Below are 57671 nucleotides of genomic sequence, written 5' to 3'. Positions count from 1 at the left end.
TCATGTAATCCCAATTGAAGATACAGTAGAAAAAGGACTTTCTAAATTCATTGAACGATCATTTGAGCAGGCAAAGTCGGAACGGGCGAAGCACATCATTCTCGACATCAATACACCAGGTGGTGCAGTCGATGCGGCACTTGAAATAGCCGATACCATTCGTGCATCCGACATCCCAGTGACAGCGTTTGTGAATCATAGAGCGCTTTCAGCCGGGGCATTCATTGCCCTAAATGCCGATCAAATTTATATGACCCCAAACGGAAAGATGGGGGCTGCTGCGATCATTGACGGTGAAGGCAACGCTGCCGATCAAAAATCTGAATCTCTATGGCTTGCTGAAATGAGTGACGCTGCTGAAAAGCAGGGGCGTGATCCAAAATATGCTCTTGCGATGGCAGATGTAGATATAGACGCAAAAGAAGCTGGTGCACCAAAAGGAGAATTGCTGACCTTTAACACAGATCGGGCGCTTCAGTTCGGTTATGCAGAAGGAGAAGCGAAAAATATGGATGACTTGGTTCAGAAGCTGAACTTAGCAGATGCCTCTGTTCAATACGATGAAGTGAGCTTTGCTGAAAAGGTTGCGCGTTTTCTCACGCATCCGATCGTCATTCCTATCCTTTTATCCATCGCGAGCTTAGGGTTAATTGTTGAATTATATTCTCCGGGCTTTGGGGTCCCAGGCACCATGGGAGTCACAGCGCTTCTTCTATTCTTTTATGGTCATCTCGTGGCAGGTTTTGCAGGATATGAGACATTGTTCCTGTTTTTGGCAGGGATTGTGTTGATCATTCTGGAATTATTTTTGCCAGGGGGAATCGTGGGTGTCATTGGACTAATCTGTGTCGTTGTCAGCTTATTTTTAGCAGCTGGAAGCTTTACAGAAATGGCGATTTCCATCTTGATTGCCACTGCTGTTTCAATCATAGCAGTTATTTTATTGACAAAGGTGTTGGGGAAACGTATGAAATTTTTTAAAAAGTTCATTTTAACCGATTCAACCAATAAAGAAAGTGGTTATGTCTCAAATGAAACAAGAGATGATCTTGTAGGACAAATCGCAGTGACAGCAACAGCACTTCGTCCATCTGGTACGATTGTATTCGGAGACGAGCGCATTGATGTTGTGTCAGAAGGTGCTTTTATCGATAAGGATGAACAAGTAAAAATTGTGAAAGCGGAAGGCTCACGCATTGTCGTGAGGAAAGTATAGATATACTGATTTTATAGGAGGAATAAAATGGATCCATCTACTTTACTATTATTCGTGATTATCGCAGCAGGTTTGATCGTTCTATCGATCTTCTTCACCTTTGTACCGGTGATGCTGTGGATTTCTGCCCTAGCGGCTGGCGTAAGAGTGAGCATTTTTACACTTGTAGGAATGAGACTTCGCCGAGTGATTCCAAACCGAGTGGTCAACCCGCTCATCAAAGCGCATAAAGCAGGTCTTGATGCGACGATTAACCAATTAGAAAGCCACTATCTTGCAGGTGGTAACGTTGACCGCGTGATCAACGCATTGATCGCAGCTCAGCGTGCGAATATCGAATTGAACTTTGCTCGCTGTGCGGCAATCGACCTAGCAGGCCGTGACGTACTTGAAGCTGTCCAAATGAGTGTAAACCCTAAAGTCATTGAAACACCATTTATCTCAGGTGTTGCGATGGACGGGATTGAAGTAAAAGCAAAAGCACGTATTACAGTTCGTGCAAACATTGACCGACTTGTCGGTGGTGCAGGAGAAGAAACCATCATTGCTCGTGTAGGTGAAGGGATTGTCTCGACAATCGGTTCATCAGATAATCATAAAAAGGTTCTTGAAAATCCTGATATGATTTCTCAAACGGTTCTTGGTAAAGGATTAGATTCAGGTACAGCATTTGAAATTCTCTCGATTGATATCGCAGATGTTGATATCGGTAAGAACATCGGGGCAATTCTGCAGACAGACCAAGCAGAAGCCGACAAAAACATTGCACAGGCGAAAGCAGAAGAACGCCGCGCGATGGCTGTTGCACAAGAACAAGAAATGCGTGCGAGAGTTGAAGAAATGCGCGCGAAAGTAGTAGAAGCTGAGGCTGAAGTACCACTTGCAATGGCCGAAGCACTACGTGAAGGTAATATTGGAGTTATGGACTACATGAACATTAAGAATATCGATGCTGATACGGATATGAGAGATTCATTTGGCAAAATGACAAAAGGTCCATCTGATAATGAAAACAAATAAGCATCCTCTCACGCTTTAAGGAGGGAGCCCATTGGACATTCTATTTGAAAATCCGTTACTAATAGCGATTATCATCGGTATTATCTCTGCGGTTTTTGGGAAAATCGGTAAACAAGAGGAGAACGAACAAAAGAACCAGCAAAACAAACCGGCCCCTCAGCGTAAACCAGTGCCGCAAAAGCAAACAAAACAAACAAGTCCAGATCCGGTCGTAACGGACCAGCTTGACGATTTTGGCGATGTACATGATCATGGCGGGATGAAAAAACAAGGTTCACAATCCTTACAGGATCGTTATACCGCTACACTTGCCGAAATGGAAGAAAGAAAAAGCGAGCTGAATAAAGAGTTTCAATCGCTTGAAAGAGAACTTACAAGGCCAAAGGCAGCATCTGCTGGAATGAAGCCGAAAATGATTGAGAAACTCAACCAAGATACGGTCGTTCAAGGGATGATCCTTGGTGAAGTATTTGGAGAGCCTCGTGCCAAAAAGCCGCATCGAACGATGAAACGACCATATAAAAGATAAAGAAGTAAGCCCCCTCATCCTTAAGGGGGCTTTTTTGTTGTGTAATGGAGACTTTTCTTAGTCAAAATGATGAAACGGCTGTTTTACGGGATTCATTAGCATGATATGAACCGCTGAGGAATAGGATGATATAGAGGCTTTCTCATCAGTCTCACCATCTTTCAGTTTGATCTCATACACATGAGGTGGGAAGGGGTTCTTATTGAATGGGAAAAAGAAAAAATCGACTTAAAGCATGGCTGACAAGAACACTTGAAATCCCTCCGGACGTGATGATGGATCTTCCCCGTATTACGATGGTTGGCAGACTCCATATTTACATAGAGAACCATAAAGGGCTTTTACTTTTCAGTGATCAAGAGGTAAGGCTGATGCTCAAGCAAGGACAGTGCATTATTTCAGGAAAAGACTTTGTGATTAAAACGATTTTGCCAGAAGAGATCTTATTAGAGGGGAAAATCGATGAGGTCCGTTATATTGATTCTTAACTGACGGAGGGGAGAAACGTGAAGAATAAATGGTTTGCCTATTTTATTGGCAGAGTGGAAGTGGAGATAAGAGGAAGCGGTATTGAGCGGCTAATCAATGAGTGCACGAGACAGGGGATCACAATTTTTCAAGTGAGCCGCCGTCAAGACAGCGTGCGCTTATTTATTCGCCTCTCAGATGTACATGCCTTTAGAAAAGTGCGCAGACATCATGAGGTGAAATGTTCATTTCATCAAAAGAAAGGGTTCCCGTTTCTTCTTCTGTGGTCGAGAAGAAATATTGGATTTACCCTCGGGATGGCTTTTTTCCTAGTGACGATATTGGCTCTTTCAAATATGGTGTGGAAAATTGAGATTAAAGGTGCGAATCCAGAAACAGAACACCAAATGAGAAAGCATTTGGACGAAATAGGGGTACAAAAAGGGCGTTTTCAGTTTCTTATGGGGACCCCTGAAAAAATACAAAAGTCATTGACGACCAATATTCAGAGCATTACATGGGTCGGAGTTGAACTGAACGGAACGACGTTTCAAATGAAAGTGGTCGAAAAAAATGAACCTGAAAAGGAGAAATATACGAGTCCTCAGCACATCGTTGCCAAGAAAAAGGCGGTCATCACGAGAATGTATGTAGAAAAGGGGGAACCGCTTGCCCAGGTCGATGAACATGTGAAAAAAGGGCAGATGCTCGTCTCAGGTTTAATTGGGAGTGAAGATCAGAAAAAAACGGTCGGAGCCAAAGCGAAAATATATGGTGAAACATGGTACCGATCTGAAGTTTCTGTCCCTCTCCGAACATCTTTTGATGTCTTTACGGGTAAAATGAAGACAAAGCACAAGCTATCCTTGTTTGGAGGCTCCATCCCATTTTGGGGATTTTCCTTTAAAAAAGATGATTTTCAGCAGCCGAAAACAGAAACAGAAGTTCACCCGCTTCATTTTTTGAATATGCAACTACCGTTCTCCTATGAAAAGGAAATCACACGAGAAAGTGAAAAAATAAATCGAGAATACACAAATAAAGAAGCGGTTCAAGCAGGGATTAAAATGGGTAAAAAAGAATTAGAAGAAAAGCTAGGTCAAACAGGTGAGGTGAAAAGTGAAAAAGTTTTGCACGAGACAACAGGGAATGGTAAAGTTAAGTTAATCATCCTTTACCAAGTAATAGAAGATATTGTTCAACCAACACCTATTGTTCAGGGAGACTAGAGAATGACAGAACATTTACTTGAGATTCAACAAAAATTGGATAGCCCAAACGAAGCCATTGCTTTATTTGGCAATCAAGATGCTTATCTGAAACTGATGGAAAACGAGCTGAATGTCTCCATTATCACACGTGGAGAGAAAGTGTATGTTTCTGGTCAGGAAGCATCAAGAGATACTGTGAGCCGTTTGATTACATCTCTCTTACATCTCATTCGTAAAGGAATTGAGATTTCTGAACGGGATGTCGTCTATGCCATTAAAATGGCGCAAAAAGACAAGCTCAATTATTTTGAAAATATGTATGAAGATGAAATTACGAAAAATGCCAAAGGAAAGTCGATCAGAGTCAAAACGATCGGCCAGCGTGAATATGCTTCGGCAATGAAAAAAGATGATCTGGTCTTTGGGATTGGACCTGCTGGTACAGGTAAAACGTATTTGGCAGTGGTCAACGCCGTACATGCCCTGAAAAATGGACATGTCAAACGGATTATCCTGACAAGGCCAGCTGTTGAAGCAGGAGAAAGTCTTGGCTTTTTGCCAGGAGATTTAAAAGAAAAAGTCGATCCTTATTTAAGACCGCTATATGATGCTCTGCACGATGTGCTTGGCAGTGATCATACGGAACGTTTAATTGAGCGCGGAGTGATTGAAATTGCCCCTCTTGCCTATATGAGAGGGCGGACGCTTGATGATGCATTTGTGATTTTAGATGAAGCGCAGAATACAACGCCAGCTCAAATGAAAATGTTTTTGACGAGACTAGGCTTTGGTTCTAAAATGGTCATTACAGGAGATATTACACAAATTGATCTGCCTAAAGGTATGCAGTCAGGTCTTGCAGCTGCAAAGGACATGCTTGCTGAGATCAAGGGTATCTCATTCATTGAATTAGATCAGACAGATGTGGTCAGACACCCGCTTGTGGCGAAGATCATTGGAGCATACGAAAAGCAAAAATGAACTGAGTGACCCGATCGCCTTAATCGGGTCATTTTGTTTCGATCGTGGTTTAAAGTAAAAAAGGAGGTACTTTCCTTGAGAAAGAATCAGAAAGGCAGTAAGCGAAAAAGACTGCTGTCTAAAAAAGAACCTCAAAAAATGGAGCGCTCACGCTATTTAAACGTACTGCTATACGCTGGTTTAGCAGCCATTCTGTTTGTGGTGCTCTTCTTCCATGTAAAGCCTGAATCGCTCGACCTAGATTTGTTTTCAGTGAGCGAGCAGACCATCTATTCTCCGTCTACCGTTGATGATCAAGAAGCAACAGAAGAAAAGAAACAAGAAGCAACGGATCAAGTAGAAGACCAATATACACTCAAAAAAGCGTATTCTGATAATCGTGTTGACCTCATTTCATCCCTCTTTGAAGCCATTAAAGAAGAGAAGAAAGCAGCAGCTGATGATAAAGAGAACCCGCCAACAGATCAAGAGATGGTGAAGCGTGTAAAAGAAAAACTCACAACGGATATGCAGGAAGCTGTTTCGGATCAATCGATTAAAGCACTGCTCCAAGCAAGTGACGAAAACCTTTCTTTTACAAAGGATTCCATCATCACAGTGGTCAATTCTCTCATGGGTAAAGAAATCACAGCTTCTAAGCTGCAAGATGAAAAGAAACAAGTGAAAGCAGAGCTTGAAAACAATTCGATTCCATCAAAATATTTAAATGCAGCGAAAGAAATTGGTGAATTTGCGATTATTCCAAACTATGTATTTGACCCGGTCGCAACAGAGAAGAAAAGACAAGAAGCAGCTGATAATATCCAGCCGGTTCAAATCAAGCAAGGGCAAATTTTAGTGGAAGAAGGAGAGCTCATTGACCGCGAAGTTTATCGCAAATTAGAACTGACCGGCCTTTTAAACAGCTCCAATTTGTTTAAGCCTGTAAGCGGTCTTATCATCTTAATCGGTCTCTTCTTAGCGGCGATTGTCCACTCACTGGAATCGAGGAAAAAGTCGCTCGTCCATAAGAATAAATCATTACTGCTGTACTCGCTCATTTTCACCATCATTTTAATCATCATGGAAGTATTCAGTCTCTTCCAGGAAACGAAGTATACGACCATAGGCTATGTCGTGCCTGTTGCACTTGGTACGATGCTGATTAAGCTGCTGATCAATGAGCGGCTGGCAATCTTCTCCGGCCTTGTATTTGCCCTTTGCGGCAGTATGATGTTTAATCAAGGAGTAACAGGTGTCTTTAACTATGTCATCTGTGCTTATTATCTAATAAGCGGGATGGCAGGAATTTTATTTTTGAGAAAACACAATGCAAGATCGAAAATTTTGCAGGCGGGGCTTTGGGTAGCTTTGGTGAATGTACTTGTCGTGCTGTCCATTACGCTGATTCAAAATTCTTCTCCATCAGGGCTTGAAATAGGTGTGAACCTCATCATGGCGATTGTGTCAGGGTTTGCATCGGCTATTCTGGTTATTGGGTTAATGCCAGTCTTTGAGAGCATGTTTGGCATTCTTTCGACCATGAAGCTTATTGAATTATCGAACCCGAATCATCCGCTACTGAAAAAGATCTTAACAGAGACGCCAGGTACATATCATCATAGTGTCATGGTGGCGAATTTAGCGGATGCTGCATGTGAAGCAGTCGGTGCAAATGGATTGTTAGCGAGGGTTGGAGCTTATTATCATGACATTGGAAAAACGAAAAGACCCCAATACTTTATTGAAAACCAAATGAACATTGATAATCCGCACGACAAGCTTTCTCCTCAGCTGAGCAAGAATATTATTATTGCCCATACGACAGATGGTGCTGAAATGCTGAGAGAAAAGAAGTTTCCAGAGGAACTTGTGGACATTGCAGAACAGCATCACGGAAAGTCCCTGCTGAAGTTCTTTTACTATAAGGCAAAAGAACGGGATGATCAGGTGACAGAAGAAGAATTTCGTTATCCTGGTCCAAAACCGCAATCGAAAGAAGCGGCCATTATTTCTGTAGCTGACAGCGTGGAAGCGGCGGTTCGTTCGATGCATAATCCAAACCCTGAGCGGATTGAAAAGCTTGTGAAGGGCATTATTTCAGATAAGATGCAGGATGGACAATTTAGTGAATGTGATCTGACATTTAAAGAATTAAATATTATTAGCCAAACAATTTGTACAACATTAAAGGGGATTTTCCATTCTCGGATTGAATATCCAGATGCCCCGAAGCAGAAGGTGAAGTAAATGACATTGTTAATCGATTTAATAGATGAAACAGGACAAGTATCGAAAGAGCAGCTTGAAGAAGTGGAAAAACTTCTTCAATTTGCTGCGGATGCTCTTGAAGTAAAAGATCAAGCAGAAGTATCAGTATCGATCGTTTCAAATGAAGAAATTCATCAAATTAATAAAGAATACCGAGGAAAAGATGCACCAACAGATGTAATTTCATTTGCCCTTGAGGAAGAAGGCGAAGGGGAAATTGAAATCATTGGAGCTGATGACATTCCGCCTGTACTTGGTGACATTATCATTAGTGTTGATCGTACGAAAGAGCAAGCAGAGGAATATGGACATTCCTTTATGAGAGAGCTAGGATTTTTAACGATTCATGGTTTTCTTCATTTGCTTGGTTATGATCATATGACAGAAGAAGATGAAAAAGAAATGTTCGCCAAACAGACAAAAATCTTGGATGATTATGGCCTTTCGAGATCATCGTAAGAAGCGAACGCCGCTTGTCCGTTTTTTTCGGAGTTTTTATTATGCATTTAGAGGAATATGGCGAACTTTCTTGAATGAACGGAATTTTCGGTTTCACACAGTCGCAGCCATCATCGTGGTGATTTGCGGCTTTTGGTTTCACATTCATCCGGTTGAATGGATGATCATTCTGCTTTTATGCGGCGGGATGTTTGCGTTAGAACTTGTGAATACAGCGATTGAACATACAGTAGATCTTTTCACAGAAGAGAAGCATCCTCTTGCTGAGAGAGCGAAGGACGCGGCAGCAGGCGCTGTTTGCGTTTACGCCGCCATTTCGGTTATGATTGGGTTGATGATCTTCTTACCGAAGATCATGCAATAGAACAATATTACTATTTATTAACATTTTTAGAAATGGGCGTGAAAATGTCACGTGAATTATGTAAAATATAAATGTGACAGTGGTACCATTTCTTCTGAAAGTGGGAACTAGAATGAACAAACAAGAGTTGATTTCAGAAGCAGTCAAAGCAAGAGATTTTGCATATGTACCCTATTCTAAATTCAAAGTCGGTGCAGCATTATTATCGCATGACGGAAAAGTGTATGGCGGCTGCAATATTGAAAATGCAGCATATGGTATGTGTAATTGTGCGGAAAGAACAGCACTTTTTAAAGCTTACTCAGAGGGCATCACATCTTTTCAAATGCTTGCAGTAGTGGCTGATACAGATCGACCTGTTTCACCATGCGGCGCATGCAGACAGGTCATTTCAGAGCTATGTGCACCTGATATGCCAGTGATTCTAACGAACTTAAAAGGACATATATACGAAACGACAGTAAACGAACTATTGCCAGGCGCATTTTCACCGGAGGATTTAAATGACTAACGAAAGCTTCAAATCAGGATTTGTATCAATTATTGGAAGACCAAATGTAGGGAAATCGACCTTTCTTAATCGTGTGATTGGACAAAAGATTGCGATTATGAGTGATAAGCCCCAAACGACTCGAAACAAAGTGCAAGGTGTTCTGACAACGAACACGTCACAAACGATTTTTATCGATACACCAGGAATTCATAAACCGAAGCACAAACTTGGCGATTTTATGATGAGGGTGGCTCAAAATACACTCAAGGAAGTCGACCTGATCCTGTTTATGATCAACGCACAGGAAGGCTATGGAAAAGGTGATGAATTCATCATTGAACGACTAAAGCAAACATCGACACCGGTGTTCCTTGTCGTCAATAAAATTGACCAAATTCATCCGGATGAATTGTTCCTTTTAATTGATGAATACCGCACACGTTACCCATTTAAGGAAATTGTGCCAATTTCAGCACTTGAAGGCAACAACATTGATACGCTTCTTCAGCAAATTGAAGGTTATCTTCCAGAAGGCCCTCAATTTTATCCGGCAGATCAAGTAACAGATCACCCAGAGCGATTTATTATTTCTGAATTAATTCGTGAAAAAGTGCTGCATTTAACGAGAGAAGAGATCCCTCACAGTATTGCGGTTGCGATTGAATCGATCAAGCCAGATGAAAACGGCAAGATTCATGTTGCAGCGACCATCGTCGTAGAACGTGATTCACAAAAAGGGATTGTGATTGGTAAGCGCGGCAGCTTATTAAAAGAAGTGGGACAAAAAGCGCGCAGAGACATTGAAGCACTTTTAGGCTCAAAGGTGTATTTAGAGCTTTGGGTAAAAGTGCAGAAGGACTGGCGTAATAAATCCACACATCTTCGTGATTTCGGATTTAGAGAAGACGAATATTAAAAACCGATACAGTTGTTAGTAGATCTGACAATGGTGCGGTTCGATTAGTAAAAATTGTTTATCATGAAATGGAGGTAGCCTGGTCAAGATAAAGTTAATATGTTGGATGTAGCGTTGCTGCTTCTAATAAAGAAAGGTGGGGTTTTTATGTTGAATTTTACATGGAACGTATTTTCACAAACAGGAAGCGTTGACACGTATCTGCTTTTCAAAGAGTTAGAAAAGGAGAACCTGGAAAGACCCGATGTACTTGAAGAAGAAATAGCACGACTTGATTTTCCAATCTTATAATTCTTGACACCCTCCAACGCTCGGAGTGTAGACAAATGCTCATTAAAAGTGAAGGAATCGTCCTTAGAACAACAGATTATGGCGAAACAAACAAAATTGTCACGCTGCTCACTAGAGAACATGGGAAAATTGGTGTGATGGCAAGGGGCGCTAAGAAATCGAACAGCCGCCTGTCAGCCATAAGCCAGCCGTTTTTATACGGAACCTTCCTGATCCAATCATCAACAGGACTTGGAACGCTCCAGCAAGGTGAAATGATGGAAAGCATGCGAACCATTCGGGAAGATTTATTTCTGACCGCATATGCCGCATATATGACAGAATTACTTGATAAAGGAACAGAAGAAAAGAAGCCAAACCCTTACTTGTTTGAACTTCTTCTTCAATCTTTACGCCATCTCAATGAAGGCACAGATGCTGATATTATTTTATTTATCGTAGAGGTTAAAATGCTGTCAGTGATGGGGTTGAAGCCTGAACTGGACCAATGTGTACACTGCGGTCAAAAAGAAGGGCAGTTCCACTTCTCAATTAGAGATAACGGATTCATCTGTAAGCAATGCTTTTCTAAAGATCCATATAAACTGCCCTTATCCCCAGCAGCAGCAAGACTGCTCCGTTTGTTTCATTATTTTGATTTATCAAGGCTTGGTCAGGTTGACGTGAAACCACAAACGAAACAAGAAATTCGTCAAGTGCTCGATCATTATTATGAAGAGTATTCAGGTCTTTATTTAAAATCAAAAAAATTCATGAATCAAATGGAATCCATGAAAAAGCTAATGGACGGTGAAAACAAAAGTTGACATCTCTCGTGACTTTTTGTAAGATCATCTAAGATCAAATATGTTGCATTGACAGAAAGAAGTACTTACGTATCAGCCATAAAAGCGACCTTAGGGCGGTGTGAGCTAAGGATGGACACGTAACGAAAGGCATTCTTGAGCAACGTAAAACAAAGCGGCTGGGTGCTACGACACCAGCAAATAGGGTGGAACCGCGGGAAAAACTCTCGTCCCTATGTTTGCAAGGAACCTTGTGAGCATAGAGACGGGAGTTTTTGTGTTTTGCAAAAAGGTTCTAGGCCCCACCGCCATACATAGCGGATGGTGTAAAAAAGATGGAGGTGCGATCATTGAATATTCAAGACATGATTTTGACACTGCAAAAGCATTGGTCAAATGAAGGCTGCGTATTAATGCAGGCATATGACACAGAAAAAGGTGCTGGAACGATGAGTCCATACACGTTCCTCAGAAGCATTGGGCCAGAGCCATGGAAGGTAGCCTATGTAGAACCTTCAAGACGCCCGGCTGACGGCAGATATGGAGAAAACCCAAACAGATTGTATCAACATCATCAATTTCAAGTGATCATTAAGCCATCACCTGACAATATTCAAGAACTGTATCTGGAATCATTGAAGGCGCTTGGCATTGACCCGCTGAAACATGATATTCGTTTTGTGGAAGACAACTGGGAGAACCCATCTCTTGGCTGCGCAGGACTTGGCTGGGAAGTTTGGCTTGATGGAATGGAAATTACGCAATTTACGTATTTCCAGCAAGTCGGCGGTTTAGAATGTAAGCCAGTTTCTGTTGAAATCACATACGGAATTGAGCGTCTTGCTTCTTACATCCAGGACAAAGAAAATGTATTTGACCTTGAATGGACAGATGGCTTTACTGTAAGAGATTTATTCTTAATGGCAGAATACGAGCATTCTGTGTATACGTTTGAAACATCTAATACGGATATGCTGTTCGATTTATTTACAACATATGAAAAAGAAGCACATAGCCAAATGGACAAAGGGCTTGTTCACCCGGCATATGATTATGTACTCAAATGTTCTCACACATTTAACCTGCTTGATGCCAAAGGCGCGATTTCTGTGACTGAGCGAACAGGTTATATCGGAAGAGTACGTCAGTTAGCGAGAAAAGTAGCCAAAACGTATTACGAAGAACGAGAAAAACTAGGATTCCCTATGCTAAAAGAGGAGGCGGCTTCTCATGAATAAACAAGATGTATTACTTGAAATCGGCTTAGAAGAGATGCCGGCTCGTTTCATGCCAGAAAGCACAAAGCAGCTAGGTGACAAAGTAAAAGCTTGGTTCGTAGCGCAAAATATTTCATTCGAAGACGTTGCTTTATTTAATTCACCAAGACGTCTAGCTGTACTCGTCAAAGGTGTTGCAGAAAAACAAGAGGACATCAAAGAAGAAGCAAAAGGACCGGCTAAAAAGATTGCTCAAGATGCTGAAGGCAATTGGACAAAAGCTGCCGAAGGTTTTGCCCGCGGACAAGGCGCTTCAACAGATGATCTGTATTTCAAAGACATCAAAGGTGTGGATTATGTCCATGTCCAAAAGTTTCAAGAAGGTAAGCAAGTCAAAGACCTTCTTCCAGCAATAGGGGACATTGCCGCTTCATTGAGTTTTCCAAAGAACATGAGATGGGGAAGCGAGGATTTACGCTATATCCGTCCAATTAAATGGATTGTTTGCTTATTTGGTCAAGAGATCATTCCTGTCGAAATTGCAGGAGTGAAAAGCGGACGGGAGACTAGAGGACATCGTTTCCTAGGGACGACAGCCAGCATTGACACACCAGCTTCTTATGAGCAAACATTAAGAGATCAATTTGTCATTGTCGATTCAGATAAAAGAAAACAATTAATTACTGAGCAATTACATGCCCTTTCTTCCGAAAAAGGCTGGGTCATTCCAGTTGATCCTGAGCTTCTAGAAGAAGTGAACGATCTCGTTGAATATCCAACCGTTCTATTTGGTTCTTTTGAAGAAGAATTTCTTGCGTTGCCGGAAGAAGTGCTTGTCACGACAATGAAAGAGCATCAGCGTTATTTCCCTGTGAAAAATGAACAAGGGGAATTACTGCCGCACTTTATTACGGTCAGAAACGGGAACAGTGAGGCACTTGAAAATGTGGCAAGAGGGAACGAAAAGGTCCTTCGTGCACGTTTATCAGATGCGGCATTTTTCTATAAAGAAGACGAAAAACTCGTCATTGAAGACAACATTCAAAAGCTTGATAAAGTCGTATTCCATGAGAAACTTGGCACGATTGGCGACAAGTTGAAAAGAGTAACAGACATTGCTGTCCGCCTTGCTAGTCATGTGGGTGCAGATGAAGAAACGTCTAAACGCGCTGCAAGAGCAGCCAGTATTTCTAAATTTGACCTTGTGACTCAGATGGTCTATGAATTCCCAGAACTGCAAGGAATCATGGGTGAAAAATATGCTAGAGCACTTGGCGAGCATGAAGAAGTGGCAAAGAGTATCAACGAGCACTATATGCCGCGTTTTGCCGGTGACGATGCGCCGTCAACACTTATTGGGGCGATTGTTGCAGTGGCGGATAAGTTAGATTCTATTTGTTCATTCTTCTCAATTGATGTCATTCCAACGGGCTCTCAAGATCCTTATGGATTAAGAAGACAAGCGAGCGGTATCGTTCAAATCCTGCTCGACCGCCAATGGAATCTTTCATTTAAAGAGCTTTTAGCACTAGCTCAAGTAGATGCAAAACATGAAGCTGCTCTCATTGAATTTTTAACACACCGTTTGAAATATGTCCTCCAAGCAGAACATATCCGTCATGACGTGGTGGAAGCAGTCCTTGATGTTGAAAATATTGAACCATATGCGGTTGTGAAAAAAGCGGCTGTTCTTGAAGAGAGCGTGAAACAGGAGAGTTTCAAAGAAACGGCTGAGGCACTAGGCCGCGTCATTTCAATCAGTAAAAAAGGGGAAGACGCACAGATTCAGCCTGAACTGTTTGAAAATGAACACGAACAAAAGCTATTTGAAGCGTATCAGCAAGCGGAAAAAGCCGTCAACGAGTATATGGCAAAAGGTCAGTACCAATCAGCACTTGAAGCGCTAGATACATTAAAAGCACCAATTGTTCATTATTTCGACCATACCATGGTTCATGCGGATGATGAAAAACTGAAACAAAATCGTTTGGCACAAATGGTCAAACTTGCAAAAGTCATTCAATCATTTGCGAATATGAACAATTTAATTGTAAAATAAATACCTAAGAACGGTTGCCTTTTTCGAAGGGCAATCGTTTTTTACTCATTTAATTCACGGTTTTTGAGTGGATTTTTGTTTCATTCGGACGAAGATGCGCTATAATATGATGAGTTATGAAATTGATATACATAAAGTAAGGATTCGCTCTCTCTATTTAAAGGTGGTGAGTACAATCGAGTTAAATAAACGGCAAGAGCAGATTTTACAGATTGTCAAAGAGAATGGTCCGATCACTGGAGAGCATATCGCCGATCGGCTGAACTTAACAAGGGCTACCCTCAGACCGGATTTAGCCATTTTAACGATGTCTGGCTTTTTAGAAGCAAGACCAAGGGTCGGCTACTTTTTTACAGGCAAAACAGGCACGCAGCTTCTGGCAGATAAGCTGAAAAAACTTCAAGTGAAAGATTTTCAGTCCATTCCGGTCGTGATACACGAGAATGTTTCGGTTTATGATGCGATTTGTACGATGTTTTTAGAGGATGTGGGCACATTATTCGTTGTGGACGATCACTCTATTTTAACAGGCGTGTTATCAAGAAAAGACCTCCTTCGAGCAAGTATTGGGAAACAAGAGCTTCCATCTATACCTGTCCATATTATTATGACAAGAATGCCGAACATTACCGTTTGCCGCAAAGAAGATTTTATTATGGATGTGGCCAAGCACTTGATTGAAAAGCAAATAGATGCACTTCCTGTTATAAAAGATACGGATAAAGGCTTTGAAGTGGTCGGCAGAATTACGAAAACAAACATGACGAAAATACTTGTTAGCTTATCAGAGAACGAAATTATCTAATTACAGAAGACTGCGAGGGGATGTTATGAGTAATCGCGTAATTTTTGTTGTATCAGATTCAGTAGGAGAAACGGCAGAGCTCGTGGTCAAAGCGGCACTTAGCCAATTTGATGGCGGCTCATCCGACCATTCAAATATTAGAAGAATCCCATATGTAGAGGATGTCGGTACGATTAAAGAAGTGATTTCATTGGCGAAAGCAGATAATGGGATCGTTTGCTTTACTCTTGTTGTGCCAGAAATGCGCCAATTCTTAATAGAAGAAGCAGAAGCGAATGGCGTCGTGTACTATGACATTATCGGTCCACTTATTGATAAAATGGAGACGGCATATGGAAATGAAGCGAAACATGAGCCAGGTCGTGTACGTCAATTAGATGAGGACTATTTTAAAAAGGTAGAAGCCATTGAGTTCGCTGTGAAATATGATGATGGCCGGGACCCAAGAGGTATTCTAAAGGCTGATATTGTGCTGATTGGTGTATCGCGTACGTCTAAGACACCACTTTCTCAATACTTAGCACATAAACGCTTGAAGGTAGCAAACGTTCCGATTGTTCCTGAAGTTGATCCGCCAGAGGAGTTATTCTCAGTTGATCCAAAAAAATGCATCGGCCTGAAAATTAGTCCAGACAAACTAAATCATATCCGTAAAGAACGTTTAAAATCACTCGGTTTAAATGACCGTGCCATTTATGCGAATATCGAGCGGATTAAAGAGGAACTAGAATATTTTGAAAAAGTGGTTGACCGCATTAACTGTCAAGTTGTTGATGTATCGAATAAAGCAGTTGAGGAGACAGCAAATGTCATTCATCAAATGCTGACCAAAAGAGGTTCCGAATAAACTCAGGATGCTCCTCCTGGGTTTTTCCTATGGTGGGAAACGGGTAAACAAAAACAATGGCATATTTGCTGCATTTGTATTATAATAAAAAATTGTGATAAAATGATTGATTTTAGGTTTAAGTTAAGTCAAGAACGAATAAACTAATATTGGCAGAAGTCAAGTGATTCTGAACATAACTTTTCGACAAAATGAGTTTTACTGTTGATTGCTTTATGGGGGAAAAGTATGGTCTTTTTGCTTCTCTAAAGCAGGAATAAGGTGGAGGGATGGAGAATTAGTCACCTGAATGAACGTAAAAAAGAAAGGACGATTTATGTCGATGCAGATGCTTGTCCTGTAAAAGACGAAATCCTTTCTGTCGCTTCTCAATTTCAAGTACCTGTGACTTTCATTGCTTCATATGAGCATTTTCAAACCAAACGATCACCACTTGAAGATTGGCGGTTTGTTGATACACATAAGGAAGCAGCAGATTTAGTCATTGCGAACTTAGCTGTCAAGCACGATATTGTTGTCACCCAGGATATTGGTCTGGCCTCCTTACTGCTTCCAAGACAAGTCATTGTTCTGTCTGAAAGAGGACGAATGTACACAAACGAAACAATTGATTTTGATTTGGAACGCAGGCATGTTTCCAGTAAACAGCGAAGAAAAGGTGTATACGGAAAAGGTCCCAAAAAGCTTTTAGAAGAGGATAAAAAGCGATTTATTGCCCAACTACAAAAAATCCTGTCGAATCATGAAGGATTTTTGAATTAAAAGGCGAATAATGTACGACGGAGTGTTATTAGGATGAGCAAACGTATACCAGATGAACTTTTGGAGCAAATCCAAAAAAACGCAGACATTGTCGAAGTGATTGGAGAATACGTACAGCTTAGAAAACAAGGTCGGAATTACTTCGGTCTTTGTCCATTCCATGGTGAAAATACTCCTTCATTCTCTGTTTCAGCAGATAAGCAAATCTTCCATTGTTTTGGCTGTGGTGCAGGAGGCAATGTATTTTCGTTCCTCAGACAAATGGAAGGCTACTCATTTATTGAAGCCGTTTCACATGTTGCTGATAAGTACCATATTGATTTGCCGGATCATGTAGCGAATGCGCAGATCAGTTCCTCACAACAAGAGGATACAGCAGATCATAAAATGATTGAGGCGCATGAGCTTCTTAAGAAATTTTACCACCATTTGCTGGTAAATACAAAGGAAGGTCAAAACGCACTCGATTATTTAAGGTCCAGGGGCTTTACGGATGAAACAATTGCCAAGTTTGAGATCGGGTATGCTCTCGACTCGTGGGATTTCGTGACCAAGTTTTTAGAAAAACGAGGGTTTGATCCTGCGATGATGGAGAAGGCTGGTCTTTTGATTCAACGAGAAAACGGCACAGGTTTTTTTGACCGCTTTAGAGATCGTGTCATGTTTCCAATACATGATCATCACGGTACGGTCGTCGCTTTTTCTGGAAGATCACTTGGTGATCAGCAGCCAAAGTATATGAATAGTCCTGAAACGCCACTTTTTCATAAAAGTAAGCTGCTTTATCACTTTCATGACGCGCGTATGCATATTAGAAAACGCGAACGTGCAGTCCTTTTCGAAGGATTTGCTGACGTCATCTCGGCTGTCACAAGTGGTGTTGGCGAAAGTGTTGCAACAATGGGTACGTCTTTAACAGAAGAGCACGTAAAGCTTCTTAGGCGGAACGTAGAAGAGATCATTTTATGTTATGACTCTGACACGGCCGGGTATGAAGCGACCATGAAAGCATCAGATTTGCTTGGAAAAAGAGGATGTAAAGTTCGCGTTGCCATGATACCAGATGGACTTGATCCAGATGATTACATTCGTAAATATGGCGGCGAGAAATTTAGGAATGACATCATAGATGCAAGTGTGACATTAATGACATTTAAGATGAATTTTTTCCGAAGAGGAAAGAATTTGTCTGACGAAGGAGACCGCCTGACTTATATGAAGCAGGTTCTCCGAGAAATTAGCCGATTAAACGGTTCCTTGGAACAAGAGATTTACATGAAGCAGCTGGCTGGGGAGTTCTCCATTTCACTTGACTCATTAAAGGAGCAATTGGAGCTTTTTGAAAAGCAGCAGAGACAAGAGGCCAAGAGCTCGCAAGAAGAAAATGGACTTGAAAAGCGGCGTGCACATCTGTCAACACAGGTAAGACGAAAACGTCTAAGGCCGGCATATGAAAACGCAGAGCGAATGCTCCTTGCACATATGTTGAAAAATGATGACGTGATCCGAAAAGTGCTTGATAGGATAGGGTTTGAATTTAATATAGATTCGCACAGAGCGCTGGCAACATACATTTATGCATTGTATGAAGAAGGCAAGGAGCCGACCCCGCAGCATCTGATGAACCGTATAGAAGATGATGTGATCAATCAGCTCCTGACGGATATATTCATGATTCAAGTTGGAGACGAACTAAGTGAAGCTGAATTAAGTGATTATGTAAAAAAAGTGTTGAATCATCGGAATTTGTCAATGATAAAGGAAAAAGAACTAGAACGTGCAGAGGCGGAGAGGCAAAAAGATTTCTTCAAAGCGGCAACACTTGCAAAAGAAATTATTCAGTTGAACCGTTCGCTGAAGTAATACGTCTACTATTTATGACAAGACTTACGGCTGGCAATGAATCCTTTAATGGGAGGAGCATAAGACCGCAAGCATCTTGCCTTCATCATTATTTATTTTTATTCCTATTTGCTCATTCTGTTTGATAGAGAGAGAAAGGCAGAGCAGAAGCAAATCGCAAGTTACTTTAGAATTCGTTGCAAGCTTTGGAAGGAGGGATCCATAATGGCTGATAAACAAGCCCACGAAACTGAAACTGAATTAACCTTTGAACAGGTGAGAGATAAGCTCACTGAAACGGGTAAAAAACGGGGCGTTTTAACATACGAAGAAATTGCAGAGCGTATGTCTAGCTTTGAAATTGAATCAGACCAGATGGATGAATACTATGAATACTTAGGCGAACAGGGTGTAGAACTCATCAGTGAAAATGAAGAGACTGAAGACCCAAATGTTCAGCAGCTGGCTAAGGCAGAAGAGGAATTTGACCTGAATGATTTAAGCGTACCACCAGGTGTCAAAATTAATGATCCTGTTCGTATGTACTTAAAAGAGATCGGGCGCGTCAATTTGCTATCTGCTAAAGAAGAGATTACGTATGCTCAAAAGATTGAAGAAGGCGATGAGGAATCAAAAAGAAGATTAGCGGAAGCGAACCTTCGTCTCGTTGTCAGCATTGCGAAACGTTATGTTGGTCGTGGTATGCTGTTTCTTGACTTGATTCAAGAAGGAAACATGGGGCTCATGAAGGCGGTTGAGAAGTTTGATTACCGCAAAGGATACAAATTCTCAACATATGCGACTTGGTGGATTAGACAGGCGATCACACGTGCGATTGCCGATCAGGCGAGAACAATCCGGATCCCGGTTCATATGGTGGAAACCATTAATAAATTAATCCGTGTTCAAAGACAGCTTCTACAAGATCTAGGTAGAGAACCAACGCCAGAAGAAATTGCGGAAGACATGGATTTAACACCAGAGAAAGTAAGAGAAATTCTTAAAATTGCGCAAGAGCCAGTATCTTTAGAAACACCTATTGGTGAGGAAGATGACTCGCATCTTGGTGATTTTATCGAAGACCAAGAGGCGACTTCTCCATCAGACCATGCTGCCTATGAGCTCTTAAAAGAGCAGCTTGAAGATGTATTAGATACGCTAACGGACCGTGAAGAAAATGTGCTGAGACTGCGTTTCGGACTAGATGACGGAAGAACACGCACATTAGAAGAGGTAGGAAAGGTGTTTGGCGTAACAAGAGAGCGTATTCGCCAAATTGAAGCGAAAGCTCTTCGTAAATTAAGACACCCAAGCAGAAGTAAACGATTAAAAGACTTCTTAGAATAGAAACCGGACGGATCTTGAGAGAGATCCGTTCTTTCTTCATCAAAATGAAAACGCTTTTTTGATCTGATTATATTTTACTGAATAACAAATGAATTTGCAACGTTCTTAGAGAAAAGATGTATAAAAAATACATCTAAATGTGCTGAAGGCTTCTTTTCTCATTTTGAATCATTTTTGTCTAATCTGTGAACTTGACCAAAGTTTTGTATCATAATTCGTTTACTTTTTGTAAAATTAAAGTAGAATTAGAATTGTTTGCATAGTCTCAAAGGGGTTTTTCACAAAGGGGAGGATGAAAGAAATGAAACGGAATCCACTTATACCATTCTTATTGATTGCCATTTTAGGTATTGGACTCACTTTTTTCTTATCAATGAAGGGGCTGAAAGATGAAGACAAAATTGCCTCTGGGGGCAAAGAGCAAAAGCAAGAAGAGACCGCAAATGCGACGCCGGAAGAATTGTATAAGCAGAACTGTATTAGCTGTCATGGGGAAAACTACGAAGGTGGCGCTGGTCCTGCATTAAAAGGTGTTGGCGACAAGCTTGAAGTAGCAGACATCAAGAAGAAAATTCAAGAAGGCGGAAATGGGATGCCGGGCGGGCTAATTCCGAATGAAAAGCTCGATGAAATGTCAGAATGGGTATCCAAAATTAAATAATAAAGCGCAAAAAGCTCTTTTTCATCAGAAGAGCTTTTTTCATTTGAAAACGACTTTTAAAAAGTCCATAATTTATATAAGATAGACAAGTATGAACATTAAAGAAAAGTAGTGATATGGATGAATGAAATGAATTTGTCAAAACGATTAAAAAGAGTCGCAGACTTTTTACCAAAAGAGGCGGTCTTTGCTGATATCGGCTCAGATCATGCCTATTTGCCATGTTATGCGATATTACATCATAAAGCATTGAAAGCCATTGCTGGTGAAATTACTGATGGACCGCTTCAATCTGCGAAGCAGCAAGTACATAGGCTTGAATTAGATGAGCAGATTTCAGTCAGAAAAGGCAATGGCCTTGAAGTGATTGAAAAAGGCGAGGTGAATGCTGTCACAATTGCAGGAATGGGCGGAGCACTCATTGCAAGCATTCTAAATGAAGGTAAACACAAGCTCACAGGGCAGGAGCGGCTTATTCTTCAGCCTAATATTCATGCCCACCATATTCGTTTATGGCTCTATCAAGAGGGGTATGAACTGATGGATGAAGTGATTTTAGAAGAAGATGGCAAAATATACGAAATCATCATTGCCGAAACTGGCGACAAAGATAAAGCCTATGAAGGCATGTCGATTGAAACAGGCATGCTCGTTGGTCCGTTTCTTGCCAAAGAGCAAAATGATGTCTTCCGGCGCAAATGGATGAATGAGCTTCAGCACATGGAGCATATAGAAGGCCAGATTCAACAAGCAGCGTCGACGGAAGAGAACAAAGAACGTCTGAAAGAGCTGAATGCGAAAATAAAAATTCTAAAGGAGGTTTTGACTGTTGGCTAAAACAGTGAACGGGCATGAAATCATCCAATTATTTGAGCAATTTTCACCAAAGGCATATGCGGTGGAAGGTGATAAAATCGGGCTCCAGATTGGAACGCTGAATAAAAAAGTGACCAATGTCATGATCACCTTAGATGTATTAGAAAATGTGGTAGATGAGGCAATTGAGCGGAAGGTGGATCTCATTATTGCCCACCATCCGCCAATTTTCCGTCCATTAAAACATGTGGCGACAGATCAGCCGGCAGGACGGATCATTGAGAAATGCATCAAACATGATATTGCGGTGTATGTAGCACATACAAACCTGGATGTGGCTGATGGAGGAGTCAATGACTTGCTTGCAGAGGCTTTAGAGCTCGGGGAAACAAAAGTGCTAGTTCCAACATACGAAGATCCAATTAAGCAGCTAGCATTGTATGTCCCCGTGGAATTTGAAGAGGCCATCAGGACGGCTTTAGGAAATGCGGGAGCTGGCCATATTGGCAACTACAGTCATTGCGCTTTTTCAAATGAAGGGACAGGCAGTTTTCTGCCATCAGAAGAAGCTGTGCCATTTATTGGTGAGACGGGTAAATTGGAATTTGTGAAAGAAGTACGAATCGAAACCATTTTCCCAGCAAGTATTGAAAAACAAGTGATTCGTGAAATGATCAAAGCACACCCTTATGAAGAAGTGGCTTACAGTGTACACACGACAGATCTTCCTCCTATTCAAAAAGGCCTTGGCCGTATTGGTGAATTAAAAGAACCTATGACACTTAAAGACTTCACTCAATTTGTGAAAACGAAGTTAGATGTGAATGGAGCGCGTTTTGTAGGAGATCAGGAAGCGGTCGTGAAAAAAGTAGCTGTGCTTGGAGGAGACGGAAATAAATATATCCATCAAGCGAAAAGAATGGGTGCAGATGTGTATGTGACTGGCGACCTTTATTTCCATGTCGCTCACGATGCCATGATGCTCGGACTGAATGTAGTGGACCCAGGTCATTACGCAGAAAAGATCATGAAAGAGGGCGTGAAGACAAAGCTAGAATCACTATGTACAGATAAAAAATATGATGTGCAGTTCTTTGTATCAGAATCAAACACAAACCCGTTTCAATTTGTGTAAACAAAAACGTCAGAGCATAGCAGCTCTGACGTTTTTTTATTTCTTTGTTTTCACGCGAGGTAATATCTTAGAAAGAGGAACCGTCCGTTCAATTTTCCATGTCGATTCATCATCAGGTTCGTAGTTTTCTAAGAAACGAATGACTTCTTTTGTAATAGGTGTTGGTGTGGAAGCACCTGCAGTAACGGCAACTGTTTTTACCCCTTGGAGCCATTCAAGCTTTAACTCACTGAGATCACCAATTCGGTAAGCCTGCGTTCCTGCAATCTCCATTGACACTTGCGCCAGACGATTTGAGTTATTGCTTTTTGGATCGCCGACCACAATGGTCAGATCGGCTTGGCCTGCTTGCTGTGACACAGCTTCCTGACGTACCTGTGTCGCAAGGCAGATTTCTTGATGGTACTCGACGTGAGGATATTTTTCTTTAATGAGCTCCATCAGATCATGAACATCCCACTGAGACATTGTCGTCTGATTGGTGATGAGCAGTTTATCTGACGTTAAATCGAGCGCTTTAATATCAGCTTCTGTTTCGACAAGGTGGACTTTGTCAGGTGCAACACCGACGGCTCCTTCTGGCTCAGGGTGACCCTTTTTCCCGATATAAATAATGTCATATCCATCAGCTGTTTTTTCTGAAATGAGTTCATGTGTTTTCGTGACATCTGGACAGGTCGCATCAATGGCGACAAGGCCCTTTTCTTCTGCAATTTGACGGACTTCAGGAGATACGCCGTGAGCGGTGAAAATCACTGTGCCACTTTCAACCTGTTTTAAAATATCCAGACGGTTTGGTCCGTCCAGTGTGTAAATTCCATCTTCTTCGAAGGCATCTGTGACATGTTTGTTGTGCACAATCATACCTAATATATAAATTGGGCGTGGCAAGTTTTTATCAAGTGCGGCATTTTTAGCAATGACCATTGCATCTACAACGCCATAGCAATAGCCACGCGGCGAAATTTTAATTACATTCATTTATTCGTCCTCCTGTAGGGAAGTGCTGCTAGAGAAGAACAATATAAAAAGCCGTGAAAAACGGCTTTTGATCATTCTCTTCCTTCATTATAGCCAAAGTAAGCGCATATATCAAAGATTGTTATACATGGGAAACACTTCGCCTTTAAAAGATCACTAGACATATAGTTTCGGAATGGAACTGCCCGATCTTTTTTTCGGTTTTGCTTCAGGAGCAGCTGATGTGTGTACAGTCCCTTTTTTGACAAGGATGTCCTCTGGTTCTTCTTCTTTTCCTTCTTCTATTTCATCATCAACTGGTTCGTGCGGAACGTCTGTTTCTGCAGTGATTTCTTTTGGTTCTTCGTCTGTATCATTCGTATTTGTTTCATCATCATCCGCACTGCCAAGCTGGCTATAGAGTTTAATCATAGCAGGCAAATTTCTGACTAAAGGACCGTATTGCTGAATCATAGGCGTGAATTGCTGCGCCATTCCGAGTACTTTTTGAACATTTCCTAACATGCTTGAAAGGTTCGCAGGGTTTGCGAAGCTCTGGATTCCTTGTAATCCCGCACCACCTCCAGCTCCAGAGATCCCTGCTCCTCCAGCTCCAGGAAGAAACTTTGCCAGCATGCCCTTAATTCCGGCTCCGCCGCCTAGTGCACGGCTTTCGCCTCCAGGAATGCCACCAATCCCGCGTAGACCGCCGCCTTGTACAGACGGAGAGCGAGGCATCATTTGTTGAAATTGGTTGCCTTGCCCTTGAAAAGGCTGTTCGATCGGAGCCTGCTGTCTCCGTTGAAAAATTCCGGGCTGTCCGCCATTTCCAAGGTGCCGGCGTGAGGGGCGATGCGGCTGAAAATCGCCCATAGGCCTTTGCCCTAACATACTTGTACCTCCCTTACTGCATTCTCTTTCTCTTCATAGGTTATGCAGGGAAGTATCATTTGGTTTCCTGTGAGAAAAGCGGACATGGTTTTTTTGCTGAAAATCAGCTATAATGAAGAGATGAGCAAAAAGGCATTGCCTTAAGGAGTGAAAACATGAAAGAAACGAAATTTACGACATATGAATTAAAGTCTTTTATTATAGATGCTATTCATGAACTGGGTTTTTATGAGCCGACTGATATTCAAAAAAGAATCATACCTGCTGTTTTAAAAGGTGAAAGCGTGATTGGACAGTCTCAAACAGGGACAGGGAAAACCCATGCGTATTTATTGCCGCTTATTCATTCAATTGATCCAAGCAAAGAGCAAGTACAAGTGGTCATTACTGCACCAACACGAGAATTAGCGAATCAAATTTTTAAAGAAGCACAAACGATCTTAAAAAATACGCCTCCAGAAGAAGAAATCAAGGCAAAGCTTTACATTGGCGGAACGGACAAGCAGAAATCCATTCAAAAGTTAAAGAATCAGCCGCACTTAGTGGTTGGCACTCCTGGACGTATTGCTGATCTTATTCATGAGCAAGCGCTGAATGTGTATAAAGCGACATCTCTTGTCATTGATGAAGCAGATCTTATGCTGGATATGGGCTTTTTAGAAGATGTGGATCGTATTGGTTCACAAATGCCAGAACAGTTGCAAATGCTCGTGTTCTCAGCAACTATTCCCGAAAAATTAAAACCTTTCCTCAAAAAATATATGGATAATCCGAAATATGCACATGTTGAACCGAAACGCATTACGGCTGAAAACATTCAGCATATTTTAGTTCCATCTAAACAACGAGATAAATTAAAATTACTTCATGAAATGGTGACGAATGTACAGCCTTATTTAGGGATCATCTTTGCCAATACGAAATCAACTGTTGATGAAATTGCCTCATTCCTACAGGAAAAAGGAATGAAAATTGGGGTACTTCATGGTGGTTTAACGCCTCGTGAACGTAAAAAAGTGATGAAACAAATTGAAGATTTGGAGTTCACATATATTGTGGCATCTGATCTTGCTGCCCGCGGGATTGATATTAAGGGCGTCAGCCACGTGATTAACTATGAGCTCCCATCCGATCTTGATTTTTATGTTCATCGTGTGGGAAGAACGGCTCGCGCTGGTTCATCTGGCATTGCGATGACCATTTATGATCTTGCTGATGAGGATGCACTCGTTCAAATTGAAAAAATGGGTGTTGTGTTTGAAAACAAAACGATTGTTCATGGCGAATGGCGAGATGCAGATGATCGTTTGAAGCGTCAAAGACGTAAAAAAGCACCAAATGAAATTGAAGAAAAAGCAAAACGTCTTGTCAGAAAACCGAAAGCCGTCAAACCTGGATATAAAAAGAAAATGACACGTGAGATGGATAAGATCAAAAGACAAGAACGTAGAAAGTCAAAGCGTAACGGAAAGTAGGGGGACACATTGTTGAAGATTGGATCACATGTATCCATGAGCGGAAAACATATGCTACTTGCAGCGAGTGAGGAAGCTGCCTCTTATGGTTCAAATACTTTTATGATTTATACAGGTGCACCGCAAAATACGCGCCGTAAAAAAATTGAAGATCTCAATATTGAAGCTGGACAAGCGCATATGAAAGAGCATGGTATGACAGATATCGTCGTTCATGCACCGTATATTATCAATATTGGGAACACAGTGAATCCAGCGACATTTGAGCTTGGAGTGGACTTCCTTCGCTCTGAGATAGAGCGTACAGAAGCGCTAGGTGCAAGACAAATTGTTCTTCATCCGGGTGCGCATGTTGGAGCAGGTGCAGATGCTGGAATTCAAAAAATCATTGAAGGTCTCAATGAAGTCATTGTGAAGGGGCAGGAGGTTCAAATTGCGCTGGAAACAATGGCAGGAAAAGGATCAGAGTGCGGAAGAAGCTTTGAAGAGCTTGCCCAAATTATTGACGGTGTGACACATAACGAAGCACTTTCTGTTTGCTTTGATACGTGTCACACGCACGATGCAGGTTATCCCATTGTGAGTGATTTTGATGGAGTATTAGAAGAATTTGATCGAATTGTCGGGATCGACCGAATCAAAGTTCTTCATATTAATGATAGTAAAAATGTACAAGGCGCAAGAAAAGACCGACATGAAAATATCGGTTTTGGAGAAATTGGTTTTGATGCCCTGAGCTATATCGTTCATCATCCACAGCTTCAAGATGTGCCGAAGATTCTAGAAACGCCTTATGTAGGTGAAGATAAAAAGAACAAGAAACCACCTTATAAATTCGAAATTGCGATGCTGAAAGAAAAGCAATTTGATGAAGGTTTACTAGATAAGATTACGGGTCAATAAAAAGTGCATGCAATGTGATGAGGTGCCGCTAAATGCGGCCCTTTTTTGCCTAATTTGTGAATTGATTAAACAGATCATTGACGGTCTGTGCTGTCTGTTTAGACGTAATCGCTTCCACTTGCTTAAGCAGCCGGTTGCGCTCTGCATCATTAAAAATATTAACGTTTTTCCCATTCATGAGTTTGGCGACCTCTGCAGCCTGATTGGATGTTAAGCTGACCCCATACTGTTTTGCATACCTTAACAAGTCATTTGCTGTGATCTGATTCAGACGCTGCAACACAATTTTTTGAATTAAAATCAATTCCATTCCTCCCCTCTGTATCAATGTATGGGCGAAAACGGAAAATGTGCAAAAAATTTTATTTTACTCTGTGAAATGATAAAATAGTAAAGTGAATAAAATGTTCATTGAAAACTAAACATGTGTAGAAGGGAGAACGTATGGCAAATAGTAAACAGCATAAAAAGGAATCAGTGCCTCATTTTATTTTGAGAATTTTTCTGATTCTAGTAGGAGCTGCATGTGCAGCAGTCAGCATTGAATTATTTTTAGTGCCAAACAATATTATTGATGGAGGCATCATCGGTATTTCGCTTATTTTGGATTATCTTTTTACGGATAACCCATTCATTAATTTTGCGACGATTGTTGTCATTTTAAATATTCCATTTATGATATCAGGATACAAACATATTGGGAAAACCTTCTTGATTTCCACTGTGATTGGGATTGTCAGCTTGGCCGTGATTGAATCTTCACTTCATCATGTAGAAGCATTTACGACGCAGCCGATTTTAGCTACTGTATTTGGAGGGCTGTTACTCGGGTTTGGCGTTGGGCTTGTGATACGGAATGGAGGCTCAATGGACGGAACGGAAATCTTAGGAATTCTTCTGACCAAAAAAATTCCTTTCTCCGTCGGTGAGTTTGTCATGATCGTCAATGTGTTCATTTTTATTTGGGCGGGCTTTGTCTTCGGGCCGGAGCAAGCTATGTATTCTGTCATGACATATTATTTGGCAATGAAAACAATTGATGCTGTCATTCAAGGACTAGATGAAACAAAAGCTGTTATTATCGTTTCGGATTATTATGATGAAATTTCAGATGCGATCCTTCATCGTCTCGGCAGGGGAACCACCAAACTTAGAGGAAAAGGCGGCTATACCGATGAAGAAAAAGATGTCATTTACGCCGTCGTGACAAGACTTGAAATTACGAAGCTGAAATCTATCGTGTTTGAAATTGATGGTCAAGCCTTTATTACGATTATGGATACGCATGAAACAAAAGGCGGTAAATTCAAAACAGCCATTCATTAGCTTTTATTTTACTTTTTTATCTTTCTTTTATATAATGAAATGTATGTATGGACAAAGAAAATGGCTTTTGCCATTTTCTTTTTGTTGTATAAATCGTAATCATTCTTTTTATATTGGATTAAAGGTGGAAAGATTTATGGCAAAGCCAATTATTGAAATGAAGGACATTTCGTATTCATATGGACAGCGAAATGTCATCGATCACATTCATTTAACGGTAGAGGAAGGAAACTTTCTAGCACTTGTTGGACCGAATGGATCTGGTAAAACAACCTTATTAAAATGCCTGCTTGGCTTGATTAAACCCCAGCAGGGAGAATTGAAGCTGTTTGGCACACCTGCTCAAAAATTTAAAGACTGGGATCAAATTGGATTTGTATCTCAAAAAGCGAATAGCTTTAATACAGGGTTTCCTGCTTCTGTATACGAGGTCGTGGCAAGTGGTTTAACGGCGAAGATTGGTTTATTCAAACGCATGAGTAAGCAGGATAAGCTTCAAGTAGATGAGGCGATCCGCTCAGTTGGCATACAAGACTTAAAACATCAAAACATTGGTGAGCTTTCAGGCGGTCAGCAGCAGCGTACATTTATTGCCCGTGCACTCGTCAGTCAGCCGAAGCTGCTTATTTTAGATGAGCCGACTGTGGGTGTAGACCAAAGAACAGTAGAGGGCTTTTATCAGCTGTTAGAAACATTGAACAAAGAAAAAGGAATGTCTTTAATTCTCGTTACACATGATGTAGGAACCGTTTCTGACAAAGTCACGCATGTGGCTTGTTTAAATCAGACACTTCATTTTCATGGAGATGCGGAAACGTTTGATTCGATGGATGATCAGGCGCTTTCTCAGTTTTACGGGCATGACATTCAAGTGATTCATCACGATCATCACCATCATGGGGGACATGAATAATGCTATTTCCATTTTTTCATTATGAATTTTTACAAAATGCGTTTATCGCAGGTATGCTGATCGGCTTTATTGCGCCCTTACTTGGTGTATTTATTGTTGTGAGAAGGCTCTCTCTCATCGCAGATGCGCTTAGTCACGTGTCACTTGCTGGGATAGCGGCAAGTTTATTCCTTGATAAAAAGTTTGGACTTTTGACAGGGGTTAGCCCGCTTTACTTAGGAATGGCTTTTTCTGTGGCTGGCTCATTGTTTATTGAACGTCTGCGCTCTGTGTATAAACATTATCAGGAGCTGGCGATTCCCATTATTTTATCGGGTGGTATTGGGATCTCTGTTATTTTCATTTCACTTGCAAATGGTTTTAATACAGATTTGTTCAGTTATTTGTTCGGAAGTGTCAGTGCGGTTTCAAGGCTCGATCTTTGGATTATTGTTGGGATCTCACTTGTCGTTGTATTAGTGGTTGTGCTCTTGTATAAAGAATTGTTTTTGCTTTCTTTTGATGAAGAACATGCGAAGGCTTCTGGTATTTCAGCTAAGTGGATTCATTTTATTTTTATTTTAGTTGTTGCACTTGTCATCGCAGCATCGATGCGTATTGTCGGTACACTCCTAGTGTCCGCACTCATGACACTGCCAGTTGCGGCAAGTATTCGGATTGCCAAAGGGTTTAAACAGGCGATTTTCCTTTCCATCTTATTTGGGGAATTGTCTGTTATGGTCGGCTTGATTTTAAGTTATTATCTTGATTTAGCGCCGGGTGGAACCATTGTGATGCTGTCTATCTTGATTTTAATCGGGTGTATTAGTATTGGGAAATTCAGAAGGGGGAATCATCATGAACGTACAAGAAGCGCTTGATTTATTAAAGGAAAAAGGCTATAAATATACAAGCAAACGTGAAGATATGCTTCAATTGTTTTCTGATTCTGATAAATACTTGACCGCTAAAAATGTATTAACAGCATTAAGTGAAGATTACCCAGGGCTTAGTTTTGATACGATTTATCGAAACCTGTCTTTATATGAAGATCTTGGGATATTAGAGACAACGGAATTATCAGGGGAGAAACTGTTCCGTTTTAAATGTTCGTTTTCCCACCATCATCATCACTTTATTTGTTTGACGTGTGGTAAAACAAAGGAAATTGACGCTTGCCCTATGGACAAGCTTGATGCTGATCTAGAGGATTATCACATTAGCGGACATAAATTTGAAATTTACGGAACGTGTCCTTCTTGCGAACCGAAAGAAGTTCATTCATGAAAGAAGCCAGCCGATGGGCTGGCTTTTTGTTTTGTGATCTTGAAAACGTTTTACAAAGGATAGCTGTTTCATTAAAATGAGAACAATAGATCATCTATTGAAACATAAATGAGTCTTTTGAAATAGGGGAGTGGTCAAAGGTGGCGTATTATGTTGTTTTCGATGTAGGCGGAACAAAAACAAAGCATGGGGTCATGGATCGAAATGGTGAGCTGATCACGAGCGGCGACTACGTAACAAACTGCCGACAACTTGAGCCGTTTTTAGAGGACATGGAGAACGTGGTGAAAGAGTATCAAAGGACTTGGGATATCAAAGGGATTGCGATGAGTCTTCCGGGTTTTGTTGACAGTCAAACGGGTTATACGGAATTTGCAGGAGCGATTATTGCTTTAAATGGCCAAAATGTCAAAACGCTTTTGGAAGAAAAAACATCACTTCGTGTAGAAGTAGAAAATGATGCGAACTGTGCAGCTCTGGCTGAAAAATTTAGTGGTCATGCGAAAGAGTGTGACAGCTTTATATGTATGACGCTTGGGACTGGTGTCGGCGGTGGTATTTTTGCTGGTGGCGAGCTTGTGCGCGGTGCCTCTTTTCGCGGCGGTGAATTTGGTATGATGCTGACAGAAACAGAAAATGGTCAGTTTACCACACTCAACAGCAGTGCTTCGACAGCTGGATTGATACGAAGCTACAAAGAGCAGCAGGGCATTCCACAAAGTCAGCAAATCGACGGTCAAGAAATCTTTGAAAAAGCCAAGCATGATCCGGCCATTGAGAAGATGATCGATCAGTGGTACAAACGAATCGCAATTGGTATTTACAATGTGGCAACAGTTCTCAATCCAGAGAAAATCCTCATTGGCGGGGGCGTGAGTGCAAGGCCCGATTTGATTCCAAACATTGAGAAACATTTACATACTTTGCATGCATGGAAAAACATACAGGTGACACTGGAAACGTGCTATTACTTCAATCAGGCAGGTATGATGGGTGCACTTTATCATTTTTTAATAAAAGAAGGACATCATCGTACAATCAAAAAGTCGATACATTAAACGGATCGGCTTCAGCGTGTAGACAAACCGTCGCATTCTTTGTCAGTCCTGCGTGCTGGTGCTCACGAATGTCAAATTCGCTCCGCGCCAGTACTCGTCCTTCCTAGGGCTTCAAAGGTTTTCTATCACGCTGAAAAGAAGACAAAAGGCTAAAATCAAGTTCATTTTAGCCCTTTGTCAACAATCTGAAGCCGATACATTAAAAACGTATCGGCTTTTGATCTGTTTTAGTAAGCAGTTTGCAGTCGCTTTTCATACTGTTTGATCCATTGGGATGCTTCTTGCCAGTTATTAACGCGAATGATCCGTTCATCAATTGGCATTTGATTATACGGTGAGTTAAACAGAATCACTGGAATGTCAGCTTCTTTTGCAATCATTGTGGCATTGCCATGGTGATCTTCAAAAAACACATCGATCTTATGTTTTTGAACAGCTTCCACCTTATGATGTCCGCCAACAAGCTCGATATCGTCGTAATGGACATGATTCTCCTCAAACCATTTGTAGGTGATGTCTGAGTGATGCTGCCTTCTGGCTGTGATATAAATCAATTGATGATGATGTTTCATTTGATTGAGGATTTCTTTTGCACCCTCGGCAGGCTTTGCCTGTTTATAAATAAGAGGCTCATACTCATTCATCCAGCCCCAAAATTCTTCATTTGAAATCTTTAAAAGCTTCGTCAAATCATATTCCGTCATATCATCTAGTGTGATGTCACATTGAAACGACTCATTTAAGTAGGGGACAAAGGTGTCCTGCGCCGTGACTGTGCCATCGATATCAATTCCTAAACGTAACATGCCCACACTCCTCATATTTATCCTCTTAAAGTGTAACATAATCAATTCACAATTCCAGCAAGTTTTAGCAAACATGAAACAGACATTTTTGCTCATACTAAAAAAGCTCCTTTCTATTAACCAAAAGGGGGAATTGATCATGGAAAGAGACGAAGATTTCAGAAGAAATGATCGTGAAATCGACACACACTTTAGTAATGATGATGGCTATTTAGAGGAAACAGCTGCTGAAATAGCAGAGCCATATCAAGCATCAAGAGATCGTGAAGACAGAAGAGAACGTGACCATGTAGGTGACGATTCAGGCAGTAAGGGGATAGGCTATACAGCACTCGCGATTGCGATTATCTCATTATTTGTCTTGCCGGTGCTATTAGGCGTAGCGGCAATCGTCGTTGGTTATATTGCAAGAAGAAAAGGAGCACATGCGCTTGGCGCGTGGTCAATCGGGATCGGAATCGTTTCCGTCATCCTCGGCATCTTTATCACCCCGTTCTTTTAACAGGACAGGAACAGAAAAACGCCTGACAGTGATGTCAGGCGTTCTTTTTTATGCGTTCGCTTGTTTTGCTTTTTCAGCTTCCATTTTTGCATAATGTTCTTCAGCGATTTTATCGATTTCTTTTTTCAGTTCTTCGACCATTGTTTCTTCTGGCACTTTCCGAACGATTTCACCTTTGCGGAATAAGAGGCCTTCACCTCTAGCGCCAGCGATGCCGATATCAGCTTCACGCGCTTCACCTGGACCGTTTACAGCACATCCGAGAACAGCTACTTTAATCGGTGCTTTAATTTTAGAAATATATTCTTCGACTTCATTTGCAATGCTAATGAGGTCAATTTCAATTCGTCCACAAGTTGGACATGAGATGAGTGTTGCTGCATTTGATGCAAGGCCAAATGATTTTAATAATTCACGTGCCACTTTGACCTCTTCGACCGGGTCAGCACTTAATGAAATACGGAGTGTGTTACCAATCCCCATATTCAAGATTGCGCCAAGACCAGCTGCACTTTTGACCGTACCTGCAAATAATGTACCTGATTCTGTAATCCCAAGATGAAGAGGATAATCAAAGGCTTTTGCTGCTTTTTCGTATGCCTCAATCGCAAGGTTTACATCAGATGCTTTCATACTGACAATGATGTCATGAAAGTCTAGGTCTTCTAAAATTTTAATGTGATGCAGTGCACTTTCAACCATACCATCTGCTGTTGGATAGCCGTATTTATCAAGAATCTTTTTCTCGAGCGAACCGGCATTTACCCCAATACGAATTGGAATGCCTTTTTCTTTTGCCGCTTTCACAACTGCTTCGACTTTTTCTCGTCTTCCGATGTTTCCTGGGTTGATACGAATTTTGTCTGCACCTGCTTCAATGGCTTTCAGTGCAAGCTTGTAGTCAAAATGAATGTCGACAACAAGGGGGATGTTGATTTGTTTTTTTATGTCCGCAATCGCATTTGCTGCACGCTCATCTGGGCATGCGACACGCACGATTTGACAGCCAGCTTCTTCTAAACGTTTAATTTCAGCTACTGTCGCTTCGACATCATGTGTTTTGGTTGTCGCCATACTTTGAATGACGACTTCATTGTTTCCACCTATAGTTAAAGGTCCCACTTTGACGGGACGCGTTTTTGTACGATGTGTGACTTCACTCACTTGTCAATCGCTCCTTAGTGTACATGCAATTCGTTTGCAGTGTACGACGTGTTTTACATCTCATATTGTAACAGTCTCTTTGTATGAATGACAAGGAATTAACGTTTTATCTCTTATAGACCGGAAACTTGTATGTGCTGCCTGCCCGAATTTCGTTCGCTTTGACGCCTTGATTCAGTGCTTCAAAGTCTTCGATCACTTCATCTAATGGCTTACTTGTATGCACGATAGAGACGACGGTTTGTCCTTGTTTAACAGTGACAGTTTTATATGCCTGTTTTTCAGCTGTTTGAAAGGCGCTGGCGGGAACAGCAGGGCCTTCCTGAACGGGGATCGTTCCATTTTTTAAATCAAAAAAGATAATAAAGAGGACAAACAAACTGACTAGTAAAAAAATAATTCGCCGCATTTTACTCACCGCTTTTAAGAGTTTACTTCAGATTATGCATGTCCCTGAGTTGATAGAACAAAAAAGAGTGAAAAAGCTAGGAAGGGTGGTTCTAGTGAGTTCTAGTATGACTTGTAAGTGAAAAAAGTTTGGAAAAAGCAATCCTAAGCCCTTTCTTTATTATGATAAAATCAAAACAGGGGGAGAGTATATGAAGAAAATCAGTCAGCATATATATGTAAGAACACTAACAGAAAGTGATGCAGAAGCACTATTAACACTTGAACGAGAAAACCGCACTTATTTTCAGCAATTTACTCCTTTGGTTCAGGATGATTTTTTTACTGTACCTCGTCAAAAGGAACGGATTAACCGCAGTATGCAAAGGCGTGCAAAAGATGAAGCCTATATGCACGGTATTTTCTTAAATGAAACAGATGCATTAATTGGAACGATCTCACTCAATTCTGTTGAAAGAGGACCGATTCAAGGGGCTTTGCTTGGATATGTACTTGATGAAAAGCAAGGTGGGAAGGGGTATATGACAGAGGCGATTCGTTTGATTATCGATTATGCCTTTTATGAACTGTACCTTCACCGTATTGAGGCTGGCGTAAAACCATCTAACATTGGTTCCATTCGTGTGCTTGAGAAGACAGGGTTTGAAAATGAGGGACTTCATCGTAAAAAAGTAAAGATCAATGATAAGTGGGAAGATCACTATTTGTTTGCGATCATCCATCCAGATGAGTCATAGGGTCAAAACAAATAAAAAAGCTCCCCAAAATGAGGGAGCTTATTTTTTTGCAGGTATTTCTTTAACGACAAGATATAAGAAAATAAAGTTAATCACCCAATTTAATAAAAATGAGTTTGCAACCGGCGTGTTTAATGCACTCATGATGGCGAAAAAGACGGTTGTTAATGTGAGTGAATAGGCAGAGAGCTTCCAAAGCATTTGAAAGGACAGCTCTTTTTGCTGCATTCGTTTAATAAATGTGCCAAGCATGGCTAGGAATGTTGCGCTGATGAACATGAGAGCAGCAGTAGATAGGTACAGCAGGACACAAATGACAGGGATAATGATCGCTTGATTCTGGTTTGTGACGCTGGCAAGTTCATCTTTTGTGAGTGTTCCGCCAAGCAGCTGGTATGGAATATCTGTCATTTGTCCGTCAATGGCAATCACTGCTTTTTCTTTCAATAACGCAATGGCTGTTTGTTTTGATTCAAGCTCACTTGATTTTATTTTTTCAGCGGGATCAAAGATAATCGTGATGCCATTTTCTTCTTTTTCGATCGGTGTGCTTTGATCCGCTTGAAGCGTTCCTTTTTCAATGGAAAAGTCGGGTAAATCTTTTTTAATCACATGTTGAAATCCTGACATCGCATTTGAAATCTCTTGGCTCATATGATAGCCCTGGGGGACAGCTGCGATGATCGAAAGGATAAAGATGAATAAAATGGCCTTTCCAATCCCAGTAAAACGTGCTCTGGCAATATCTTTTGGTGAATAAATTCCTTTTAACAATAAACTAAATACGTTCAACCGATTCACTTCCTACATTCTTTTCTATTTCTCACATTGTATCAATGTCTATCCATCCAGTACAAGTACGGCCTTCATTACTGGTTAAGATAGAAGGAATGAGGCATAATGTATACAGCATATAAAAAGGAGGCGGCAGCGGATTGGACGTGCTGTATTGGATTTTGATCGGCTGTGCATTTATCATTGCGTTTGTGGGACTTGTCTATCCAATCATTCCTAGTGTGGTTTTCATGGTTCTTGGGTTTATTTTATATGGGCTTTTTTTTAGCTTTGAGAAATTGACGCTCACCTTTTGGCTCATTCAAGCCATGTTTACAGCTGTGTTATTTGCTGCGGATTATGTCTCCAATCTGATTGGGGTGAAACGCTTTGGCGGCAGCCGGGCGGCCATTTGGGGAAGTACCATTGGGCTTTTAGCCGGTCCTTTTGTGATTCCGATTGCTGGAATTATCATTGGTCCATTTATCGGCAGTGTTATCGCAGAGCTGCTCGTTCATCAAAAAGATCTGAAGACAAGTGTGAAAGTTGGGCTTGGCTCATTAATTGGTTTTGTGTCAGGCGTATTTGCAAAAGGGTTGATTCAAGCACTGATGCTGGGAATCTTTTTGTTTTATGTGCTTCGCTAAATGGAAAATCGGTGTTTAACACTCTTTCTGAAGGGTTAAATACAAAATAAACACTGAAATGTTTCAGATCATGAGCAATAACGTTGAAACAAGCCGTTTCTTTTGATACTCTTTGATTAGGGTGAATTGCTTGCTTACTAAGGAAGCATTTCAGTACATACATTTCTAAGGAGGAATTTAACCATGGCTTTTAAACTTCCAGAATTACCATATGCTTACGATGCATTAGAACCACATATCGACAAGGAAACAATGACGATTCACCACACAAAACACCATAACACTTATGTAACAAACTTAAACAAAGCAATCGAAGGTGTATCAGCTCTTGAAGATCAATCAATTGAAGAGCTAGTGGCTAACTTGAACTCTGTGCCTGAAAACATTCGTACAGCTGTACGTAACAATGGCGGAGGACATGCAAACCACTCATTATTCTGGACGCTTCTTTCACCAAACGGTGGCGGCGCACCAACTGGTGAACTTGCAGATGCGATCGAAAAAGAATTAGGCGGATTTGAAAAATTCAAATCTGATTTCGCTGCAGCAGCTGCAGGACGCTTTGGTTCTGGTTGGGCATGGCTTGTTGTGAACAATGGCAAACTTGAAATCACAAGCACACCAAACCAAGATTCTCCTTTAACTGAAGGAAAAACACCAATCCTAGGACTAGACGTTTGGGAGCATGCTTACTACCTAAACTACCAAAACCGTCGTCCTGATTACATTTCAGCATTCTGGAATGTTGTGAACTGGGATGAAGTGGCTCGCCTTTACAGCGAAGCTAAATAAATGATTTGATTTGAAAAGACCTGCTTCTCTCTGAGAGCGGGTCTTTTTATATTTTCCCTCCTTTTTTTACATATCTGCCTTTTGATGAGACAGACTATTGTGTAGAAAAGGAGAATGAATGATATGAGCAGATTAAAGAAAATGTTCGGGGACATGGATGTCACAAGAGATTTATTGCTCCTCCTCACGATTGGCGGATTATACGCACTTGCGATTGCGCTTTCGAATACGTTTGTGAACGTGTATTTATGGAAACAGTCTGGGCGATTTACAGACCTTGCGATTTATAACTTGGCGATAGTTGTCCTTCAGCCCATTACCTTTTTATTTGCTGGTCGGCTCGCTAAAAAAATAGATCGTGCATTTGTCCTTCGTTTCGGTGTCATCTTCTTAGCCGCTTTTTACTTAATTGTTCTCATGGCAGGAGAGCAAGCGGCAGCTCGGCTCGTGTTATTAGGCAGTGTGCTTGGAATCGGCTATGGTTTTTACTGGCTTGCCTTTAACGTGCTCACTTTTGAGATCACTGAACCTGAAACAAGGGATTTCTTTAATGGATTTTTAGGAGTGCTTACCTCTACAGCTGGTATGATTGGGCCGCTCATTGCAGGAATTGTGATTTCTCAATTAACGGATGATACAGGCTATACAGTGATTTTCACTTTATCGCTTTTTTTGTTTTCACTAGCGGTGGTGATGAGTTTTTTCCTCAAGAGGAGACAATCAAAAGGAAAATTTATCATTAAGCAAATTTGGAAAGAGCGCCATGCGGACGAGAATTGGCATAAGATCACAACTGCTCACTTTTTTCAGGGGCTCCGTGAAGGCGTGTTTGTCTTTTTAATCAGTGTCTTTGTGTTTATTGCAACAAACAGTGAGCTTGCTTTAGGCACATTTGGTCTAGTCAATTCAGGTGTTGCCTTTTTTGCCTATTTTTTTGCTACCCGTTTGATTAAGAAAAAATGGCGTAAAAAAGCGATTATGTTTGGCGGGCTTATTTTATACGGCGCTTTATTTTTAATCGTCTTTCACTTGTCCTATGTATCACTGCTTATGTACGCTGTAGCCATTGCGATCGGCTACCCGCTTCTGCTTGTTCCGTATGTCTCTTTAACTTACGATGTCATCGGTCATGCCAGATATGCAAGAAAAGCCCGAATTGAATATATTGTCGTCAGAGAACTATTTTTAAATGCAGGGCGTATTTGTTCGATTGTCTTTTTTCTTTTATCTGTCACCTTACTGGGCGATCGGCTTGGGATTCCTGCTTCACTTGTCGTACTCGGAGCGGGGCACACCCTTATTTATTATTTTGTAAAGGACATTCATTTAAAAGAGAAAACAGCTGATATAGAAGAGGCTGACGGTCAAAAGCCTGTTTCTCAAACGAACCTTATGAAGGGAGAAAGGTAAAATTTCTTACCAATGGAACATCAAATTTCTAGATAAATGATAGAAAAACCGCTAAAATGATGATGGCACCTTTTATACACAAAAAGGGGTGCCATTTCTTTCTTGATAGAAAAGGTGATGTGATGAGAAACAAGAAAAACAAAAAAGACGCGAAGGAAGGGCGCAAAACACTTCCGATCCGGCTGAATTTATTATTTTTAGCTGCGTTCATTATTTTTACCGGTGTTGTGGTCAGACTCGGTTTTGTGCAGATTGTGAATGGAGAAGATTATAAAAAGCAGGCAGAAAAACAAGAAGACGTAAATGTCAGCTCATCTGCTCCGCGCGGAAAAATTTATGATCGAAACTATAACACGATTGTCAGCAATAAAGCGCTAAATGCCATTACATATACGAGAACCTCGACGACTTCACAAGAAGAGCGGCTCAAAGTGGCAACAAAATTAGCGGATATGATTCACGTAAGTACGAAGAAAATCACAGATCGTGATAAAAAAGATTTCTGGATCTTAACCCATCCGAATGAAGCGAAAAAGCTTGTTCAAAAAGAAGCCGATTTAAAGGGTGACGATAAGGTCTCTGATGATAAACTATACGAGCTCCAGCTGAAACGCATCACAGACAAGGAATTAAATCAACTGACGAAAAAAGATTTGCAAGTGCTTGCGATTAAAAGACAAATGGATGCAGGCTATGCACTTACGCCTCAATTTATTAAAAATGAAGATGTAAAACCAAGTGAAATTGCTTACGTCTCTGAGCATTTGGACGAACTGCCAGGTGTAGATGTCACAACAGACTGGTCACGCAGCTATCCTTATAAAGGACTGCTCCGCAGTATGCTCGGCAGTGTGTCTTCAAGTGATGAAGGTCTTCCGTCGTCACTGCTTGAACATTATCTATCACTCGGCTACAGCCGAAATGATCGTGTAGGAAAAAGCTATCTTGAATATCAATATGAAGATGTGCTGCAAGGTCAAAAAGAAAAAGAACAAAGTACAACGGATAAAGAAGGCAATGTCACAAGCTCTAAAGTGTTAACAGAAGGAAAGAGCGGGAAAGACCTTGTGCTGACGATTGATATTCAGCTGCAAAAAGCGGTGGAAAAAATCATCGAAAAGAACTTAAAAAGTGCGAAGCAAAGAGGCGGCACAGAACTTCTTGATCGTGCGTTTGTTGTCATGATGGACCCGAGAAATGGGGAAGTGCTCTCGATTGCGGGTAAACAGATTACCAATAAGAATGGGACATACAAATTTGATGACTATGCACTAGGAACGATGACATCATCATATGCGATGGGATCAGCAGTAAAAGGGGCAACTGTGCTGACAGGTTATAAAACAGGCGTCCTTCATATTGGAAGCACCCAATATGATGAACCGCTCTATATCGCTCAGTCACCGCCGAAAAAATCCTATCAAAATATGGGACTCATTAATGATTTAACCGCACTAGAACGTTCATCAAACGTGTATATGTTTAAAACAGCGATTGCAATTGGGAAAGGGGAATATCGTAAGAATCAGCCGCTCCCAATTGATACAAAGGCGTTTGATACGTTCCGTTACAATTTTAGTAAATTTGGTCTTGGAGTGGAGACAGGTATTGACCTGCCAAACGAAGCAACTGGCTATCGTGGAACGTCTACACAATCCGGTCTTTTACTTGACTATGCGATTGGACAATATGACACGTTTACACCGCTGCAAATGGCGCAATACGTTTCAACGATTGCCAATGGCGGCTATCGTTTACGTCCTCAGCTCGTAAAAGAAGTGAGAGAGCCAGATCCGCAAAGAGGCATTGGGGCTGTAACAGAGTCCGTCAAGCCGGATGTACTGAATAAGCTCGATATGACAAGTGATGAGATCAAACGCGTACAGCAAGGATTCAAGCTTGTGATGCAGAACCCAAGAGGGACAGCATATTCGAACTTTGGCAACAAAAAATACAATCCAGCTGGCAAAACAGGGACCGCTCAATCATTCTATGACGGCCCGATTAAAAGCAAACGCGGCACACCAACGTATAACACAACACTTGTTGCGTATGCGCCTGCTGATAATCCAGAAGTAGCGATTTCAGTTGTCGTGCCTTGGGTGTATCAAGATTACAACCAGCGCTATCCGATTACAAATGATATTGGTGAACAAGTATTAGACAAGTACTTTGAACTGAAATCAAAACAGGAAAGCAATGATACACAAGCGAAGAACAAAAACAAAATTGAAAATGAAGCAGAAACAAATAACTAGACCTTTTCTAGGTAAAAACGCTCACTTTTTGTGGGCGTTTTTTTATATTTTCTTCAAACTTTTCGATATAAATTGACAAAAATCATAAAAAACCCCGCAATTTCTCTACAAATCTTCGACATTTACAAAACCTTAACATTCCATTTAAACGAAATTAATAAAGAACCTTTAATGTATTACTCGTAGGACAAATTATTCAGGGGGTATTCTTGAAATGAAAAAGAACAAATTATGGCTGCTTACTTTCCTTACTATCGCATTGTTAGCATTCGTCACAGCATGCGGAAACAGCAGCTCAAGCGGAGATTCAAAAGACAGTAAAGGAAATGCTTCAAACAAAGATGAGGCATCAGGTTCCATTACCATCTCAGGATCATCTGCGATGCAGCCTTTAGTTCTTGCGGCAGCAGAAAAATTCATGGATAAACATCCAAAAGCCGATATTCAAGTACAAGCCGGCGGTTCAGGAACAGGACTTTCTCAAGTATCAGAAGGATCTGTACAAATTGGGAACTCAGATGTATTCGCAGAAGAGAAAGACGGAATCGACGCAAAAGCTTTAAAAGACCACAAAGTAGCAGTTGTTGGAATGGCGGCAGCTGTTAACCCTGAAGTTGGTGTCAAAGACATCACAAAGGACGAATTGAAAAAAATCTTCACTGGTAAAATCAAAAACTGGAAAGAGCTTGGCGGGAAAGACCAAAAAATCACACTTGTGAACAGACCAGACTCATCAGGAACTCGTGCAACATTTGTGAAATATGCACTTGACGGCGCGACACCTGCAGAAGGAATCACAGAGGATTCTTCAAACACAGTGAAAAAATTGATTGCAGAAACACCAGGTGCGATTGGGTACCTAGCATTCTCTTATTTAACAGATGACAAAATTACACCGCTTAGCATTGATGGTGTGAAACCAGAAGAAAGCAATGTAGAAAGCGGTAAATATACAATTTGGGCATACGAGCACTCTTATACAAAAGGTGAGCCAGAAGGTTTAGCAAAACAATTTTTAGATTACTTGATGAGTGACGAAGTACAAAAAGAAATCGTTAAAGACCAAGGCTACATCTCAGTCTCTAATATGAAAGTAGAAAGAGACGCAACAGGCAAACAAACAGATAAGTAAAAGGTCTTGAATTGATGATGAAGGAAAAGTGGAGCTTTTCACTTTTCCTTTTATGACATTCATAGGAGTGTAGAAAAAGATGAAACAGATAGAACATACAGAAGCGAGCGATCGACTGATCAGCTCGAAAAAAAATAGGCAAATGGATGAAGTAAGAGGAAGTATTTTGGTGAAATTTTGCGCATTCTTAATGATTGCTGTATCAATTGCCATCACAATCTTCCTTGGCATTAAGGGTTTACAATCTTTCATCGTAAATGGTGTAAGCCCAATTGAGTTCTTAACCAGTATCAATTGGAACCCTACAGCAGAAAATCCGCAATACGGCGCATTTCCATTTATCTTTGGATCAATCGCTGTCACGCTTCTATCAGCACTCATAGCAGCACCGCTAGGCATCGCAGGAGCGATCTTTATGACAGAAATTGCACCTGCATGGGGACGGAAAATTCTCCAGCCAGTGATTGAACTGCTTGTAGGGATTCCATCCGTTGTTTACGGATTCATAGGTCTTACAGTATTGGTGCCGTTTATTGGACACTTTAAGTCAAGCGGTTCAGGGCACAGTGTGTTAGCAGGAACGATTGTCCTTTCTATTATGATTCTGCCAACTGTTACATCCATTGCAACTGACGCAATGGCTTCACTTCCAAAAAGTTTACGTGAGGGATCGTATGCATTAGGCGCAACAAGATGGCAAACGATCAGACGTGTTCTTGTACCTGCAGCGCTGCCAACATTAATGACAGCAGTCGTGCTTGGAATGGCAAGAGCATTTGGAGAAGCCCTTGCCGTTCAGATGGTCATTGGAAACACGCGTAATCTACCAGAAAGTATTATGGACACAGCTGGTACATTAACAACCATTATTACGTTAAACATGGGACATACAACGTATGGAAGTGTTGAAAACAATACACTTTGGTCAATGGGACTTGTCCTTCTAGTTGTATCATTTATGTTCATACTCATTATTAGATACTTGTCATCTAGGAGGAAGATTTAATGAATAGCAAAATGACCGATCGTTTTGCCACAATCGTTTTTGGATTATGTGCCGCCATTATTACGGCGATACTTGTTGGCTTGTTTTCTTATATCATCTTCAACGGTGCCAAAGAATTAAATTTTGACTTTTTGACTACCCGCTCAAGTGCGATTGGCTCTGGTGGCGGTATTAGGGATCAGCTGTTTAACTCGTTTTACATTCTATTTATTACGATGCTGTTTACCGTGCCTCTTGGCGTGGGCGGCGGGGTGTACATGGCAGAATATGCACCTCAAAACAAAGTGACTGATTTTATTCGTACATGTATTGAAGTGTTATCGTCTCTGCCTTCAATTGTCATCGGTATGTTTGGTTTGCTGATGTTTGTTAATTTAACAGGATGGGGCTATACGATCATCGGAGGAGCCCTTGCGCTGACTGTCTTTAACCTGCCAGTGATGGTCAGGGTGACAGAAGATGCACTTCGATCTGTACCGAAGGATCAAAAGGAAGCATCGCTTGCGCTCGGTGTGACAAAGTGGCATACAGTGAAGACGGTTCTGATCCCAGGTGCGATTCCATCCATTATTACCGGAGCGATTTTAGCATCGGGAAGAGTTTTCGGTGAGGCGGCTGCTCTTCTTTTCACAGCAGGTCTTTCAACACCGCGTCTTGATTTTACAAACTGGAGTCCTTTCTCCGATACGTCACCACTCAATATTTTTAGACCGGCAGAAACATTAGCCGTTCATATATGGAACGTCAATACACAGGGGATTATTCCAGATGCAGAGGCCATTGCAAATGGTGCATCAGCCGTACTTGTGCTCTCTGTATTAGTATTCAACTTAGCAGCTAGATGGCTTGGTTCATTTATTCATAAGAAGCTTACGTCAAAATAAATAGTGAGAGGTGTGAAGGGGATATGGTTCAAATGCTAGCAGAAAAAAAAGAGATTGCAGCAAAAAAGGCTCCACTTCAAGCGGAACAGATTCTACAGGTGCAGGATTTAAGTATTTATTATGGTGAAAAAAGAGCAGTCAATCAAATTTCATTTGAAATTGAAAAAAATGCAATTACGGCATTAATCGGCCCATCAGGGTGCGGAAAATCGACTTTTTTACGCAGCATTAACCGCATGAACGACCTAATTCCAGGTGCACGAAGTGAAGGGGCGATCATGTACGAAGGGTTAAATATTTTGGATGACCGTATTAATGTGGTGAATTTAAGAAGAGAAATCGGGATGGTCTTCCAAAAGCCAAATCCATTTCCTAAATCCATCTACAACAACATTACACATGCGCTAAAATATGCGGGTGAAAAAAGGAAATCAGTGCTTGATGATGCGGTAGAAGAAAGTTTAACAAAGGCAGCGCTATGGGATGAGGTCAAAGATCGCTTGCACCGCTCTGCCTTATCATTATCAGGAGGCCAGCAGCAGCGCCTCTGTATTGCACGTACCCTTGCGATGAAACCTAGCGTGCTTTTATTAGATGAACCGGCTTCTGCCTTAGACCCGATCTCAAATGCAAAAATTGAAGAACTATTATCGGAATTAAAACATGATTATTCGATTGTCATTGTCACACACAATATGCAGCAAGCGTTACGTGTATCTGATCATACAGCCTTTTTCCTGAACGGTGATCTAGTGGAATACGATGCGACTGAACGTATCTTTACACGTCCTGCGCAGCAAAAAACAGAAGACTATATTAATGGTCGATTCGGATAAGGCGGGTGGATTTTGATGAATGCAGTAGCAACTGAAACAGCCAAAAAAGAAGTGTTTCGTGTGAATGATATGAACCTTTGGTACGGACAGCATCACGCACTGAAGCATATTGATTTAGACATTAAAGAGCATGAGGTCACAGCGATTATCGGTCCGTCCGGCTGCGGAAAGTCAACATTTATAAAGACCTTAAATCTCATGGTCAAAACAGTGCCAGGTGTGAAAATCACCGGGGATATGATGTATAACGGTGACAATATTTTAAAAGGTCGTGTCGATCTAGTGGAACTGCGTAAAAACGTCGGGATGGTCTTTCAAAAAGGAAACCCATTCCCTCAATCTATCTTTGATAATGTCGTCTACGGGCCAAGAATTCACGGGGTGAAGAGCAAGCAGCAATTGAAAGAAATCGCTGAAAAAGCGCTTCGTGATGTTGCCCTTTGGGATGAAGTGAAAGATCGATTAAGTGCGCCTGCATTAGGTCTTTCCGGCGGTCAGCAGCAGCGTCTTTGTATCGCAAGAGCCATTGCCACAAGCCCGGATATTCTATTAATGGATGAACCAACATCTGCGCTTGATCCTGTTTCAACATTAAAGATTGAAGAATTAATCATGAAACTGAAAGAGAAATATACGATTGCCATTGTGACGCATAATATGCAGCAAGCGGCAAGGGTATCAGACCGAACAGCGTTCTTTTTGATGGGCGAGCTTGTTGAGGTCAATGATACGAATGTGATGTTCTCAGAGCCAAATGATCAAAGAACAAATGATTATATATCAGGACGATTTGGATAATCAAAAACCCCCTGGAGGTCAATGCCGCCAGGGGGTTTTTGATGTTATTTTGTTAAGGCTTTGACAATTTGTTTAAATGTCATACCTGTTTTTAAATTGAATTTGCCGGCACGAATTTCTTTATGGTAGCCTGCGTCTATCACGTAATCATTAAAATCTTTAGACGAGTTGATGATTCCGTCCTTTTCAAGCATGTCTGAAACATCACTTGTGCTCATACCGTTTTTAATCACGAATTTAACCGTTTTGCCTTTTGGTTTGTCCGTTGTTTGTTTATCGTTCTGAGAATCGCCGTCTTCATTTGCTTTCAGCGCTTTTTCTTTATAATCAAGAAGTTGTTGATATGTTTCACGGCTGACGGAGACTTCTTTTTTAGAGTCTAAGTAATTTTTCACGTCAGTGTCTGTCACTTTCGCTGCGAGGGTTTCTTTTGTTGTAGAATCAGCTGCCGCTTCATCTTTTCCAGTAAGGAAAAAGACGATCGCCAGAACACCAGTTGCAAGAATCATACCTGCTGCAAACGTTTGGATGCTTTTTTTCGTCATACAAGCACCCTCTCGTTGTCTTTAATGATCATGTTCACATCTTCTACAGAGACATGCTCAGCGCGCGCAATCGCCTCAGGAGACATGCCATTTTGATGCTTTGAAATGATTTGTCTTGCAATAGATGGATCAATTTCTGAATGCTTGCGGACAACGATGTTTGTTTCAAGCAATTCTTCTTCAAGAACCTTCATTTTCTTTTTCAGTTTATAGATTTCTTGCATTGCAGATAGTTGAAGTGTTTCAAGTTCCTGTTCGACTTCTTTAATCGGCTCTCTTTGAAAATATGAGAATGCGATCAGTACAATACTGACAACAAGCAATCCGATAATTGCAATTTCCATGTTTCATCACCTTTTATTCATATTTTAATGCTGAAAGCCAAAAAAGGCTCTCATGATTGTTTCAGACAGTTTTCGACCCTTCTTTTTTATACCATAAAAAAGCTAGTTTCAAAAGGAATTGCTGAAAAAATCACCTTTTTTTCATCATTTTTCTTTTTATAGGGAAACCAAGTATGAAAACCTTGCCCGCTGTTAAAATAAAAGAAGACGGATCAGATGAAAAAAAGCTGTGGAACAAAGAGGGGGTTCTCACGTATACAGTACGACAAAGAACGTGTTTTTATAGGGGAGAAGGCGATTTTTCATCACATGACCAGACCAATATGGATCAGGATGCGGGTGGAATGCATTGAAAAATGAAATTGGTGAAAAAACATTCTAGCATTCCTTAGCTAGAAGTGGTATTATAGTTAGGTCTGAATGTGAATTGATTTTAGTTTGGAGGGAAAAACATGCGCGTAAATATTACTCTAGCTTGCACTGAATGCGGTGAGCGTAACTATATTACTAAAAAGAATAAGCGAAACAATCCAGATCGCGTTGAATTCAAAAAGTATTGCTCACGTGATAAAAAACAAACTTTACATCGTGAAACAAAGTAAGCAGCAGGGAATTTTCCTGCTGTTTTTTTATGATGGGAGATGAACCTGTATGAAAAAGGAGCTCCGCCTTCAAACATTGGCCATGCTTGATCAGATAAGCGCTGAAGAGTTCAATCGCCACGCTTCTCTACTTCATGAACACGTGTTGCAACTGCCAGAATGGAAACAGGCGAAAACGATTGCTTTGACTATGTCTAGGGGAAAAGAAATACCGACAATGCCTCTGATTGAAAAAGCGTGGGAAGAAGGAAAAACAGTTTGTATTCCCACCTGTTTTCCGAAAACAAAAGAGATGGTGTTTTATGAATATACACCCGAAACAAAGATGACATCCAGCTATTTTGAGCTATTGGAGCCAGACCCTCTTGAGTCTACAGCTGTACATAAAGAAGCCATTGATTTGATCATTGTCCCTGGGGTGTGCTTCGATCAACGTGGTTACCGGATTGGGTTTGGTGGGGGCTATTATGATCGCTACTTAGCGGACTACCACGGCGTAACCATTGCCCTTTGTTTGTCTTTACAGCAGACGAGTCATATTCCGGCTGAAGCGCACGACATACCGGTGTCTATGATTGTCAGTGAAAAAGGTACGTTATATCAAAAGTGAAAGCCCGCTCATTGTCCAAAAACGGGCTTTTTGTGTTGAGATCGTTTCATTAGCTCATGGCATTTTAGCTAGCAGGAGTCATATATGAAAAAATTTCGAGGAAAGAAAAGATACTTCCGTAATTTGTGGGAGGAAGTGAATACTTTTGACTTACAACTTGATCATGATTCATGGGTTTATTTTTGGCATACGCACCTTGATTTTTTTTGGAGTCGGAAAAATAAGAAGAGAGCATATCAAAGCGTTCAAAGATTTAATCGCCCTTCATCAATTTGACGTTTCTTATGATCAATCAGAGTGTGAAGAGGTCTATTATATTCAATCAAAAGAACAAGGGATTAGAGTGTGAAAGTAGATCGCATGGTAAGAGATAAAAATGATGGTTCATGCATAAACAAATCCTATTTAAGCCACGATACGAACATAGGAGGGAATATGATGAATAAAATGATTTGGAGCATTGTGTTCACACTGTTTGCATTCGTTCTTGTGCAAAATCGTTATCGGCTCATGAATTTGATCTTAGGTCAAAACCAAGTGCGTCACTTTTTTATTAAATGGCTGATGAAAATCCCATATTTTCGGACGAAATTTATTCGCCAAGCATTCTAATCCCGCAAAAGCCGGGATTTTTTTGTTGAGAAATGCGTATAAGAGTAATTCTTGCTATAATAATGTAAAAAATGGAGCGCGAATGAATGAATGTCATAGATAGTCTATTTTGGCGAGTGATTGATGAACTCAGACAAAAAGGATACGAGATGATTCAAAGTCCGTACCCAGAAGATGAAATCTTTTTTGAAGCACCACGAAACTCAGGATATGATCTCATCCGTCTCTATAGAAGAGATGTGAATTTTAGACAGGAGATCGTTCGAGATATGGAAGAGCAGGCCTTTCGGATGAATCAGTTGAGAGAAGCCATGCGTAAACGTTCTCTTCATCTCCTGCAGCTACAATTTACAGCTGATCATCCAGTAGATGATTGGGAAGACATAAACGGTCAACCGCAAAAACAACAAAAGGTGACGGTGACACCTGTTTTACTGAATGAAGAAACCCTTCAAAACAATGGACACGAGCTGCAAAAATGGCTGAATACATCACTCTCGATTGATGTAGAAGAGGCGAAGGCAGATACAGCCGAAGATGTAATGCAGCTTAAAATGAACGTGCTTCAGGCATTTCAAGATCAGGAAAAGCAACGTGAACAAGAACGGGCCGTTTTTCAAAATGGCAGACCGATTTTTACCTACTTGTTAATCGCAGTTCAAGTGGTGATGTTTCTTTTACTCGAATTATCTGGTGGAAGTACCAATACAGCCACTTTAACAGCATTCGGTGCGAAAAATAATGTGCTGATTTTAGAGGGTGAATGGTGGCGTTTTGTGACACCTATGTTTTTACACATTGGTTTGACGCATTTACTCTTTAATACATTTGCTCTTTGGTCCGTTGGAGCGGCTGTTGAGAGAATTTATGGTTCAGGAAGATTTTTGCTGATTTATTTAATTTCCGGTATCTTTGGCTCCATAGCGAGCTTTGTGTTTAATACAGCCATCGCAGCAGGAGCATCAGGTGCGATCTTTGGCTGTTTAGGCGCATTGCTATATTTAGCGATCTCTAACCGGAAGCTCTTCTTTCGTACGATGGGGACAAATATTATCGTGATTATCCTCATCAATCTAGGGATAGGTTTCACTGTATCAGGGATTGATAATGCAGGGCATCTTGGGGGGCTCGCTGGGGGATTTTTAGCCGCTTTAGCGGTCCGTCTTCCTAAACAGTTTCAGCCTGTCAAAATGCTTCTTGCTAGTCTTCTTCTTCTCCTTATTGGCGGCTTTGGATTGTATACAGGGTTTCATTCAGACGATCAAAAAGAAGCGGCGGCAACTAGCGAGGCAGCGAGTTTATTTGATGAAAAGAACTATAGCGAAGCAAGTCAGCGTCTAGAGGAATATGTAAAGCAAAAGGATGCCTCAGCTGAAGCACTTCATATATATGCGCTTTCCGAAGCGCAGCTTGGACATCTTGACGAGGCCATTGAGTATTTGCAAAAGTCGCTTGAAAAAGATCCAAATGAGCCGAATAAATTGTATCACTTATCGTTGTTGTATGTAGAAAAAGGCGAGACAGCGGAAGCAGACGACTTCATCAAAAAAGCATTAAAACAAGATCCGCAAAATGACCAATTTTTAAAGTTGAAACAATATATTGAAAACACTCAAACACGTTGAATGACTTGACTGAAAGCGTATTTATGAATACGCTTATCCTATCTGTTGATTTAGAGAAATGGTGAAAATAATGAAAACGTTATATGATGTACAGCAGCTGCTCATGAGATTTGGAAATTACGTGTATTTCGGAGATCGTGAAGTGGAATTAGAATTTATGGCAGATGAATTGAAGGAAATGTACACATCGGGCATCATCGATCGAACTGAATGGTCAAACGCAATGACCATCCTTCAAATGGAACTAGCCAAATTAAATCGAAAAACAATGTGAAGGTGGAGGACATATGACAGGGGATTGGTTTGTAGGAGTTGATCTTGGCGGTACGACAATTAAGCTTGCGTTTATTAATCTTTATGGTGAAATTCAGCATAAGTGGGAGATTCCTACGGATAAATCTGGGCAGACAATTACAGTCGACATTGCCAAGTCAATTGACCATAAACTAGTTGAGATCAGCATGCCGAAATCAGCCCTAATTGGGATCGGTATGGGGGCACCTGGACCAGTGGATAAAGTATCCGGAATTGTCTATAAAACAACGAATCTGGGCTGGACAAACTATCCCTTGAAAGACCATTTAGAGGCAGAGACAGGACTTCCATCTGTCATCGAAAATGATGCGAACATTGCTGCACTCGGTGAAATGTGGAAGGGTGCAGGTGATGGCGCCAAAAACATCCTGATGGTTACACTGGGCACAGGGGTTGGCGGCGGTATTATTGTCAATGGAGAAGTGGTTCAAGGCGAAACAGGTGCTGGTGGAGAAATTGGTCATATTTGTGCCGTTCCATTTCAAGGAGCACCATGTAACTGCGGGAGAACAGGCTGTATTGAAACCATTGCGTCTGCCACAGGTATCGTCCGAATCGCAAAAGATACATTACAAACAAAGAGCCATACATCATCACTTGGCTCACTTACTTCGCTGTCTGCAAAGGATGTATTTGAGGCAGCAGAAAACGGAGACGAACTTGGGATGCATGTCGTAGATGAAGTAACAACCCATCTTGGTCTTGTCCTTGCGAATCTAGCCAGTGCCTTAAACCCAACAAAAATCGTCATTGGCGGCGGTGTATCTAAAGCGGGCGAGCTTCTTCGCAGTAAAGTAGAGCGTGTCGTCAAACATCATGCCTTCCCGCCATGTGCTGAGGATGTTGAAGTGGTGATTGCCTCACTAGGAAACGATGCAGGCGTGATCGGCGGTGCATGGATGGCAAAAAACAAGTGGCTGTCTTGAACAAAAATGTCATAATGATGTCATTTTTATTAAAATCAGCGATAGATAGGCATGAAATTGAATGTTTAGCATATTCATAAGTTTGTCATGGGGAAAAAGACATTGATTTTCCAGCATAGACAGGATAAGATATACTTTAGTTATTTTTGAAGAAGCACCAATAATTGGGGATGTCCCTAACCTGAGTGCGTTTTTAGCATAAGGAGGTTACAATGCGAAAGAAAAGATTAAAGGCGATTTCATTTTTACTGATTGCGACTTTGTTAATGTGGGTGAAAACCTATGTTATCTATAAATCTAGTTTTAATATCAAAATTGAAAATTTCATGCAGGAATTTATCCTGTTTATTAATCCGCTTAGCTTTCTCTTGTTTATCTTCGGTATCGGTTTATTCTTTAAAGAAAAAAATCGCAATCGATATATCATCGTGACGAGTTTTGTTCTGACATTTATTTTGTTAGCTAACATTGTATTTTATCGATTCTACAGTGATTTTCTAACCATCCCCGTCCTATTTCAAACAAACAATATGGGTGACCTCGGGTCAAGTATTACCTCTTTAATTGAACCAGTTGATTTTCTGATGTTTGTTGATATCATCATTTTAATTTGGCTCTATAAAAAACAGCCTTCCTTTAGAACAGATGTAACGATTTCACGTAAGGGACGTGCAGCTTATTATTTATTTGTGGCAGCCACTTTCTTTTTTAACCTTGGTTTGGCTGAAACAGAAAGACCAGAGCTGTTAACTCGTTCATTTGACCGTGAGATGCTAGTGAAAAACATCAGCTTATATAACTTCCATATTTATGATGGGGTTCTGCAATCGAAGCAATCCGCTCAGCGAGCACTTGCCGACAGCAATAGCTTAACTGAAATTGAAAACTATGTAAGCGCAAATCAAACAGACCGTAATGAAAAGACGTTTGGTCAAGCAAAAGGACGAAATGTCATTCTAGTATCGCTTGAGTCTACCCAGAGCTTTGTGATCAATGAAAAATTGAATGGGAAAGAGATCACGCCGTTCTTAAACAAATTGATCAAGAAAAGCTACAATTTCAGTAATTTCTATCATCAAACGGGTCAAGGGAAAACATCCGACTCCGAGTTTATTGTTGATAATTCACTCTATCCGCTTGGAAGAGGAGCTGTATTTTTCACAAATCCAAGCAACGAGTTCAAAGCCGCACCTGAGTTGTTAAAAGAGGAAGGCTATCATTCTTCTGTTATTCATGCGAATAACAAAAGTTTCTGGAACCGTGACCTGATCTATGACAGCTTTGGCTACGACAAATTTTTTGATATTAAATCATTCGATGTAAATGAAGAAAATTCAGTTGGCTGGGGACTAAAAGATGGTCCGTTTTTTGAGCAGTCAGTAGATTTAATGAAAACGATCCCGCAACCGTTCTATACGAGATTGATTACATTAACGAACCATTTTCCATTTGACTTAGATGAAGAAGATAAGCTCATTGATGAATATGACTCAAAGAGCAAAACGTTGAACAAATACTTCCCTACAGTGCGTTATCAAGATGAGGCACTAAAGCTTTTCTTTAAAAAAATGAAGGAAGCAAGGTTATACGACAACTCCATTTTTGTGTTATATGGTGATCACTACGGGATTTCTGAAAACCATAACGAAGCAATGGGACAATTCTTAAACAAAGACATTACACCTTTTGAAGAAGTTCAGCTTCAAAAAGTACCATTTGTTGTACACATTCCTGGTATCACGGATAAACATCCAAAAGAGATTGATACAGTTGGCGGGCAAGTAGATATCCGTCCAACAGTCATGAACCTTCTAGGAATCGATACAAGCAAGCAAATTCAATTTGGTCATGACCTATTATCAAAAGATACAAATGACTTCACAGTGCTTCGAGATGGAAGTTTTATTACGAAGGACAGTGTTTTCACAGCTGGTGTGTGCTACAACAAAGAAACGGGTGAGCCGAGAGAAGATGAGTCTGTTTGTCAGTCTTATGAAGAAAAGGCAAAACAAGAGCTTCAATTCTCTGATCAAATTATCTATGGAGATCTCCTTAGATTTTATGACCGAAACAACTCGGACCATTCACCATCTAAAAAAGAAGATGACACTGAGCTAAAAAAGGCGTCTTAATTTAAAAGAAAACCTCTGCTATTTACATGCAGAGGTTTTCTTTTTTTACTTACTGGTTCATATAGTGTAAGAGGAGGGATGTAAATGAAAAAGTCGTTTGGCACAATTGAATGGCATCTGGATGAGGCAAGGAAGGAGGATGTGGCAAAGCAGCTTGGTATAGGAAAAGAAGCTTTCCGTTTGTCCAATCAGTCAAATACGGAGCACCTCCTTTTACCGGGGTATAGACTTCCAGAAGGGACCCATTCATTTCAATCGGTAGGTGAGGTGCAAAGCTTCATTGCGCCTTACCGGCTCCAGCAATCAGATGATTGGATCAGCGGCACATTTGAATATGATAGCGCTCACTTAGAACGAGAGCTTCAATATTTGAAAGCTGTTTTTCCTTTTCTTCAGATGAGTGTGATTGGTCAATCAGTGCTTGATACGCCCATTTATGAAATCCGTACGGAGCCTGTACAACATTTACATTCCATACATGTTAATGCCTCTTTTCATGCAAATGAATGGATCACGACCTCTGTTTTATTAAAATGGCTTAAATCACTTTGTTTAGCGGCCTCGGACCCAGTGCAAGCAAGACATCATGAAGCGGTTCGTATATTGCAGACCACTGCTTTGTCTATTGTCCCGATGGTAAATCCAGACGGTGTTGATTTGGTTCGCAATGGTCCAGAATCTTTAGGGTTGTGCCGTGAGGAGTTCGCGCCGCTAAATGGTGGATTTTCCGATTATCGAGAATGGAAGGCGAATATTCGAGGAATTGATTTAAACAATCAATTTCCTGCTTATTGGGAAATCGAATATTATCGTAATAAGCCGAAGGCACCGTCTTATAGGGATTTCCCAGGGCATCAGCCGTTAACAGAACCAGAAGCGAAAGCAATGGCACATCTCGCCTTACGAAAACGCTTTGACCGGCTAATTGCCCTTCATACACAAGGAGAAGAGATATACTGGGGTTTTCTTGGCCACGAACCGGCCATTTCAAAAGAGACGGTCGAACGGTTAGAACGGGTGAGCGGTTACAAAGCGATTCAATATCTTGATAGCTATGCAGGTTATCGTGATTGGTTTATTTATCAATGTAAAAGTGAGGGATATACGGTGGAACTTGGGCGAGGAAAGAACCCGCTTTCTATGAGTCAATTTGATTCGATCTATGAAAAAACAAAGCGGTTATTGTGGGAAGCATGTAAGTATTAAAAGCACCTAATCGGTGCTTTCAGCGTGTAGACAAACCCTCGCATTCTTTGTTAGTCCTGCGTGCCGGTGCTCGCGAATGTGAAATTCACTCCGCGTCAGTACTCGTCCTTCCTAGGGCTGCAAAGGTTTTCTATCACGCTGAAAAGAAGACAAAGGGCTAAAATCAAGTTCATTTTCGCCCTTTGTCAACAATCATTTAATACGTTCAAACCAATCAATTTCTTATGGTCAATAAAAACCGTGCTGATGTGATTGACGAGAGCATTCCTGTAAGCTATTGTGAAAGAGTGGATGTAAAAAAAAGGATATGAATTAGGGAGATGTCGATGATTGAATGCTCAAAGCCTGTGGAAACGGAATTTTACTTATCTATTTGTTTCTAAAATGTGTAAAATTACTGCTGATAGTTTATCTTTTAACACCATTTTGTGGCTTTTAGTGCTAGGGGGAAAAGGAGCAATTGGAACAGCATTTTTTATTGCCGTTAGTTTTGTCCCTCAAGCCATTATTGGGCCGTTTATTACCCCAATGATGAAGCCGCATCAATTGAAATTTTGGATGTGCTTTGCTGATTTAACTCGGGCGGCGATTATACTTGTGATTGTGGTGAGTTACTTTTATGATTTTTCTCCTTTGGCACTCATCATTGGCGGTATGTTGCTGCATTCAGCGACTGGTGGTTCCTATGAACCAGCTTCGGTGTCCATTATTCCAAAGCTTGTGCATGAAGATGTGATACAAAAGGCGAATGCAACCATTCAATCAGCCAGTCATGTGGTCAGGCTTGTGACTGTGACGATTTGTGGTGTCATGATTGCATTTGTAGGGGTAGGATATACAATGCTTGTGATTATTCCTCTTTACCTCATGTCCGCTTTGCTGGTTTTGCTGATTACATATAAAACGGAAGCGATCATGGATAAAGGAAAAAAAGGATTATCATACGGAAAACGATTAATAAGAGGATTTTCACTTGTGAAAAGTCATCATATTTTGTTTCCATTAGCCATTTTTTGTGTCTGCTCCAATTTTGCTGCGGCACCGTGGGAGGCATTGTCGGTTATTTATTTAACAGAAGATTTACATAGTGGACCAGTAGTATATTCATTCATCAAAGTGACCACGGCATTAGGTGCATTTTTGATGGGATTCGTTTTAACAAAGGTGAAAGTGAATCGATACGGTCTGTTGTTTATCGGGGCAGGGATCGTTGATGGAATTGCATTTTTCATTACAGGGATGAATGCCTTATTACCACTTGTGTTTATATCTGCATTTGCCTTAGGTGCAGCCATCAGTGCAGTCAATGTACCTGAACATACAATGATTCAATTGTCAGTAAAAGCGGAGGATCAGCCACAAGTGTATGCGATTATTAACATGATCTCTTATTTAATGATACCGTTAGGCGCTCTCATTGGTGGTTATATGGCGACGTTATTCGGTTCAGGTTATGTCATTGCAGCAGGAGGACTGATAGAGGCTATTTCAGGTATATGCTTGCTCCTTTTCACAAATATTGGGAAGGTAGAGAGAGCAGATTTGACGATAGAACGGGACAAACCAAGCTTACACGCCACATGATGATGGCATTTTTGAATCGCGATGGGTTACAATGAGAACGAGAAAGAAATAGGATGTCATTGAAAGGAGCAAGAACCATGGCGATAGCAGATGTCACCATCATTCCAATAGGCACTGAGACACCAAGCGTGAGTGCATATGTAGCAGACGTACAAAGATTGTTAGAGGGCTTTCAACAAGAAGGGAAAATCAAATATCAGCTCACCCCAATGAATACATTAATTGAAGGGGAGCTATCCGTTTTATTTGAGGTCATTCAGCGTATTCATGAAGCTCCATTTGAAAAGGGTTTACACCGAGTAGCAACCAATATCCGCATAGATGACAGAAGAGATCAAACGACCACCCTTTCAAGCAAATTAGAAAGCGTGAATAAACATTTGAATCAATAGAAAAAGCCTGCTAATTGCAGGCTTTTAATGTGCAGTTGGATAACCGCTATAGATGATGGTCATGACGGTAAACCATCCAAAAACCAAAAATGTGGCGCCAGCGAAAGCAATGGCCAGTACGTTCACTTTTTTGAGTGAGCGATAGATGCCGAGAGCGGCTAAAATCGTGACTAGACCAAAAATAATGACGAGCATCATATGAAAGTCCCCCTTTGTCATCAATCCCCTTGATTTCCTTTCTTTTCATTTTAACCGTTTTCATAAAGCTTGTCGAGTACATTCAAGTTGACGATTGTTTGAATTTTTATTGAATAGCCTTCATAATAAAAAAGAATGAAAAAAGTAGTAGGTGATGAAAATGAATTGGAGAAGAATGCCGCTAGGCTATGTGCAAGCGAACGCATATATTTGGAAAAATGAACAGGGAGAATGTTTAATTTTTGATCCAGGCGGCGAAGCGCAAAAGCTAATTTCTTATGTGAAAGAAAAACAGCTGAAACCACTTGCTGTCTTATTGACACATGCCCATTTTGATCATATTGGTGCAGCAGATGAGGTGCGTCAAGAATGGGGAATTCCGCTTTATGTCCATGAAAAGGAAAAAGAATGGCTGACAAATGCTCAGCTAAACGGTTCAGCTCGACTAATTGGTAACGGAATTACGGTCAAAGAAGCTGAACAATTGATTACGTCAGAAGGACCTCTTCAAATTGGATCGTTTACATTAGAAATGTTCCACACACCAGGTCATTCACCTGGCAGTGTGTCTTACTATTCAGCGGAAGAGGGATTTGTCATTTCTGGTGATACTTTATTCCAAGGCGGTATCGGGAGAACTGATTTAACGGGCGGTAATCAAGACGTGCTGCTTCAATCGATACATGACAAATTGTTGTCATTGCCCGAATCAACTCTTGTGTTAAGTGGACATGGCGAGGAAACAACTGTGCTTACAGAACAGGAGCAAAATCCGTTTATCAATGGGTTTTCTTTATAATAGCACGTACGAAAAAAGCATCTCTTTCAAAGGAGATGCTTTTTTCTATTAATGTCCGGTACCGGGAACCATGATGAAAATCGAATAATATGTAAATCCGGCAAAGAAAATCGTCAAGTACGCTCCGAAAATGTAAATATACATTCTTTCGGATAAATTCAAGTAGGATAAAAATACAAAAAGAACGGTTTGACCGAAGAACAGCAAGGATGCATCTTTCATATGTCCTAAATAGAACATGACAGCAAAAATACCCGTCCAAAACCCAAGAACGCGGAACATGCGATTCATTTCTTTCCCTCCCCTTAAAAAACCCCTTTGATTCATATTATAGCTGATGATCACTTGTTATGTAAACATT

Annotated in this window: 63 protein-coding genes and 1 pseudogene (1 of these 64 only partly in view); 53 read left to right on the top strand and 11 right to left on the bottom strand. The window is 40.9% G+C overall.

All coding sequences use genetic code 11. The features are described 5' to 3' along the window. The 23 genes from MKY11_RS11930 to MKY11_RS11820 all read left to right on the top strand — a co-directional run. A protein-coding gene (locus MKY11_RS11930; RefSeq protein ID WP_073413896.1) for a nodulation protein NfeD crosses the window boundary here: on the top strand, positions 1 to 1216 show its 3' portion. 98 nt of this gene lie to the left of the window's left edge; the window shows 1216 of its 1314 coding nt (coding positions 99–1314); its start codon lies beyond the left edge, outside the window; it ends in the stop codon at positions 1214 to 1216. Positions 1217 to 1243: 27 nt separating this feature from the next. Then, on the top strand, positions 1244 to 2236 hold the full coding sequence (floA, locus tag MKY11_RS11925; protein ID WP_008356247.1) for a flotillin-like protein FloA: 993 nt from the start codon (positions 1244 to 1246) through the stop codon (positions 2234 to 2236). Between the two features lie 31 nt (positions 2237 to 2267). Next, the gene (locus MKY11_RS11920) at positions 2268 to 2765 is read left to right on the top strand and encodes a hypothetical protein (RefSeq protein WP_024718815.1); all 498 of its coding nucleotides are present in this window, start codon (positions 2268 to 2270) and stop codon (positions 2763 to 2765) included. 206 nt (positions 2766 to 2971) lie between these two features. After that, on the top strand, positions 2972 to 3253 hold the full coding sequence (gene yqfC / locus MKY11_RS11915) for a sporulation protein YqfC (RefSeq protein ID WP_012010618.1): 282 nt from the start codon (positions 2972 to 2974) through the stop codon (positions 3251 to 3253). Positions 3254 to 3271: 18 nt separating this feature from the next. Next, positions 3272 to 4462, top strand: coding sequence for a sporulation protein YqfD (gene yqfD, locus MKY11_RS11910; RefSeq protein ID WP_041090989.1), 1191 nt, complete (start codon positions 3272 to 3274; stop codon positions 4460 to 4462). 3 nt (positions 4463 to 4465) lie between these two features. After that, positions 4466 to 5425, top strand: a complete 960-nt coding sequence (locus tag MKY11_RS11905; protein ID WP_342501430.1) for a PhoH family protein — start codon at positions 4466 to 4468, stop codon at positions 5423 to 5425. Between the two features lie 138 nt (positions 5426 to 5563). Then, a complete protein-coding gene (locus tag MKY11_RS11900; protein ID WP_173408463.1) occupies positions 5564 to 7654 on the top strand; it encodes an HD family phosphohydrolase in 2091 nt (696 codons plus the stop codon). Then, positions 7655 to 8134 (top strand): rRNA maturation RNase YbeY, encoded by a 480-nt coding sequence (ybeY, locus tag MKY11_RS11895; protein ID WP_007501310.1) that lies wholly within the window; start codon positions 7655 to 7657, stop codon positions 8132 to 8134. Then, positions 8112 to 8498, top strand: coding sequence for a diacylglycerol kinase family protein (locus MKY11_RS11890; RefSeq protein ID WP_024718818.1), 387 nt, complete (start codon positions 8112 to 8114; stop codon positions 8496 to 8498). The genes ybeY and MKY11_RS11890 overlap by 23 nt, the downstream gene beginning before the upstream one ends. Before the next feature lie 112 nt (positions 8499 to 8610). Next, positions 8611 to 9009, top strand: a complete 399-nt coding sequence (locus MKY11_RS11885; RefSeq protein ID WP_008342410.1) for a cytidine deaminase — start codon at positions 8611 to 8613, stop codon at positions 9007 to 9009. Next, entirely contained in the window at positions 9002 to 9907 is a 906-nt protein-coding gene (gene era / locus MKY11_RS11880) for a GTPase Era (RefSeq protein ID WP_007501305.1), read from the top strand. The genes MKY11_RS11885 and era overlap by 8 nt, the downstream gene beginning before the upstream one ends. Before the next feature lie 147 nt (positions 9908 to 10054). After that, the gene (locus MKY11_RS11875) at positions 10055 to 10198 is read left to right on the top strand and encodes a YqzL family protein (RefSeq protein ID WP_008342408.1); all 144 of its coding nucleotides are present in this window, start codon (positions 10055 to 10057) and stop codon (positions 10196 to 10198) included. A 35-nt stretch (positions 10199 to 10233) separates the two neighbouring features. Further along, on the top strand, positions 10234 to 11004 hold the full coding sequence (gene recO / locus MKY11_RS11870) for a DNA repair protein RecO (protein WP_008342406.1): 771 nt from the start codon (positions 10234 to 10236) through the stop codon (positions 11002 to 11004). Between the two features lie 329 nt (positions 11005 to 11333). Then, positions 11334 to 12221, top strand: a complete 888-nt coding sequence (gene glyQ, locus MKY11_RS11865; protein ID WP_003217487.1) for a glycine--tRNA ligase subunit alpha — start codon at positions 11334 to 11336, stop codon at positions 12219 to 12221. Further along, a complete protein-coding gene (glyS, locus tag MKY11_RS11860; protein WP_144668059.1) occupies positions 12214 to 14259 on the top strand; it encodes a glycine--tRNA ligase subunit beta in 2046 nt (681 codons plus the stop codon). The genes glyQ and glyS overlap by 8 nt, the downstream gene beginning before the upstream one ends. Positions 14260 to 14425: 166 nt before the next feature. Then, positions 14426 to 15064, top strand: coding sequence for a helix-turn-helix transcriptional regulator (locus MKY11_RS11855; protein ID WP_024423017.1), 639 nt, complete (start codon positions 14426 to 14428; stop codon positions 15062 to 15064). A gap of 25 nt (positions 15065 to 15089) precedes the next feature. Then, a complete protein-coding gene (locus tag MKY11_RS11850; protein WP_008342399.1) occupies positions 15090 to 15911 on the top strand; it encodes a pyruvate, water dikinase regulatory protein in 822 nt (273 codons plus the stop codon). 261 nt (positions 15912 to 16172) lie between these two features. Continuing rightward, positions 16173 to 16673: a YaiI/YqxD family protein gene (locus MKY11_RS11845; protein ID WP_008342395.1), complete on the top strand. Its 501-nt coding sequence runs from the start codon at positions 16173 to 16175 to the stop codon at positions 16671 to 16673. Between the two features lie 33 nt (positions 16674 to 16706). Then, positions 16707 to 18536: a DNA primase gene (gene dnaG, locus MKY11_RS11840; RefSeq protein WP_008342393.1), complete on the top strand. Its 1830-nt coding sequence runs from the start codon at positions 16707 to 16709 to the stop codon at positions 18534 to 18536. 204 nt (positions 18537 to 18740) lie between these two features. Next, complete coding sequence (gene rpoD / locus MKY11_RS11835; RefSeq protein ID WP_008342392.1) at positions 18741 to 19862, top strand: RNA polymerase sigma factor RpoD; 1122 nt, start codon at positions 18741 to 18743, stop codon at positions 19860 to 19862. 301 nt (positions 19863 to 20163) lie between these two features. Further along, positions 20164 to 20523 (top strand): cytochrome c550, encoded by a 360-nt coding sequence (gene cccA / locus MKY11_RS11830; protein WP_008342390.1) that lies wholly within the window; start codon positions 20164 to 20166, stop codon positions 20521 to 20523. A 120-nt stretch (positions 20524 to 20643) separates the two neighbouring features. Next, positions 20644 to 21360 carry a tRNA (adenine(22)-N(1))-methyltransferase TrmK gene (locus tag MKY11_RS11825; RefSeq protein WP_178896842.1) on the top strand — a complete coding sequence of 239 codons (717 nt, stop codon included), beginning with the start codon at positions 20644 to 20646 and terminating at the stop codon, positions 21358 to 21360. Further along, a complete protein-coding gene (locus MKY11_RS11820; protein WP_048001530.1) occupies positions 21353 to 22474 on the top strand; it encodes a Nif3-like dinuclear metal center hexameric protein in 1122 nt (373 codons plus the stop codon). The genes MKY11_RS11825 and MKY11_RS11820 overlap by 8 nt, the downstream gene beginning before the upstream one ends. A 36-nt stretch (positions 22475 to 22510) precedes the next feature. Here the strand turns inward: MKY11_RS11820 and MKY11_RS11815 are convergent, their stop codons facing one another. Further along, positions 22511 to 23455: a 4-hydroxy-3-methylbut-2-enyl diphosphate reductase gene (locus MKY11_RS11815; protein WP_007501283.1), complete on the bottom strand. Its 945-nt coding sequence runs from the start codon at positions 23453 to 23455 to the stop codon at positions 22511 to 22513. Positions 23456 to 23611: 156 nt separating this feature from the next. Continuing rightward, on the bottom strand, positions 23612 to 24325 hold the full coding sequence (gene vrrA / locus MKY11_RS11810; RefSeq protein WP_342501429.1) for a VrrA/YqfQ family protein: 714 nt from the start codon (positions 24323 to 24325) through the stop codon (positions 23612 to 23614). Positions 24326 to 24480: 155 nt separating this feature from the next. Between vrrA and MKY11_RS11805 the strand changes: the two genes are divergently transcribed. Next, positions 24481 to 25800, top strand: a complete 1320-nt coding sequence (locus tag MKY11_RS11805; protein WP_024718822.1) for a DEAD/DEAH box helicase — start codon at positions 24481 to 24483, stop codon at positions 25798 to 25800. A gap of 9 nt (positions 25801 to 25809) precedes the next feature. Continuing rightward, a complete protein-coding gene (locus MKY11_RS11800; protein WP_017358005.1) occupies positions 25810 to 26703 on the top strand; it encodes a deoxyribonuclease IV in 894 nt (297 codons plus the stop codon). A 49-nt stretch (positions 26704 to 26752) separates the two neighbouring features. On the opposite strand, the gene MKY11_RS11795 is transcribed toward MKY11_RS11800, so the two are convergent. Then, positions 26753 to 27007: a DUF2624 domain-containing protein gene (locus MKY11_RS11795; protein WP_008342377.1), complete on the bottom strand. Its 255-nt coding sequence runs from the start codon at positions 27005 to 27007 to the stop codon at positions 26753 to 26755. Positions 27008 to 27147: 140 nt separating this feature from the next. Between MKY11_RS11795 and MKY11_RS11790 the strand changes: the two genes are divergently transcribed. The 5 genes from MKY11_RS11790 (at position 27148) to MKY11_RS11770 (ending at position 31266) form a co-directional block, all read left to right on the top strand. Continuing rightward, positions 27148 to 28029: a YitT family protein gene (locus MKY11_RS11790; RefSeq protein ID WP_007501276.1), complete on the top strand. Its 882-nt coding sequence runs from the start codon at positions 27148 to 27150 to the stop codon at positions 28027 to 28029. Between the two features lie 136 nt (positions 28030 to 28165). Next, a complete protein-coding gene (locus tag MKY11_RS11785; protein WP_008342368.1) occupies positions 28166 to 28942 on the top strand; it encodes an ABC transporter ATP-binding protein in 777 nt (258 codons plus the stop codon). Continuing rightward, a complete protein-coding gene (locus tag MKY11_RS11780; protein WP_007501274.1) occupies positions 28942 to 29802 on the top strand; it encodes a metal ABC transporter permease in 861 nt (286 codons plus the stop codon). The genes MKY11_RS11785 and MKY11_RS11780 overlap by 1 nt, the downstream gene beginning before the upstream one ends. Next, positions 29780 to 30208 (top strand): Fur family transcriptional regulator, encoded by a 429-nt coding sequence (locus MKY11_RS11775; RefSeq protein WP_003217433.1) that lies wholly within the window; start codon positions 29780 to 29782, stop codon positions 30206 to 30208. The genes MKY11_RS11780 and MKY11_RS11775 overlap by 23 nt, the downstream gene beginning before the upstream one ends. Before the next feature lie 140 nt (positions 30209 to 30348). Then, positions 30349 to 31266, top strand: a complete 918-nt coding sequence (locus MKY11_RS11770) for an ROK family protein (RefSeq protein ID WP_110487389.1) — start codon at positions 30349 to 30351, stop codon at positions 31264 to 31266. Positions 31267 to 31493: 227 nt separating this feature from the next. On the opposite strand, the gene MKY11_RS11765 is transcribed toward MKY11_RS11770, so the two are convergent. Continuing rightward, positions 31494 to 32072, bottom strand: coding sequence for a nucleotidase (locus tag MKY11_RS11765; protein ID WP_008342361.1), 579 nt, complete (start codon positions 32070 to 32072; stop codon positions 31494 to 31496). 139 nt (positions 32073 to 32211) lie between these two features. On the opposite strand from MKY11_RS11765, the gene MKY11_RS11760 reads away from it, so the two are divergent. Beyond that, positions 32212 to 32574 (top strand): DUF308 domain-containing protein, encoded by a 363-nt coding sequence (locus tag MKY11_RS11760; protein ID WP_008342359.1) that lies wholly within the window; start codon positions 32212 to 32214, stop codon positions 32572 to 32574. A 48-nt stretch (positions 32575 to 32622) separates the two neighbouring features. On the opposite strand, the gene ispG is transcribed toward MKY11_RS11760, so the two are convergent. Both ispG and MKY11_RS11750 read right to left on the bottom strand, forming a co-directional pair. Next, positions 32623 to 33738 carry a flavodoxin-dependent (E)-4-hydroxy-3-methylbut-2-enyl-diphosphate synthase gene (gene ispG, locus MKY11_RS11755; RefSeq protein ID WP_008342357.1) on the bottom strand — a complete coding sequence of 372 codons (1116 nt, stop codon included), beginning with the start codon at positions 33736 to 33738 and terminating at the stop codon, positions 32623 to 32625. 106 nt (positions 33739 to 33844) lie between these two features. After that, positions 33845 to 34147 (bottom strand): hypothetical protein, encoded by a 303-nt coding sequence (locus tag MKY11_RS11750; RefSeq protein ID WP_007501268.1) that lies wholly within the window; start codon positions 34145 to 34147, stop codon positions 33845 to 33847. Positions 34148 to 34337: 190 nt separating this feature from the next. Here MKY11_RS11750 and MKY11_RS11745 point away from each other — a divergent pair, with 190 nt between their 5' ends. Beyond that, positions 34338 to 34883, top strand: coding sequence for a GNAT family protein (locus MKY11_RS11745; protein WP_045034379.1), 546 nt, complete (start codon positions 34338 to 34340; stop codon positions 34881 to 34883). 39 nt (positions 34884 to 34922) lie between these two features. Here the strand turns inward: MKY11_RS11745 and MKY11_RS11740 are convergent, their stop codons facing one another. Beyond that, positions 34923 to 35675, bottom strand: a complete 753-nt coding sequence (locus tag MKY11_RS11740) for a DUF1189 domain-containing protein (RefSeq protein WP_007501266.1) — start codon at positions 35673 to 35675, stop codon at positions 34923 to 34925. Positions 35676 to 35818: 143 nt separating this feature from the next. Between MKY11_RS11740 and MKY11_RS11735 the strand changes: the two genes are divergently transcribed. From MKY11_RS11735 to pstB (MKY11_RS11695), 9 genes are all read left to right on the top strand, one after another. Further along, on the top strand, positions 35819 to 36304 hold the full coding sequence (locus MKY11_RS11735) for a DUF456 domain-containing protein (RefSeq protein ID WP_007501265.1): 486 nt from the start codon (positions 35819 to 35821) through the stop codon (positions 36302 to 36304). 183 nt (positions 36305 to 36487) lie between these two features. Beyond that, complete coding sequence (gene sodA, locus MKY11_RS11730) at positions 36488 to 37096, top strand: superoxide dismutase SodA (protein WP_007501264.1); 609 nt, start codon at positions 36488 to 36490, stop codon at positions 37094 to 37096. 123 nt (positions 37097 to 37219) lie between these two features. Next, entirely contained in the window at positions 37220 to 38506 is a 1287-nt protein-coding gene (locus MKY11_RS11725) for an MFS transporter (RefSeq protein WP_342501428.1), read from the top strand. A gap of 122 nt (positions 38507 to 38628) precedes the next feature. Then, positions 38629 to 40764 carry a penicillin-binding protein 2 gene (locus MKY11_RS11720; RefSeq protein WP_017358000.1) on the top strand — a complete coding sequence of 712 codons (2136 nt, stop codon included), beginning with the start codon at positions 38629 to 38631 and terminating at the stop codon, positions 40762 to 40764. A 214-nt stretch (positions 40765 to 40978) separates the two neighbouring features. Continuing rightward, entirely contained in the window at positions 40979 to 41896 is a 918-nt protein-coding gene (locus MKY11_RS11715; protein WP_017367609.1) for a phosphate ABC transporter substrate-binding protein, read from the top strand. A 79-nt stretch (positions 41897 to 41975) separates the two neighbouring features. Then, complete coding sequence (gene pstC, locus MKY11_RS11710; protein WP_017357999.1) at positions 41976 to 42902, top strand: phosphate ABC transporter permease subunit PstC; 927 nt, start codon at positions 41976 to 41978, stop codon at positions 42900 to 42902. Continuing rightward, positions 42902 to 43786, top strand: a complete 885-nt coding sequence (gene pstA / locus MKY11_RS11705) for a phosphate ABC transporter permease PstA (protein WP_007501259.1) — start codon at positions 42902 to 42904, stop codon at positions 43784 to 43786. The genes pstC and pstA overlap by 1 nt, the downstream gene beginning before the upstream one ends. Before the next feature lie 32 nt (positions 43787 to 43818). Next, positions 43819 to 44622 carry a phosphate ABC transporter ATP-binding protein PstB gene (gene pstB / locus MKY11_RS11700; RefSeq protein ID WP_008342339.1) on the top strand — a complete coding sequence of 268 codons (804 nt, stop codon included), beginning with the start codon at positions 43819 to 43821 and terminating at the stop codon, positions 44620 to 44622. Positions 44623 to 44637: 15 nt separating this feature from the next. Beyond that, positions 44638 to 45420, top strand: coding sequence for a phosphate ABC transporter ATP-binding protein PstB (gene pstB / locus MKY11_RS11695; protein WP_017367606.1), 783 nt, complete (start codon positions 44638 to 44640; stop codon positions 45418 to 45420). Positions 45421 to 45464: 44 nt separating this feature from the next. Here pstB (MKY11_RS11695) and MKY11_RS11690 read toward each other — a convergent pair whose 3' ends face one another. Together MKY11_RS11690 and MKY11_RS11685 are read right to left on the bottom strand one after the other, a co-directional pair. Further along, a complete protein-coding gene (locus MKY11_RS11690) occupies positions 45465 to 45965 on the bottom strand; it encodes an endolytic transglycosylase MltG (RefSeq protein ID WP_008342335.1) in 501 nt (166 codons plus the stop codon). Further along, complete coding sequence (locus tag MKY11_RS11685) at positions 45962 to 46309, bottom strand: hypothetical protein (RefSeq protein ID WP_003217285.1); 348 nt, start codon at positions 46307 to 46309, stop codon at positions 45962 to 45964. The genes MKY11_RS11690 and MKY11_RS11685 overlap by 4 nt, the downstream gene beginning before the upstream one ends. A gap of 452 nt (positions 46310 to 46761) precedes the next feature. On the opposite strand from MKY11_RS11685, the gene rpmG reads away from it, so the two are divergent. The 11 genes and pseudogenes from rpmG (at position 46762) to MKY11_RS11630 (ending at position 56313) form a co-directional block, all read left to right on the top strand. Beyond that, a complete protein-coding gene (rpmG, locus tag MKY11_RS11680) occupies positions 46762 to 46911 on the top strand; it encodes a 50S ribosomal protein L33 (RefSeq protein ID WP_008360061.1) in 150 nt (49 codons plus the stop codon). A 49-nt stretch (positions 46912 to 46960) separates the two neighbouring features. Then, positions 46961 to 47521 (top strand): 5-formyltetrahydrofolate cyclo-ligase, encoded by a 561-nt coding sequence (locus MKY11_RS11675; protein WP_342501427.1) that lies wholly within the window; start codon positions 46961 to 46963, stop codon positions 47519 to 47521. Positions 47522 to 47605: 84 nt separating this feature from the next. Beyond that, positions 47606 to 47870, top strand: a pseudogene (locus MKY11_RS11670) (hypothetical protein). 89 nt (positions 47871 to 47959) lie between these two features. Continuing rightward, positions 47960 to 48133: a hypothetical protein gene (locus MKY11_RS11665; RefSeq protein WP_017367602.1), complete on the top strand. Its 174-nt coding sequence runs from the start codon at positions 47960 to 47962 to the stop codon at positions 48131 to 48133. An 86-nt stretch (positions 48134 to 48219) separates the two neighbouring features. Then, entirely contained in the window at positions 48220 to 49758 is a 1539-nt protein-coding gene (locus tag MKY11_RS11660; protein WP_342501426.1) for a rhomboid family intramembrane serine protease, read from the top strand. Between the two features lie 70 nt (positions 49759 to 49828). Further along, on the top strand, positions 49829 to 50032 hold the full coding sequence (locus tag MKY11_RS11655) for a YqgQ family protein (RefSeq protein WP_008342322.1): 204 nt from the start codon (positions 49829 to 49831) through the stop codon (positions 50030 to 50032). Positions 50033 to 50045: 13 nt separating this feature from the next. After that, entirely contained in the window at positions 50046 to 50999 is a 954-nt protein-coding gene (locus tag MKY11_RS11650; RefSeq protein WP_008342319.1) for an ROK family glucokinase, read from the top strand. A gap of 212 nt (positions 51000 to 51211) precedes the next feature. Then, a complete protein-coding gene (locus MKY11_RS11645) occupies positions 51212 to 53131 on the top strand; it encodes an LTA synthase family protein (protein WP_342501425.1) in 1920 nt (639 codons plus the stop codon). 84 nt (positions 53132 to 53215) lie between these two features. Beyond that, positions 53216 to 54337 (top strand): M14 family metallocarboxypeptidase, encoded by a 1122-nt coding sequence (locus tag MKY11_RS11640; RefSeq protein WP_056705261.1) that lies wholly within the window; start codon positions 53216 to 53218, stop codon positions 54335 to 54337. Between the two features lie 330 nt (positions 54338 to 54667). After that, positions 54668 to 55921, top strand: coding sequence for an MFS transporter (locus MKY11_RS11635; RefSeq protein ID WP_025207623.1), 1254 nt, complete (start codon positions 54668 to 54670; stop codon positions 55919 to 55921). Between the two features lie 77 nt (positions 55922 to 55998). Continuing rightward, positions 55999 to 56313 (top strand): MTH1187 family thiamine-binding protein, encoded by a 315-nt coding sequence (locus tag MKY11_RS11630; RefSeq protein ID WP_017367597.1) that lies wholly within the window; start codon positions 55999 to 56001, stop codon positions 56311 to 56313. Positions 56314 to 56337: 24 nt separating this feature from the next. Here MKY11_RS11630 and MKY11_RS11625 read toward each other — a convergent pair whose 3' ends face one another. Beyond that, on the bottom strand, positions 56338 to 56511 hold the full coding sequence (locus tag MKY11_RS11625) for a DUF2759 domain-containing protein (protein ID WP_003217333.1): 174 nt from the start codon (positions 56509 to 56511) through the stop codon (positions 56338 to 56340). A 160-nt stretch (positions 56512 to 56671) separates the two neighbouring features. On the opposite strand from MKY11_RS11625, the gene MKY11_RS11620 reads away from it, so the two are divergent. Beyond that, positions 56672 to 57310: an MBL fold metallo-hydrolase gene (locus MKY11_RS11620; RefSeq protein WP_017357989.1), complete on the top strand. Its 639-nt coding sequence runs from the start codon at positions 56672 to 56674 to the stop codon at positions 57308 to 57310. Positions 57311 to 57358: 48 nt separating this feature from the next. Here MKY11_RS11620 and MKY11_RS11615 read toward each other — a convergent pair whose 3' ends face one another. Beyond that, the gene (locus MKY11_RS11615) at positions 57359 to 57601 is read right to left on the bottom strand and encodes a DUF2626 domain-containing protein (protein ID WP_003217440.1); all 243 of its coding nucleotides are present in this window, start codon (positions 57599 to 57601) and stop codon (positions 57359 to 57361) included. Positions 57602 to 57671 lie beyond the last annotated feature (70 nt).

It is taken from the genome of Bacillus sp. FSL W7-1085 (genome assembly GCF_038595035.1).
Lineage (GTDB): Bacteria > Bacillota > Bacilli > Bacillales > Bacillaceae > Bacillus > Bacillus altitudinis.
The sequence above is the reverse complement of the archived record's forward strand: the minus strand, read 5'-3'. Positions and strand labels throughout refer to the sequence as shown.

Bases quoted from the DNA above. Each gene is read 5' to 3' on its own strand.
- MKY11_RS11660 (WP_342501426.1), top strand. From the start codon at position 48,220: ATGAATGTCATAGATAGTCTATTTTGGCGAGTGATTGATGAACTCAGA.
- MKY11_RS11905 (WP_342501430.1), top strand. From the start codon at position 4,466: ATGACAGAACATTTACTTGAGATTCAACAAAAATTGGATAGCCCAAAC.
- rpmG (WP_008360061.1), top strand. From the start codon at position 46,762: ATGCGCGTAAATATTACTCTAGCTTGCACTGAATGCGGTGAGCGTAAC.
- glyS (WP_144668059.1), top strand. From the start codon at position 12,214: ATGAATAAACAAGATGTATTACTTGAAATCGGCTTAGAAGAGATGCCG.
- MKY11_RS11825 (WP_178896842.1), top strand. From the start codon at position 20,644: ATGAATGAAATGAATTTGTCAAAACGATTAAAAAGAGTCGCAGACTTT.
- MKY11_RS11630 (WP_017367597.1), top strand. From the start codon at position 55,999: ATGGCGATAGCAGATGTCACCATCATTCCAATAGGCACTGAGACACCA.
- rpoD (WP_008342392.1), top strand. From the start codon at position 18,741: ATGGCTGATAAACAAGCCCACGAAACTGAAACTGAATTAACCTTTGAA.
- MKY11_RS11620 (WP_017357989.1), top strand. From the start codon at position 56,672: ATGAATTGGAGAAGAATGCCGCTAGGCTATGTGCAAGCGAACGCATAT.
- MKY11_RS11685 (WP_003217285.1), bottom strand. From the start codon at position 46,309: ATGGAAATTGCAATTATCGGATTGCTTGTTGTCAGTATTGTACTGATC.
- MKY11_RS11625 (WP_003217333.1), bottom strand. From the start codon at position 56,511: ATGATGCTCGTCATTATTTTTGGTCTAGTCACGATTTTAGCCGCTCTC.
- MKY11_RS11640 (WP_056705261.1), top strand. From the start codon at position 53,216: ATGAAAAAGTCGTTTGGCACAATTGAATGGCATCTGGATGAGGCAAGG.
- MKY11_RS11790 (WP_007501276.1), top strand. From the start codon at position 27,148: ATGGCAAATAGTAAACAGCATAAAAAGGAATCAGTGCCTCATTTTATT.
- MKY11_RS11715 (WP_017367609.1), top strand. From the start codon at position 40,979: ATGAAAAAGAACAAATTATGGCTGCTTACTTTCCTTACTATCGCATTG.
- MKY11_RS11780 (WP_007501274.1), top strand. From the start codon at position 28,942: ATGCTATTTCCATTTTTTCATTATGAATTTTTACAAAATGCGTTTATC.
- MKY11_RS11615 (WP_003217440.1), bottom strand. From the start codon at position 57,601: ATGAATCGCATGTTCCGCGTTCTTGGGTTTTGGACGGGTATTTTTGCT.
- sodA (WP_007501264.1), top strand. From the start codon at position 36,488: ATGGCTTTTAAACTTCCAGAATTACCATATGCTTACGATGCATTAGAA.
- MKY11_RS11890 (WP_024718818.1), top strand. From the start codon at position 8,112: ATGGCCTTTCGAGATCATCGTAAGAAGCGAACGCCGCTTGTCCGTTTT.
- MKY11_RS11725 (WP_342501428.1), top strand. From the start codon at position 37,220: ATGAGCAGATTAAAGAAAATGTTCGGGGACATGGATGTCACAAGAGAT.
- MKY11_RS11650 (WP_008342319.1), top strand. From the start codon at position 50,046: ATGACAGGGGATTGGTTTGTAGGAGTTGATCTTGGCGGTACGACAATT.
- MKY11_RS11745 (WP_045034379.1), top strand. From the start codon at position 34,338: ATGAAGAAAATCAGTCAGCATATATATGTAAGAACACTAACAGAAAGT.
- MKY11_RS11690 (WP_008342335.1), bottom strand. From the start codon at position 45,965: ATGACGAAAAAAAGCATCCAAACGTTTGCAGCAGGTATGATTCTTGCA.
- MKY11_RS11675 (WP_342501427.1), top strand. From the start codon at position 46,961: ATGAAAAAGGAGCTCCGCCTTCAAACATTGGCCATGCTTGATCAGATA.
- MKY11_RS11785 (WP_008342368.1), top strand. From the start codon at position 28,166: ATGGCAAAGCCAATTATTGAAATGAAGGACATTTCGTATTCATATGGA.
- ybeY (WP_007501310.1), top strand. From the start codon at position 7,655: ATGACATTGTTAATCGATTTAATAGATGAAACAGGACAAGTATCGAAA.
- MKY11_RS11900 (WP_173408463.1), top strand. From the start codon at position 5,564: ATGGAGCGCTCACGCTATTTAAACGTACTGCTATACGCTGGTTTAGCA.
- dnaG (WP_008342393.1), top strand. From the start codon at position 16,707: ATGAGCAAACGTATACCAGATGAACTTTTGGAGCAAATCCAAAAAAAC.
- MKY11_RS11850 (WP_008342399.1), top strand. From the start codon at position 15,090: ATGAGTAATCGCGTAATTTTTGTTGTATCAGATTCAGTAGGAGAAACG.
- pstB (WP_017367606.1), top strand. From the start codon at position 44,638: ATGAATGCAGTAGCAACTGAAACAGCCAAAAAAGAAGTGTTTCGTGTG.
- recO (WP_008342406.1), top strand. From the start codon at position 10,234: ATGCTCATTAAAAGTGAAGGAATCGTCCTTAGAACAACAGATTATGGC.
- MKY11_RS11645 (WP_342501425.1), top strand. From the start codon at position 51,212: ATGCGAAAGAAAAGATTAAAGGCGATTTCATTTTTACTGATTGCGACT.
- MKY11_RS11665 (WP_017367602.1), top strand. From the start codon at position 47,960: ATGAATAAAATGATTTGGAGCATTGTGTTCACACTGTTTGCATTCGTT.
- MKY11_RS11815 (WP_007501283.1), bottom strand. From the start codon at position 23,455: ATGAATGTAATTAAAATTTCGCCGCGTGGCTATTGCTATGGCGTTGTA.
- pstA (WP_007501259.1), top strand. From the start codon at position 42,902: ATGAATAGCAAAATGACCGATCGTTTTGCCACAATCGTTTTTGGATTA.
- cccA (WP_008342390.1), top strand. From the start codon at position 20,164: ATGAAACGGAATCCACTTATACCATTCTTATTGATTGCCATTTTAGGT.
- MKY11_RS11760 (WP_008342359.1), top strand. From the start codon at position 32,212: ATGGAAAGAGACGAAGATTTCAGAAGAAATGATCGTGAAATCGACACA.
- MKY11_RS11720 (WP_017358000.1), top strand. From the start codon at position 38,629: ATGAGAAACAAGAAAAACAAAAAAGACGCGAAGGAAGGGCGCAAAACA.
- pstB (WP_008342339.1), top strand. From the start codon at position 43,819: ATGCTAGCAGAAAAAAAAGAGATTGCAGCAAAAAAGGCTCCACTTCAA.
- MKY11_RS11805 (WP_024718822.1), top strand. From the start codon at position 24,481: ATGAAAGAAACGAAATTTACGACATATGAATTAAAGTCTTTTATTATA.
- MKY11_RS11765 (WP_008342361.1), bottom strand. From the start codon at position 32,072: ATGTTACGTTTAGGAATTGATATCGATGGCACAGTCACGGCGCAGGAC.
- pstC (WP_017357999.1), top strand. From the start codon at position 41,976: ATGAAACAGATAGAACATACAGAAGCGAGCGATCGACTGATCAGCTCG.
- MKY11_RS11655 (WP_008342322.1), top strand. From the start codon at position 49,829: ATGAAAACGTTATATGATGTACAGCAGCTGCTCATGAGATTTGGAAAT.
- era (WP_007501305.1), top strand. From the start codon at position 9,002: ATGACTAACGAAAGCTTCAAATCAGGATTTGTATCAATTATTGGAAGA.
- MKY11_RS11875 (WP_008342408.1), top strand. From the start codon at position 10,055: ATGTTGAATTTTACATGGAACGTATTTTCACAAACAGGAAGCGTTGAC.
- yqfC (WP_012010618.1), top strand. From the start codon at position 2,972: ATGGGAAAAAGAAAAAATCGACTTAAAGCATGGCTGACAAGAACACTT.
- MKY11_RS11775 (WP_003217433.1), top strand. From the start codon at position 29,780: ATGAACGTACAAGAAGCGCTTGATTTATTAAAGGAAAAAGGCTATAAA.
- floA (WP_008356247.1), top strand. From the start codon at position 1,244: ATGGATCCATCTACTTTACTATTATTCGTGATTATCGCAGCAGGTTTG.
- MKY11_RS11750 (WP_007501268.1), bottom strand. From the start codon at position 34,147: ATGCGGCGAATTATTTTTTTACTAGTCAGTTTGTTTGTCCTCTTTATT.
- vrrA (WP_342501429.1), bottom strand. From the start codon at position 24,325: ATGTTAGGGCAAAGGCCTATGGGCGATTTTCAGCCGCATCGCCCCTCA.
- MKY11_RS11885 (WP_008342410.1), top strand. From the start codon at position 8,611: ATGAACAAACAAGAGTTGATTTCAGAAGCAGTCAAAGCAAGAGATTTT.